The sequence below is a fragment of the Curtobacterium sp. 1544 genome, assembly GCF_040544915.1.
Lineage (GTDB): Bacteria > Actinomycetota > Actinomycetes > Actinomycetales > Microbacteriaceae > Curtobacterium > Curtobacterium pusillum_C.
Map to the genome: position 1 here is coordinate 56,051 of NZ_JBEPKX010000011.1, position 45,762 is coordinate 101,812.

Annotated in this window: 39 protein-coding genes and 1 pseudogene (1 of these 40 running past the window's edge); 6 read left to right on the top strand and 34 right to left on the bottom strand. The window is 71.0% G+C overall.

All coding sequences use genetic code 11. From position 1 onward, the window contains the following. The 17 genes from ABIC61_RS08815 to hrcA all read right to left on the bottom strand — a co-directional run. Positions 1–151, bottom strand: partial view of a DsbA family oxidoreductase gene (locus ABIC61_RS08815; protein ID WP_354029609.1) — the 5' end (the start) only. Its footprint begins 599 nt before the window's first position; the window shows 151 of its 750 coding nt (coding positions 1–151); its start codon is at positions 149–151; its stop codon lies beyond the left edge, outside the window. Positions 152–280: 129 nt separating this feature from the next. Further along, positions 281–1,666, bottom strand: coding sequence for a glycine--tRNA ligase (locus ABIC61_RS08820; protein ID WP_144750330.1), 1,386 nt, complete (start codon positions 1,664–1,666; stop codon positions 281–283). Positions 1,667–1,783: 117 nt separating this feature from the next. After that, positions 1,784–2,581 (bottom strand): isoprenyl transferase, encoded by a 798-nt coding sequence (locus ABIC61_RS08825; protein WP_354029610.1) that lies wholly within the window; start codon positions 2,579–2,581, stop codon positions 1,784–1,786. Then, positions 2,578–3,426 (bottom strand): DNA repair protein RecO, encoded by an 849-nt coding sequence (gene recO, locus ABIC61_RS08830; protein ID WP_354029611.1) that lies wholly within the window; start codon positions 3,424–3,426, stop codon positions 2,578–2,580. The genes ABIC61_RS08825 and recO overlap by 4 nt, the downstream gene beginning before the upstream one ends. 251 nt (positions 3,427–3,677) lie before the next feature. After that, positions 3,678–5,447: a 2-isopropylmalate synthase gene (gene leuA, locus ABIC61_RS08835; RefSeq protein ID WP_354029612.1), complete on the bottom strand. Its 1,770-nt coding sequence runs from the start codon at positions 5,445–5,447 to the stop codon at positions 3,678–3,680. Between the two features lie 489 nt (positions 5,448–5,936). Next, a complete protein-coding gene (locus ABIC61_RS08840; protein ID WP_354029613.1) occupies positions 5,937–7,334 on the bottom strand; it encodes an ABC transporter permease in 1,398 nt (465 codons plus the stop codon). After that, positions 7,331–8,083, bottom strand: coding sequence for an ABC transporter ATP-binding protein (locus ABIC61_RS08845; RefSeq protein ID WP_354029614.1), 753 nt, complete (start codon positions 8,081–8,083; stop codon positions 7,331–7,333). Before ABIC61_RS08845 ends, ABIC61_RS08840 begins: the two co-directional genes overlap by 4 nt. 108 nt (positions 8,084–8,191) lie before the next feature. Then, positions 8,192–8,866 (bottom strand): response regulator, encoded by a 675-nt coding sequence (locus ABIC61_RS08850; protein ID WP_354029615.1) that lies wholly within the window; start codon positions 8,864–8,866, stop codon positions 8,192–8,194. After that, positions 8,863–10,131, bottom strand: a complete 1,269-nt coding sequence (locus tag ABIC61_RS08855; protein ID WP_260852536.1) for a sensor histidine kinase — start codon at positions 10,129–10,131, stop codon at positions 8,863–8,865. The genes ABIC61_RS08850 and ABIC61_RS08855 overlap by 4 nt, the downstream gene beginning before the upstream one ends. 68 nt (positions 10,132–10,199) lie before the next feature. Next, positions 10,200–11,138: a GTPase Era gene (gene era, locus ABIC61_RS08860; protein WP_354029616.1), complete on the bottom strand. Its 939-nt coding sequence runs from the start codon at positions 11,136–11,138 to the stop codon at positions 10,200–10,202. Continuing rightward, positions 11,135–12,457: a hemolysin family protein gene (locus ABIC61_RS08865; RefSeq protein WP_354029617.1), complete on the bottom strand. Its 1,323-nt coding sequence runs from the start codon at positions 12,455–12,457 to the stop codon at positions 11,135–11,137. The genes era and ABIC61_RS08865 overlap by 4 nt, the downstream gene beginning before the upstream one ends. Before the next feature lie 4 nt (positions 12,458–12,461). Further along, positions 12,462–12,923, bottom strand: a complete 462-nt coding sequence (gene ybeY / locus ABIC61_RS08870; RefSeq protein WP_079235757.1) for an rRNA maturation RNase YbeY — start codon at positions 12,921–12,923, stop codon at positions 12,462–12,464. Then, complete coding sequence (locus ABIC61_RS08875) at positions 12,920–14,065, bottom strand: PhoH family protein (RefSeq protein ID WP_440130696.1); 1,146 nt, start codon at positions 14,063–14,065, stop codon at positions 12,920–12,922. Before ABIC61_RS08875 ends, ybeY begins: the two co-directional genes overlap by 4 nt. Then, positions 14,055–14,408 carry a histidine triad nucleotide-binding protein gene (locus ABIC61_RS08880; protein ID WP_079235756.1) on the bottom strand — a complete coding sequence of 118 codons (354 nt, stop codon included), beginning with the start codon at positions 14,406–14,408 and terminating at the stop codon, positions 14,055–14,057. The genes ABIC61_RS08875 and ABIC61_RS08880 overlap by 11 nt, the downstream gene beginning before the upstream one ends. A 61-nt stretch (positions 14,409–14,469) precedes the next feature. After that, the gene (locus ABIC61_RS08885) at positions 14,470–15,213 is read right to left on the bottom strand and encodes a 16S rRNA (uracil(1498)-N(3))-methyltransferase (protein ID WP_144750349.1); all 744 of its coding nucleotides are present in this window, start codon (positions 15,211–15,213) and stop codon (positions 14,470–14,472) included. Beyond that, a complete protein-coding gene (gene dnaJ / locus ABIC61_RS08890; RefSeq protein WP_144750351.1) occupies positions 15,213–16,325 on the bottom strand; it encodes a molecular chaperone DnaJ in 1,113 nt (370 codons plus the stop codon). Before dnaJ ends, ABIC61_RS08885 begins: the two co-directional genes overlap by 1 nt. 45 nt (positions 16,326–16,370) lie before the next feature. Further along, a complete protein-coding gene (hrcA, locus tag ABIC61_RS08895; protein WP_144750353.1) occupies positions 16,371–17,390 on the bottom strand; it encodes a heat-inducible transcriptional repressor HrcA in 1,020 nt (339 codons plus the stop codon). 108 nt (positions 17,391–17,498) lie between these two features. On the opposite strand from hrcA, the gene ABIC61_RS08900 reads away from it, so the two are divergent. Next, entirely contained in the window at positions 17,499–17,906 is a 408-nt protein-coding gene (locus ABIC61_RS08900) for a DUF4870 domain-containing protein (RefSeq protein ID WP_354029618.1), read from the top strand. A gap of 4 nt (positions 17,907–17,910) precedes the next feature. Here ABIC61_RS08900 and hemW read toward each other — a convergent pair whose 3' ends face one another. Continuing rightward, a complete protein-coding gene (gene hemW, locus ABIC61_RS08905) occupies positions 17,911–19,128 on the bottom strand; it encodes a radical SAM family heme chaperone HemW (RefSeq protein ID WP_144750355.1) in 1,218 nt (405 codons plus the stop codon). 28 nt (positions 19,129–19,156) lie between these two features. On the opposite strand from hemW, the gene ABIC61_RS08910 reads away from it, so the two are divergent. Continuing rightward, positions 19,157–19,867, top strand: coding sequence for an HAD family hydrolase (locus ABIC61_RS08910; RefSeq protein ID WP_354029619.1), 711 nt, complete (start codon positions 19,157–19,159; stop codon positions 19,865–19,867). Here the strand turns inward: ABIC61_RS08910 and ABIC61_RS08915 are convergent. Next, on the bottom strand, positions 19,864–20,511 hold the full coding sequence (locus ABIC61_RS08915) for a DUF1990 domain-containing protein (protein WP_144750359.1): 648 nt from the start codon (positions 20,509–20,511) through the stop codon (positions 19,864–19,866). The genes ABIC61_RS08910 and ABIC61_RS08915 overlap by 4 nt on opposite strands. A gap of 132 nt (positions 20,512–20,643) precedes the next feature. On the opposite strand from ABIC61_RS08915, the gene ABIC61_RS08920 reads away from it, so the two are divergent. Then, entirely contained in the window at positions 20,644–21,147 is a 504-nt protein-coding gene (locus ABIC61_RS08920; RefSeq protein WP_354029620.1) for a hypothetical protein, read from the top strand. Between the two features lie 145 nt (positions 21,148–21,292). Here ABIC61_RS08920 and lepA read toward each other — a convergent pair whose 3' ends face one another. Both lepA and ABIC61_RS08930 read right to left on the bottom strand, forming a co-directional pair. Continuing rightward, complete coding sequence (gene lepA / locus ABIC61_RS08925; RefSeq protein ID WP_354029621.1) at positions 21,293–23,140, bottom strand: translation elongation factor 4; 1,848 nt, start codon at positions 23,138–23,140, stop codon at positions 21,293–21,295. A gap of 156 nt (positions 23,141–23,296) precedes the next feature. After that, positions 23,297–24,487 (bottom strand): pyridoxal phosphate-dependent aminotransferase, encoded by a 1,191-nt coding sequence (locus tag ABIC61_RS08930; protein ID WP_354029622.1) that lies wholly within the window; start codon positions 24,485–24,487, stop codon positions 23,297–23,299. Between the two features lie 194 nt (positions 24,488–24,681). Between ABIC61_RS08930 and rpsT the strand changes: the two genes are divergently transcribed. After that, positions 24,682–24,942: a 30S ribosomal protein S20 gene (rpsT, locus tag ABIC61_RS08935; RefSeq protein WP_144750365.1), complete on the top strand. Its 261-nt coding sequence runs from the start codon at positions 24,682–24,684 to the stop codon at positions 24,940–24,942. Between the two features lie 293 nt (positions 24,943–25,235). On the opposite strand, the gene holA is transcribed toward rpsT, so the two are convergent. The 13 genes and pseudogenes from holA to ABIC61_RS09000 form a co-directional block, all read right to left on the bottom strand. Continuing rightward, positions 25,236–26,255 carry a DNA polymerase III subunit delta gene (holA, locus tag ABIC61_RS08940; protein ID WP_354029623.1) on the bottom strand — a complete coding sequence of 340 codons (1,020 nt, stop codon included), beginning with the start codon at positions 26,253–26,255 and terminating at the stop codon, positions 25,236–25,238. 599 nt (positions 26,256–26,854) lie between these two features. After that, positions 26,855–28,606 (bottom strand): annotated as a pseudogene (locus ABIC61_RS08945) (ComEC/Rec2 family competence protein); the annotation flags it as partial. A 3-nt stretch (positions 28,607–28,609) separates the two neighbouring features. Then, on the bottom strand, positions 28,610–29,296 hold the full coding sequence (locus ABIC61_RS08950) for a helix-hairpin-helix domain-containing protein (protein WP_354029624.1): 687 nt from the start codon (positions 29,294–29,296) through the stop codon (positions 28,610–28,612). A gap of 103 nt (positions 29,297–29,399) precedes the next feature. Beyond that, positions 29,400–31,940, bottom strand: coding sequence for a leucine--tRNA ligase (gene leuS / locus ABIC61_RS08955; RefSeq protein WP_354029625.1), 2,541 nt, complete (start codon positions 31,938–31,940; stop codon positions 29,400–29,402). 251 nt (positions 31,941–32,191) lie between these two features. Then, positions 32,192–33,880: a thiol reductant ABC exporter subunit CydC gene (gene cydC / locus ABIC61_RS08960; protein ID WP_354029626.1), complete on the bottom strand. Its 1,689-nt coding sequence runs from the start codon at positions 33,878–33,880 to the stop codon at positions 32,192–32,194. Beyond that, a complete protein-coding gene (cydD, locus tag ABIC61_RS08965) occupies positions 33,877–35,526 on the bottom strand; it encodes a thiol reductant ABC exporter subunit CydD (protein ID WP_354029627.1) in 1,650 nt (549 codons plus the stop codon). The genes cydC and cydD overlap by 4 nt, the downstream gene beginning before the upstream one ends. 9 nt (positions 35,527–35,535) lie before the next feature. Further along, entirely contained in the window at positions 35,536–36,540 is a 1,005-nt protein-coding gene (cydB, locus tag ABIC61_RS08970; protein WP_354029628.1) for a cytochrome d ubiquinol oxidase subunit II, read from the bottom strand. A gap of 1 nt (position 36,541) precedes the next feature. After that, positions 36,542–37,954 carry a cytochrome ubiquinol oxidase subunit I gene (locus ABIC61_RS08975; protein WP_354029629.1) on the bottom strand — a complete coding sequence of 471 codons (1,413 nt, stop codon included), beginning with the start codon at positions 37,952–37,954 and terminating at the stop codon, positions 36,542–36,544. 271 nt (positions 37,955–38,225) lie between these two features. After that, positions 38,226–39,158 (bottom strand): ABC transporter substrate-binding protein, encoded by a 933-nt coding sequence (locus ABIC61_RS08980; protein WP_354029630.1) that lies wholly within the window; start codon positions 39,156–39,158, stop codon positions 38,226–38,228. Beyond that, positions 39,155–39,895, bottom strand: coding sequence for an ABC transporter permease (locus tag ABIC61_RS08985; protein ID WP_354029631.1), 741 nt, complete (start codon positions 39,893–39,895; stop codon positions 39,155–39,157). The genes ABIC61_RS08980 and ABIC61_RS08985 overlap by 4 nt, the downstream gene beginning before the upstream one ends. Beyond that, the gene (locus tag ABIC61_RS08990; protein WP_354029632.1) at positions 39,892–40,614 is read right to left on the bottom strand and encodes an ABC transporter permease; all 723 of its coding nucleotides are present in this window, start codon (positions 40,612–40,614) and stop codon (positions 39,892–39,894) included. Before ABIC61_RS08990 ends, ABIC61_RS08985 begins: the two co-directional genes overlap by 4 nt. Beyond that, the gene (locus tag ABIC61_RS08995; protein ID WP_354029633.1) at positions 40,611–41,480 is read right to left on the bottom strand and encodes an ABC transporter ATP-binding protein; all 870 of its coding nucleotides are present in this window, start codon (positions 41,478–41,480) and stop codon (positions 40,611–40,613) included. The genes ABIC61_RS08990 and ABIC61_RS08995 overlap by 4 nt, the downstream gene beginning before the upstream one ends. Positions 41,481–41,694: 214 nt before the next feature. Beyond that, positions 41,695–42,348: a TetR/AcrR family transcriptional regulator gene (locus tag ABIC61_RS09000; protein WP_186321894.1), complete on the bottom strand. Its 654-nt coding sequence runs from the start codon at positions 42,346–42,348 to the stop codon at positions 41,695–41,697. Positions 42,349–42,492: 144 nt separating this feature from the next. Here ABIC61_RS09000 and ABIC61_RS09005 point away from each other — a divergent pair, with 144 nt between their 5' ends. Further along, entirely contained in the window at positions 42,493–43,557 is a 1,065-nt protein-coding gene (locus ABIC61_RS09005; RefSeq protein WP_144750387.1) for an App1 family protein phosphatidate phosphatase, read from the top strand. Positions 43,558–43,612: 55 nt separating this feature from the next. After that, positions 43,613–45,511, top strand: a complete 1,899-nt coding sequence (locus tag ABIC61_RS09010) for a glycoside hydrolase family 15 protein (RefSeq protein WP_354029634.1) — start codon at positions 43,613–43,615, stop codon at positions 45,509–45,511. Positions 45,512–45,762: the final 251 nt, after the last annotated feature.

Sequence of the window (45,762 nt, forward strand, 5' to 3'; positions counted from 1 at the left end):
GGTACTCGACCTCGACGGGCCGGCCGGAGTCGGTCGCGGCGAAGGCGGCGACGCCGGCCTCGAACTTCCGCTTGCCGATGTAGCACCAGGGGCAGGCGATGTCCGACCAGACATCCACCTTCACGGTGTCGTTGAGAGCGCTGTCGTTCATGCCGGGTGCAACGCGATGGCGACGATCGCATTCCCGTCGCTGGCAGCAAAGCACCGGTGTTCGCAGGTCGAACACCCGCGTGCGGGTGTGCAACGCACGGACACCGGTGCTTTGCGGAGCGAAACCCCCCTACGCGCCGAGCAACCGCGTGGCGAGGTACCCCTGCAGCTGGTCGAGCGCCACACGCTCCTGCGACATCGTGTCGCGCTCGCGCACCGTGACGGCCTTGTCCTCGAGCGTGTCGAAGTCCACCGTGATGCAGAACGGCGTCCCGATCTCGTCGTGGCGACGGTAGCGGCGACCGATCGCGCCGGCGTCGTCGAAGTCGACGTTCCAGTGCTTGCGGAGGTCGTCCGCGAGGCCACGGGCCACCGGCGACAGCTGCTCGTTGCGGGACAGCGGCAGCACCGCGGCCTTGACGGGCGCCAGGCGCGGGTCGAGCCGCAGCACCGTGCGCTTGTCGACGCCGCCCTTCGCGTTCGGGGCTTCGTCCTCGTGGTACGAGTCGAGCAGGAACGCCATGAGCGCACGGGTCAGGCCGAAGGACGGCTCGATGACGTACGGCACGTACTTCTCGTTGGCGGCCTGGTCGAAGAAGCGCAGGTCCTGCCCCGACGACTCGATGTGGTTGTTGAGGTCGAAGTCGGTGCGGTTCGCGACGCCCATGAGCTCGCCCCACTCCGAACCGGTGAAGCCGAAGCGGTACTCGATGTCGGCCGTGGCGTCGGAGTAGTGCGCCCGCTCGCCGTCCGGCACGTCGAAGCGGCGGAGGTTCTCCGGGTCGATGCCGAGGTCGGTGTAGAACGCGACGGAGTCGGCGATCCACTGCTCGTAGTGCTCCTCCGCCTCGGCCGGGGGCACGAAGTACTCGATCTCCATCTGCTCGAACTCGCGCGTGCGGAAGATGAAGTTGCCGGGCGTGATCTCGTTGCGGAACGCCTTGCCGACCTGGCCGATGCCGAACGGGGGCTTCATCCGGCTGGTCGTGACGACCTGCGCGAAGTCGACGAAGATGCCCTGCGCGGTCTCGGGGCGCAGGAAGTTCAGGCCCTCTTCGGACTCGACCGGGCCGAGGTAGGTCTTGAGCATCCCGGAGAACTCACGGGGCTCGGTCCACTCGCCGCGGGTGCCGCAGTTCGGGCAGGCGATCTCGGCCATGCGGCCCTCGGGGTCGCGGCCCTTCTTGGCGACGAACGCCTCGATCAGGTGGTCCTCGCGGAACCGGTGGTGGCAGTGCAGGCACTCCACGAGCGGGTCGGTGAACGTCGCGACGTGGCCGGAGGCCTCCCACACCTTGCGGGGCAGGATCACGGCGGAGTCGAGGCCGACCATGTCGCCGCGGCCGCGGACGAACCGCTGCCACCACTGGCGCTTGATGTTCTCCTTGAGCTCGACACCGAGGGGCCCGTAGTCCCACGCGGAGCGGGATCCGCCGTAGATCTCCCCCGACTGGAAGACGAAGCCGCGGCGCTTGGCCAGGGCGATGACGCTGTCGAGACGGGAGGGCTGTGCCAAAGGGTGCTCCAGAGGTCGCCGAGCTGGGTGCTCGGTGCGGAAACGTACCGGGCAAGCGTACCGGCGTTCGCGTCGGACTGGAGGCGCGGCTCGGCCCCGGTGGAGAACCGCCGTCCGTCAGGCCGTGGGTGCGTCCACCGCGCCGCCGTAGCGTCGGTCGCGGCGTGCGTACTCCTCGATCGCTCCCCACAGGTCGGTGCGTCGGAAGTCCGGCCAGAGCCGGTCGAGGAACACCATCTCGGCGTACGCCGACTGCCAGAGGAGGAAGTTCGACGTGCGCTGCTCCCCCGAACTCCGGAGGAACAGGTCGACGTCCGGCATCTCCGGCACGTAGAGCCGCTTCGCCAGGGCCTTCTCGGTGACCTGGCTCGGTTTGAGGCGCCCCGCCGCGACGTCCTCGGCCATGCCCCGTACGGCGTCGACGATCTCGTTCCGACCGCCGTAGTTGACGCACATCGTCAGCGTGAGGACCTCGTTGCCCGCGGTCATCCGCTCGGCCTGCTCGAGCTCGTCGATCACGCTCCGCCAGAGCCGCGGCCGACGCCCGGCCCACCGCACCCGGACGCCCCACTCGTGCAGCTGGTCACGTCGACGCCGGATGACGTCGCGGTTGAAGCCCATCAGGAAGCGCACCTCCTCCGGGGAGCGCTTCCAGTTCTCCGTCGAGAACGCGTACGCCGAGATGTGCTTCACGCCGATCTGGATCCCGCCCGCGACGACGTCGAGCAACGAGGCCTCGCCCGCTTTGTGACCCTCGATGCGGGTGAGTCCGCGACCGTTCGCCCACCGGCCGTTGCCGTCCATGACGATCGCCACGTGCTCCGGCACGAACCGGGCCGGGATCGCCGGGGGCGTCTCGCCGGTCCAGTCGATCGGGCGGAACGGCTCGGCATCGTCGTGGCGGCGGGGGCTCATGCGGTGCGGGTTCCTTCGGCAGCGGGATCGGGGTCGGGCACGGTCGGTGCCGGGGTGGAGGCGACGGCGCGTGCCGTGGCCTCGGGTCCGTCGTGGGTCAGCGGCACCGGCAGCGGGTGCTCCGACCGGTCGACGTGCGGCAGGGACCGGAGCGATCGTTCCAGGTGCCACTGGGCGTACGCCGCGACCACGCCCGAGGCCCGGGAGCGCGTCCGTTCGTCCGCCGCGTCGACGACGGTCCAGTCCCCCGCGAGCAGTGACCCGAGCAGGCCCAGCGTCTCGTCGTCGAGCCGCGGAGTGCCGGGGGGTGCGGCGTGGTCCGCCACGACGCCGCCGAGCTGCACGACGAACGCCGAGTGCGGGCCGGGCTCGCCGGTCACCGCACAGTCCGAGAACGAGGGCGCCCACCCCGCGATGCTCATCGCGCGGAGCAGGTACGAGTCGAGGGTCGCGCTCGACACGTGCTCGCCGCGGGACAGGGAGCGCAGCGCACCGACGAGGAGCAGGTACTGCTGGAGTCCCGCGTCCGCCTCGCTCAGGCGGTCGGCGGTCTCGACCATGGCGCTGGCCGCGGTGTACGCGCCGTAGTCGGCGACGATCTGCGCACCGTACGACCCGAGGGACTCCGCCTGCGTGACGATGTCGAGCGACCGGCCCTCGTAGAACTGGGCGTCGACGACCATGAACGGCTCCAGCCGGGAGCCGAACTTCGAGGCGGTCCGACGAACACCCTTCGCCACCGCGCGGATCTTGCCGTGCTGCCGGCTGAGCATCGTGACGATGCGGTCGGCTTCACCGAGCTTGTGGGTGCGCAACACGACGCACTCGTCCCGGTACAGCGGCATTGCTCCAGTATCCCCCTCCGCACCGACACCCCGCGCCGCCTGCCCGCCCGCTGCCGATTCGCGCGTAGGAGGCAGGATCGCGCATGGGAAGCGGAACCGCGCATAGGGAGCAGGTTCTTTCGGCCTCCTACGCGCGATTCAGCTTTCCATTGCGCGCGCTATGGGCAGGAACGTGCCCAGACCAGCGGGACCACAGACGGGAGGCGCGGTGCAGGTCGGACCCGCACCGCGCCTCCAGGAGGGGTCGCGTCTCAGGCGGAGACCAACTCCGGCGCGCCGGACGCGGCACCCGCGCGCACCGCGCGGTTCACCGCCGACACGATCGCCTTGAGCGATGCCGTCGAGATGTCGGCGTCGATCCCGACGCCCCACAGGCGCACGCCGTCGACGTCGAGCTCGACGTACGAGGCCGCCTTGGCGTCTCCGGAGGCGCTCATCGTGTGCTCCGAGTAGTCGTACAGCGTGACGTCGACGCCCTGCTCCCGCATCACGGTCAGGAACGCGTCGATCGGACCGGTGCCCACGGCGTCGGCCTCGACCGCGCCCTCGTCGACGCGCATCGCGACCGACAGCTTCGTCGTGCCGTCGAAGTCGCTCGACGTCGCCGTCTTCGTGATCTCGTACCGGCCCCACTTGTCCGACTCGTCGGCCGCGGGCAGGTACTCGTCGCGGAAGAGGTCCCAGATGCGCTCCGAGGAGAACTCGCCACCCTCGGCGTCGGTGCGCTGCTGCACGACCCCGGAGAACTCGATCTGCAGCTTGCGGGGCAGGTCGATCGCGTGGTCGGTCTTGAGCAGGTAGGCCACGCCACCCTTGCCGGACTGCGAGTTCACGCGGATCACGGCCTCGTAGGAGCGGCCGATGTCCTTCGGGTCGACGGGCAGGTACGGCACGGCCCACGCGATCTCGTCGATCGACTTGCCCGCGGCGTCGGCCTTCGCCTGCATCGCGTCGAAGCCCTTGTTGATGGCGTCCTGGTGCGAGCCGCTGAACGCCGTGTACACGAGGTCGCCCGCCCACGGCTGACGCTCCGGCACCGGCAGCTGGTTGCAGTACTCGACCGTGCGCTTGATCTGGTCGATGTCCGAGAAGTCGATCTCGGGGTCGATCCCCTGCGTGAACAGGTTCATGCCGAGCGCGACGAGGTCGACGTTGCCGGTGCGCTCACCGTTGCCGAACAGGCAGCCCTCGATGCGGTCCGCGCCGGCCATGTACCCGAGCTCGGCGGCGGCGACCGCGGTGCCGCGGTCGTTGTGCGGGTGCAGCGACAGGATGACGTCGTCGCGGTGCGCGAGGTTGCGCGACATCCACTCGATCGAGTCGGCGTAGACGTTCGGTGTCGCCATCTCGACGGTCGCCGGCAGGTTGATGATGACCTTGCGGTCGGGGGTGGGCTCGAAGACCTCGAGCACGGCGTTGCAGATCTGGACCGCGACCTCGAGCTCGGTGCCCGTGTAGGACTCCGGCGAGTACTCGTAGAAGACCTTCGTGTCGTGCTGCAGGTTCGCCTCGGCCGCGCGGCACAGCTTCGCGCCAGACACCGCGATGTCCACGACGCCCTGCACGTCGGTGCGGAACACGACCTCGCGCTGGACGATCGACGTCGAGTTGTACAGGTGCACGATGGCCTGCTTCGCGCCGTCGATCGCCTCGTACGTGCGGTTGATCAGGTGCTCGCGCGCCTGGGTCAGCACCTGGATCGTGACGTCCTCGGGGATCGCGCCCTCGTCGATCAGTGAGCGGACGAAGTCGAAGTCGGTCTGCGAGGCGCTCGGGAAGCCGACCTCGATCTCCTTGTAGCCCATGCGGACCAGGAGGTCGAACATGGCGCGCTTGCGCTCGGAGTCCATCGGGTCGATGAGCGCCTGGTTGCCGTCACGCAGGTCGACCGCGCACCAGCGGGGCGCCTTCTCGATGCGCTTCGTCGGCCAGGTCCGATCGGGCAGCTCGACGCGGATCTGCTCGTGGAAGGGAACGTACTTGTGGATCGGCATCCCCGAGGGGCGCTGCGTGTTCTGCATCGTTTCGTCGCTTTCGTCGCGGTGTTCGTGTGCTCTGCGTGGGTGCGGCCACGACGGACTCCGCGACGAGGTGGGCCGTTGTGTCAGGCCTCGTCGCGGCAGCGAAGGAGGAGGAGCGCCGAGTACATATCTCGACCACCGTAGCACTGGTGTACCAGCGCGGCGCAACCGTCCAGGGCGACGGTCGGTCGGTGGGCCGGGTGCGGGCGGCGAGCGGCGGGCGGGGTGGGTGCGGGGTGGGCGCCGAGTGTGCACGACACGCCGTCGGTCGTTCGCCGAGGGGGCACGAAGTGCCGCCCGACGGACCTGAGTGCGACGTTTTGTGCCCTCTCGGCGAACGCGAGCGGCATGTCGCGCGACCGCGACCGCGACCGCGACCCCGCCCAGCCCAGCCCCGCTCCGCTCACCCGGCGACACGACGGACGGGAGGCACGGTGCCAGCTGGCACCGTGCCTCCCGTCCGACGTCGCTCGCGCCCAGGGCCGCGCGTCAGTCGACCGCGAGGGCCTCGGTCGGCGGGACGCGCATCGCGCGCCGCACCGGCGCGATCGTCGCGGCGACCGCGAGGACGAGCGCCCCGAGCACCACGATCCCGATGGTGAGCGGCGGCAGAACCGGGGCCACCGGGGTGCCGAGCGAGCCGAGGAGCGTCTGACCGCCGACCCACCCGTAGAAGGTGCCGAGCACGAGCCCGGTGAGGACCGCCGCGACGACCATCTGCACGGCCTCGGTCACGATCATCCGACGGACCTGCGCCCCGGTCAGCCCGAGCACACGGAGCAGCCCGAGCTCCCGTCGACGCTGCAGGACCCCGAGGGCGAGCGCGTTCACGACCCCCACGGCGGCGATGACGGCGGAGAACCCGACGATCACACTGATCACGGCGTTGAGCTGCACGAAGAAGTCCCGCATGCCCTGGACCTGTTCGGGGCTGCCACCCTCGAGCTGACCGCGGAGCTGGGCCTCGAGCACGTGCTGCATGATGCCGAGCGCCACCGCGAACGTCACGAGCAGCGTGACCCCGATGACGAGCCCGATCGTCGCGCGGGAGGACCGCCCCGGCGCACGCATCGCGTTCCGACCGGCGAGGAGCACGACCGGGTCGCGAGAGCCGATCCGACCGATCAGCTGCAGGACCGGCGGCATCACGATCGTGGCACCGACGGCGACCCCCGCGAACGAGACGAAGCCGCCGAGGGCCGCGGGCAGGACGGCGATCGGGGACGCCGCGCTGCCGAGGAGCCCGACGAGCATGAGGAGCCCGCCGCCGGCCATCAGCAGGATCGACCAGACCTTCCGGGCGGTGCCGGAGCGGACGTCCTCGTGGCTCGGCTCGACACTCGACGACAGCGCTTGGAGCGGCGTCACGGTGAGCACGCGCCGCGACCCCACCGCGAAGGCGCCCCACGTGGCGAGGACCACGGCGACGACCGGGAGCACGAGCTCCCACGGCAGCAGGGTGTAGGTCGTGTCGGGCAGGAAGCCGTTGCCGCGCAGGACCACGACGAACAGCGCCGTCGGGCCTGTGCCGGCGACGGCACCGATGAGGCCGCCGAGCACGCCGACCAGCAGTCCCGTCCGGGTGATCCGGGCACGCAGGGTGGCCCCGGTCGCGCCGACGAGCCGCTGCAGCGCGATGATCCGCGTCTGCCCGGCGATGAGCGTCGCGCAGGTGTTGGCGGTGACGATCGCGCCGACGTACAGGGCGATGCCGAGGAACAGCCATCCGAGGACGGAGAGGATCGCCTTGACCGGGCCGAGCTCGGAGAGGCCGGCGGCCGCGAGTGCCTCGGTGACGACGCCCGGCGCGATGACGAGCGCCGACCCGAAGGTGGTGCCGAGTGCGGCGACGAGGACCGTGGGGGCGAAGGAGCGGATGCCGTTCACGCTGCGGCCTCCATCCCGAGCATCGTGGTGGAGATCTCGGCCGCGTCCATCGCCGGGCGGTCCCCCACGACCCGGCCGTCGGCCAGGAAGAGGATCCGGTCCGCGTTGGCGGCGGCCACCGGGTCGTGCGTCACCATGACGACGCTCTGGCCCCACTCGGTCACGGCGCCGCGGAGGATCTGCAGCACGTCACGCCCGGTCCGGGAGTCGAGTGCACCCGTCGGCTCGTCGGCGACCACCACGGCGGGACGCGAGGCCAGCGCGCGGGCGATCGCGACGCGCTGCTGCTGCCCACCGGACAGCTGGTGCGGCCGGTGCGTGAGACGGTTCCCGAGCCCGAGCATCTCGACGAGCCGGTCGATCCACGCCGATTCCTCACGACTCGGCTTGTGCCCGCCGAGCAGGAACGGCAGGCGGATGTTCTCGCTGACGTCGAGCGTCGGAACGAGGTTGAAGGACTGGAACACGAACCCGAGCCGACGGCGGCGGAGCTCGGTGAGCTCCTTGTCGGCCAGGCCGGTGATGTCGACGCCGTCGATCTGGATCCGACCCGTCGACACGGCGTCGAGTCCGGCCGCGACGTGCATCAGCGTGGACTTGCCCGAACCCGACGGTCCCATCACCGCGGTGAACTCCCCCGAGCCGATGTCGACGCTGACGTCGTCGAGCGCCGTCACCCGCCGGGCGGCGTCGCCGTAGTGCTTGGACACGTGGTCGAGACGGATGATCGGTGCGTGGCTCGTGGTCATGCATCCACGATGACGGTCGGGAGGCACGCCCCGCGTCGGTCCGACGGCTCCTGTGGATCGTCCGCTCGGCTCGACTCCCTGTGCAGAAGTCATCCGAGCGGATGAGGGTCACTCGGCCTTGGTCACCAGGCCGTGCTCGTGCGCGAACACGACGAGGCGCACGCGGTCGCGGAGCTCGAGCTTCGTGAGGACCCGCGAGATGTGCGTCTTCACGGTCGCCTCGCTGACGTACTCGTGCTGGGCGATCTCGCTGTTGCTGAAGCCCCGCGCCGCGAGGTCGAAGATCTCCCGCTCCCGCGGCGTCAGGTCGGCGAAGGCCGCCGGGACCGATGGCGCCTGCTCGCTCGAGTCCTCGTAGCGGCGGAGCAGTTCACGCGTGGCGGACGCCGCGAACACCGCGGTGCCGGCGTGCACCGTGCGGATGGCGGCGAGCAGGAACTCCGGGTCGGCGTCCTTGAGCACGAACCCGCTCGCACCTGCGCGGATCGCCTTGGCCGCGGCCTCGTCGAAGTCGAAGGTCGTGAGGACGAGCACCTTCGCGCCGTCCGCACCGCTGTCCTCGACGATGCGGGACGTCGCGGTGATGCCGTCCATCACCGGCATCCGGACGTCCATGAGCACGACGTCGGGACGACCCCGGCGCACGAGTTCGACGCCCTCGGCACCGTCTCCGGCCTCGCCGACGAACTGCAGGTCGGCCTGCGAGTCGATGAGCATCCGGATGCCGGTCCGGAAGAGTGCCTGGTCGTCGACGAGGGCGACGCGGATCGGGGTGTCGTTCATCGGCGGGTGTGCTCCTGGCTGGTCGGGGTGGTGCGGGGTGCGGGGATGCCGGTCGTCGGCACCAGCCCCCTGGGCATCTGTCCGCTGGCGGGGACGGTCGGCATCCGGACCGCGACCGCGAAGTCGTCGCCGCGGGGTCCGGCCGTCATCGTGCCCCCGGTCATCGTGGCACGTTCGCGCATCCCGACCAGGCCGTGTCCGGTCCCGGGACCGCGCGTGCCGTCGTCCGCCCGACGGTTCACCACGCTGATCTCGACGGTGTCCGGTCGGTACGTCAGCGCGGTGTGCACCGGCGTCCCCGGCTCCCCGTGCTTCCACGCGTTCGTCAGGCTCTCCTGCACGATCCGGTAGACCGCGAGCTGCGTGGTGGTCGGCAGGCCGGACGGGTCGCCCTCGCGTTCGACCCGCACGTCGAGTCCGACGCCGCGCATCTCCCCCACGAGTCGTTCGATGTCGTCGATCTCGGGTGTCGGTGCGGTGCCCTGCTCGTGGCGGAGGGCACCGAGGAGCTCCCGGACGTCGCCGAGGGCGCGGCGCGCGGTCGTCGAGATCGTGCCGAGGGCCTCGTCCGCGATCGCGGGGTCGGCCTTGAGGGCGTACCGAGCGCCGTCCGCCTGCGCGATGACGACCGCGAGCGAGTGCGCCACGATGTCGTGCATGTCCCGTGCGATCCGCACGCGCTCCTGCTCCACGGCGACGGCTCGGTCGGCCCGGGCTGCGTCACGTTCGGCGACGAGCTGGGCCTCCCGGCTCATGCTCGCCGACCGGCGCACCCGGCGGACGAGTCCGGCGAGCCACGGCAGGAGCAGCAGGAGCAGGACGACGGCGAAGTACGAGAACGCGACCTTGAGCGACTCCTGCGCCGGGGTCGTCGCCGTCACGATGCCGAGCCGGGAGTTGTAGTCGTCGACGCCGAGGTACACCGCCGCGATCACCGGTCCGCCGATCGCCGAGACGAGTCCGGCGAGTCGCACGCGCCGACTGCCGTAGGCACTCGTCGTGTACATCACGGCCGCGATGAAGACGTTCGACAGGTCGGGCTGCTGCCCGGTGACCATCTCGAAGACGGCGAACACCCAGGCGACGCCGAGCGCGAGGCCCGGCGAGAGCCGACGGAGCGCGAGCGCTCCGGTCATGCCGACGACGGTGATCAGCGCGAGCGGCGAGTCCATCCCCCGCGCCGTCGCGACCAGGACGAGCGCACCGAGGACGACCGCCACCACCACGTCGGTGACGATCTGCGCGCGCAGCATGGGACGGAACACGTCACCACGGTACGGCCTGGAGGCACGGCGCGCGTCCGCCTGTGGAGTGACGTCCGCAGGCGGTCGGCTCAGAAGCCGAGTCGGCCGAGCTGCTTCGGGTCGCGCTGCCACTCCTTGGCCACCTTCACCCGGATGTTCAGGTACACGTGGCGGCCACCGAGCAGCGACTCGATCTCGACGCGGGCGCGTGATCCGACGTCCTTCAGCCGTTCGCCCTTGTGGCCGATCACGATCGCCTTCTGGCTGTCGCGCTCGACGAACAGGTTGGCGAAGATGCGCAGGGGACCGTCCGGGTCGTCGTCGTCGTCGGGCTCGACCATGTCCTCGATGACGACCGCGAGGGAGTGCGGGAGCTCGTCGCGGACGCCCTCGAGCGCGGCCTCACGGATGAGCTCCCCGATCCGCTCCTCGTCGGTCTCCTCGGTCACGGTCGTCGCGTCGTAGAGCTGCGGCGACTCGGGCAGGAGCTTCGTGATCTCCTCGAGCAGGACCTCGAGCTGGATCCCCTTCGTCCCCGAGGTCGGGATGATCGAGTCCCACTCGCGGAGCTGCGACACCGCGAGCAGCTGCTCGCCCACCTTGTCCTTCGCGGTCCGGTCGATCTTCGTCACGATCGCGACCTTCTTGGCGCGGGGGTACTGGTCGAGCGTGTCGTTGATGAACTTGTCGCCGGGCCCGATCGGCTCGTTCGCCGGGACGCAGAACCCGATCACGTCGACGTCGCCGAGCGTCGTCTGCACGAGGTCGTTGAGCCGCTCACCGAGCAGCGTGCGCGGACGGTGCACGCCCGGCGTGTCCACGATGATGACCTGCCCGTTCGGCCGGTGCACGACGCCGCGGATGGCCCGTCGGGTCGTCTGCGGCTTGGACGAGGTGATCGCGACCTTCTCGCCGACCAGGGCGTTCGTCAGCGTCGACTTGCCGACGTTCGGGCGGCCGACGAACGAGACGAACCCGGCGCGGTAGGGCTGCTCGGCGTCGCCGGCGGGAGTGGTGGTGTCGGTCATGCGTGCGTGGGTCCCGTCGTGGTGGGTGCGGCGTCCTCGAAGGCGTCCTCGACGCCGGCGAGTTCGGGCGTGCGCTCGGCGAGCACGGAGATGAGGTGGCGGCGCTTGCCCTCGACCCGGTCGGCCGTCAGCACGACGCCGGAGACGGTGACCGTCTCGCCACGGACCGCCAGGTGGCCGAGCTCCTTGGTGAGGAGGCCGCCGGCGGTGTCGACGTCGTCGTCCTCGAGCTCGATGCCGAACAGGTCGCCGAGCTCGTCGACGGGCAGCCGGGCGGAGATCCGCCAGAGACCCGGTTCGACCTCGACACGGTCGACGACGGCGCGGTCGTACTCGTCCGAGATGTCCCCGACGAGCTCCTCGATGAGGTCCTCCATCGTGACGAGGCCGGCGACGCCGCCGTACTCGTCGACGACGAGCACGAGGTGGTTCTTGGCGGCCTGCATGTGCCGGAGGGTGTCGTCCGCGGCCTTCGACTCCGGTACGAACTGGGCCGGCCGCAGCAGCGTCGTGACCCGCTCGGCACCGGAACCCGGCCGTTCGTAGAGGGCGCGGGCGACGTCGCGGAGGTACAGCACCCCGAGCACGTCGTCGCTGTCCTTGCCGGTCACGGGCATGCGGGACACCCCAGCGGCCAGGAACTGCTCCATGCCGGCGGCCAGCGTGTCCGCCCCGTCGACGGTGAGCATGTCGGTGCGCGGCACCATGACCTCGCGCACGAGGGTGTCGCTGAACTCGAAGACCGAGTGGATGAGCTCGCGGTCGTCCTGTTCGAGGACGTTGCTCTCGGTGGCCTCGTCGACGAGGGACAGCAGCTGCTCCTCGCTCGACACCGTCGACGCACTCCGACCCCGACCCGGCGTGACCTTGTCGCCGATCACGACGAGCAGCCCGGCGAGCGGGCCGAGGACGATCCGGACGCCGCGGACGAGCCCGCCGGTCGAGGCGATGAGCCCCTCGGCGTGCGCACGGCCGACGCTCCGGGGGCTCGACCCGACCAGGACGAACGACACCGCGGTCATGATCGCCGCCGCCACGATGAGCGCCACCCACCAGGTGTCGAACACCATGACGAGACCGATCGCGACGAGGACGGCCGCTGCCGTCTCGGCCAGGACCCGGAAGAAGTTCAGCGCGTTGACGTGGGCACCGACGTCGTCTCCGATCGCCTCGATCGCCCGACGGTGCTTGCTCCCCCGAGCGATCTCGTCGAGGTCGGCACGGGACAGGACGGACAGTGCGGCGTCGGAGGCGGCGAGCAGGCCACCGAGGACGACCAGCACGAACGCCACCGCGAGCAGGCCGGCGACGAGCAGCATCAGGTCACCGTCCTCGGCGCTGTGCGGCGAACGCGGTCAGGATCTCGCCCTGCAGGCCGAACATCTCGGCCTTCTCGTCGGGTTCGGCGTGGTCGAACCCGAGCAGGTGCAGGATCCCGTGGCAGGTCAGCAGCAGCATCTCGTCGGTGCTGGAGTGCCCCGCGGTCTTCGCCTGCTCCTCGGCGACCTGCGGGCAGAGCACGATGTCCCCGAGCAGGCCGGCGGGCGTCGGCTCGTCCTCGGTGCCCGGACGGAGCTCGTCCATCGGGAAGCTCAGGACGTCGGTGGGGCCGGGCTCGTCCATCCACCGGACGTGCAGCTGCTCCATCGCCCCCTCGTCGACCAACACGATCGCGAGCTCCGCGTCGGCGTGGACGTGCAGCGCGTCGAGTGCGAAGGCGGCGAGGCGCTGGATGGCTGCCTCGTCGACCTCGACACCGGACTCGTTGTTGAGCTCGATGCTCACCGGTTGCCTCCTCGGGCGTCGTTCTGGGGGTACGGGGAGCGCTGGCGGTCCTGCGGCGGACGCCCCCGTCGCTCGGCGCGGTTCGTGCCGGCGGGGTTCGGCGTGGCAGCGCTGCCGCGGCCACCAGGGCGGTACCCGGACTGCTCGGCGAGGCGCTCCTCGTCGTAGACGGTGTACGCGTCGACGATGCGGCCGACGAGGGTGTGCCGGACGACGTCGTCGCTCGTGAGCCGTGCGAAGTGGATGTCCTCGACCCGGTCGAGGATCCGCGTGACGAGCCGGAGTCCGGACAGGTTGCCGGGCAGGTCGACCTGGGTGATGTCCCCGGTGACGACCATCTTCGACCCGAAGCCGAGCCGCGTCAGGAACATCTTCATCTGCTCGGGGGTGGTGTTCTGCGCCTCGTCGAGGACCACGAACGAGTCGTTGAGCGTCCGGCCGCGCATGTACGCGAGCGGAGCGACCTCGACCGTGCCGGCCGCCAGGAGCTTCGGGACCAGCTCGGGGTCCATCATCTCGTTGAGTGCGTCGTACAGCGGGCGCAGGTACGGGTCGATCTTGTCGGTGAGCGTGCCCGGCAGGAACCCGAGCCGCTCGCCGGCCTCGACCGCGGGGCGGGTGAGGATGATCCGGTTCACCTCGCGCCGCTGCAGGGCCTGGACGGCCTTCGCCATCGCCAGGTACGTCTTGCCGGTACCGGCCGGGCCGATGCCGAACGTGATCGTGTGCTCGTCGATGGCGTCGACGTAGGCGCGCTGCCCGTCGGTCTTCGGGCGCACGGACTTGCCACGGCTCGAGACGATCGGCGTACCGAAGGTGTCGGACGGCTTGCGGTCCTCGTCGAGGAGCTTCGCCGACACGGGGATGTCCGACGGGCCGATGTCCTGTCCGCGCCGGACCATGCCGACGAGTTCGTCGACGAGGGCGTTCGCGCGGGCGACGTCGCGTTCGGGACCGGTCAGCGAGACCTCGTTGCCGCGCACGAGCACGCGGACGCCGGGGTACTGCCGTTCGACGGTCTTGAGCAGCCGGTCCTGGGGGCCGAGCAGCTGCACCATGGCGATGCCGTCGACCTGGATCGAGACGGTCGACTCCGACTCGGCGGGGTCGATCGGGGAGGGTGCTGGTTCGTTAGCCGGCAAGGGTGCCTTCCTGCAGTTCACCTGCGAGTACGTGCGCGTGCACGTGGAACACGGTCTGACCGGCTGCTTCGCCGGTGTTGAAGACGAGTCGGAACTGGCCGTCGGCGCGCTCGTCGGCGATGCGCTGCGCGGTGGCGACCACGTGTGAGAGGAGGTCCGGGTCACCGGCGGCGAGCTCGGACACGTTCGCGTACTCCTCGGTCTTGGGGATGACGAGCACGTGGACGGGGGCCTTCGGCGCGATGTCCTCGATCGCGATGACGCGGTCGTCCTCGGCGACGACGGTCGCCGGGATCTCGCGCGCGATGATCTTGGAGAAGACGCTGGGCGTGCTGGTGCTCATGGACCCATCGTAGAACGCGGGACCGACGCCGGGCCTTCCCGATCCGCCAGGTCCGGGCCGACTACCAGCGCCCGAGCCGCGTCTGCAGCACGGCCAGGGCCGCGGGCCCGGCCGTGGAGGTCCGGAGCACGGTGTCGCCGAGCCGCACGCGGACGGCGCCGGCCGCCACGAGCCGGTCGAACTCCGAGCCGTCGATCCCGCCCTCCGGTCCGACGACCAGGACGATCTCGGCGACCTCGGCCGGCGGCTCCCACGACGACAGTCGGACGTCCCCGACGGGGTCGAGCACGAGCACCGCACGCGACGGACCCGCACCGGCGCCGGCGGCGAGCTGCGCCGTCGTCGCCGGGGCGTCCACCGCCGGCACGCGCGAGCGGATCGCCTGCTTCGAGGCCTCCTGCGCGATCGCCGCCCAGCGGGCACGACCCTTCTCGACCTTCGCGCCGTCCCACCGCGAGACACTACGTGCGGCCGACCACGGGACGATCCGGTCGACGCCGATCTCGGTCGCCGCCTGCACGGCCATCTCGTCGCGGCCGCCCTTCGCGAGCGCCTGCACGAGCGTCAGCGTCGGCGAGGGGGCCGGCGAGACGTCGACCGACTCCACGTCGAGCACCAGCGAGTCGCGGTCCGTGGAGACCACCGCCCCGACGACGACCGTGCCGCGGCCGTTCCCGATGCGCAGCGTCTCGCCCACCCGTACCCGGGCGACGGACACCGCGTGCCGTCCCTCTGCCCCGTCGAGGGACACCTGTCCGCCGACCGTCACGCCGTCGAGCGAGTCGACGAGGTAGAGCGACGCCATCAGAAGTTGAAGAACCGGTCGCGGAGCTTGCCGAACATGCCCTGCTGGAACCGCGACAACTGCGGCGCCGCGGCCTTGTGCGACTTCGCGAGCTGCTCGACGAGCTGGCGTTCCTTGTGCGAGAGCTTCGTCGGCGTCACGACCTGGACGCCGATCCGCAGGTCGCCGCGCCCGTTGCCGCGCAGCTTCGTGACCCCGCGGTCCTTGAGCACGAGGACGTCCGCGCTCTGCACACCCGGACGGACCTCGAGCTCCACCGGACCGTCGAGCCCGTCGATCGTCGCCGTGGTGCCGAGCACGGCGTCCGTCATCGCGACCTCGAGCGTGGCGAGGAGGTCGTCCCCGTCGCGGCTGAAGACGTCGTGGTGCCGTACGCGGATCTCGAGGTACAGGTCGCCGGAGGGGCCGCCGGCCGGACCGACCTCGCCCTGACCGGGCATCTGCAGCCGCAAGCCGGAGTCGACACCGGCGGGGACGTCGACCGGCACGGTGCGACGCGCACGGATGCGGCCCTGGCCCTGGCACGTCGGGCACGGGTTCGGGATGACGGTGCCGTAGCCACGGCAGGTGCCGCACGGCGCGCTCGTGACGACGTTGCCGAGGAGCGAGCGGACCTGGCGCTGGATGTGGCCCGAGCCGCCGCAGATGTCGCAGGTCTGCGGGCTGGTGCCGGGCGCGCAGCAGGAGCCGTTGCACGTCTCGCAGAGCACGGCCGTGTCGACCTCGACGTCCTTGTGGGTGCCGAAGACGACCTCGTCGAGGTCGACGTCGATGCGGAGCAGGGCGTCCTGTCCGCGCTCGGCGCGGCTGCGCGGGCCACTGCCCCGGCCGCCACCACCGCCACCGCCGAAGAACGCGTCGAAGATGTCGCTGAAGCCACCGGCGCCGCCGCCGAAGGGGCTGTCGGCCTGCGGTCCGGCGTCGTACCGACGGCGCTGCTCGGGGTCGCTCAGCACGTCGTACGCGTGCGTCACGTCCTTGAAGCGCTCGGCGGCGTCCGGGCTCGGGTTCACGTCCGGGTGCAGCTCGCGCGCCAGTCGGCGGTACGCCTTCTTGATGTCGGCATCGGAGGCGTCCTGCTGGACGCCGAGGACGTCGTAGTGGTCTGCCACGTATCCCTCAGTCGGTTTCGGTTCGGTGCGGCGGGTGCCGCCGGGTCAATGTTCGCCCAGGAGTTTGGACAGGTACCGTGCGACGGCGCGCACCGCGGCCATGTTCGTGCCGTAGTCCATGCGCGTCGGTCCGAGGACGCCGAGGCGGGCGACCTCGCCACGGGCCAGGTAGCCACCGGCGACGATGCTCGTGGCGTCGAGCCCGTACTCGGCGTTCTCCACGCCGATCCGGGCCGCCACGGCGACGTCGTCGATCTGCATCTCGCCGAACAACCGGAGCAGGGTCACCTGTTCCTCGATCGCCTCGAGCACGGGGAAGAGGCCGCCCGAGAAGTCCTGTTCGCTCTTGGCGAGGTTCGCCGCGCCGGCCATCACGAGGCGGTCCTGCCGGTTGGCGGCGACCTGTTCGATCAGGGTGGCGACGACGACGCCGGCGAGCGGCTGGGCGTCCGGGCGGATCTGCTGCGGGACGGCCCGGAGCGCGGTCGAGACGTCCTGCAGCAGGAGTCCGACGGTGGCGCCGTTCACGACCGCGCGGAGTTCGGTGAGCGCGCCCTCGTCGAGCGTCACGTCGGTCTCGACGACGCGCTGCTCGACCCGGGCGGTGTCGGTGATCAGGACGACCATCAGCCGGTTGTCGCCGAGGCGCACGAGCTCGATGTGCTGCACGCGTGCGCGCACCATCGAGGGGTACTGCACGAGGGCGACCTGGTTGGTGAGCTGGCTGAGCAGCCGGACAGTGCGGCCGAGCACCTCGTCGAGGTCGTTCGGCGCCCCGAGGAACGTCTCGATCGCGTGCCGTTGGGCGCTGGAGAGCGGCCGGGCACCGGCGAGGTGGTCGACGAACACCCGGTAGCCCTTGTCGGTCGGCACGCGTCCGGACGAGGTGTGCGGGGCGGCGATGAGCTGTTCGTCCTCGAGCTGGGCCATGTCGTTGCGGATCGTGGCAGCGCTGACCCCGAAGGCGTGCCGCTCGACGATCGTCTTCGAGCCGACCGGTTCGCGCGACGCGACGTAGTCCCGCACGATGGCCTTGAGGACCTCGAGGCTGCGTTCGCTGACCACCCGGACCCCTTCCACTCGTTCTGGCACTCGGACGTGTCGACTGCTGATCCTACGCCCGACCGCCGACGGACCGGGACTTCTGCACACCCCGGCCGGTACGCTTCCCGCATGACCTACGGACAGCAGCCCGGCGGCCCGCAGCACCCCGGTGGACCGCAGTACCCCGCTGGGTACCAGCCGCCCCAGCCGATGTCGCCGGAGGACCAGCGGCTCTGGGCAACGCTGACGCACATCGGCGGGATCTTCTTCAACTTCATCGCGCCGCTGGTGGCGTACCTCGTGTTGCGTGACCGCGGCGGGTTCATCCGCGAGCACACCCGCGTCGCGCTGAACTTCCACATCACGATGGCGATCGCGTACGCCGTCGGCACCCTGACGGTCTGGCTCGGCATCGGCGTCCTCATCGCCCTCGCCGCAGGCGTGCTGTCGATCGTCTTCGGCATCATGGCCGCGGTCGCCGCGAACCGCGGCGAGTTCTACCGCTACCCACTCTCCATCGAGTTCATCAAGCAGTAGGGCCTCAGTCGAGCAGCTCGCGGACCACCGCGTCCGCGAGCAGGCGACCCTGCAGGGTCAACTCGATCCGTCCCCGCACCGCGGCCGACCCGACCACCAGCCCGCGTGCGATGAGCCCGGCGACCCGGCCACGGGCCTCCTGGCGGAGTTCCGCGGTGGCGAGTTCCCCACGGACGCGCGCCGCGAGGAGGACGCGCTCGACGTACCGGGTCTCATCGTCCAGGGTCTCGCGACCGGCGGCCGGCGACTCCCCCGACAGCACCCGGTTCGCGTACGCGGCCGGGTGCTTCACGTTCCACCAGCGCGTGCCGGCGACCGCGGAGTGGGCGCCCGGGCCGACGCCCCACCAGTCGTGGCCCTTCCAGTAGGACAGGTTGTGCCGGCTGGCGTGCTGGGCGCCGCGCGACCAGTTCGAGACCTCGTACCAGGAGTACCCGGCGTCGCCGAGGACCTGGTCGGCCAGCTCGTACATGTCCGCCGCGAGGTCGTCGTCCGGCGCCGGCAGCTCGCCGCGCGCGACCATCCGGCCCATCGCCGTGCCGTCCTCGACGATCAACGAGTACGCGGAGACGTGGTCGGGCTCGCACGCCAGCGCGGCGTCGAGCGAGGTGCGCCAGTCGGCCAGGGACTCCCCCGGGGTCGAGTAGATGAGGTCGAGCGAGACGTCGAGGCCCTGCTGCTTCGCGAGGTCGACGACCCCGGGAACACGGAGCGGGTCGTGGGTGCGGTCGAGCGTCGCGAGCACGTGCGGGACGGCCGACTGCATGCCGTAGCTGATCCGGTTGAACCCGCCGGCCCGCAGGGTCTCCAGGGACGCGGCGTCCACCGAGTCGGGGTTCGCCTCCGTCGTGACCTCGGCGCCTGGCAGGACGCCCCAGGTGTCGTCGATCGCGCGCAGGATCATCGCGAGGTCGGACGCGGGCAGCATCGTCGGGGTGCCGCCGCCGAAGAACACGGTCGACACCGGCCGACGCGGGACGCCGGAGCGCTCGAGCACGGTCGCGGCCCACTCGATCTCCCGCACGGCGTGGCCGGCGTAGTCGTCGCGACGGACGCCGCGCAACTCGGACGCCGTGTAGGTGTTGAAGTCGCAGTAGCCGCAGCGCACCCGGCAGAACGGCACGTGCACGTACACGCCGAACGGGACGTCGCCCGCGTCGGAGGCCGGGGAGATCAGGCCGTCCACAGGCGCTGGATCGGCGATCGGGAGAGCACTCGGCATGGACTCCATTGTCCGTCATGATGGAGGCATGGAGCACCACACCGTCCCCACCACCGTGCTGTGGGACATCGACGGCACCCTCGTGATGAACGCCTCGTCGCCGGGCAACCTGTACCACCTTGCGCTCGAGCGTGCGGTGGGCCGCGACCTCGTACTGCGGGTCGGCCACCAGCACGGCCGCACCGACGCCGGACTCATCGCCGAGCACGTCCGTGCCCACGAACTCGACACCGACCTCATCCCCGTCGTCAGCGGCCACCTCCGCGACCTCACCGAGGAACGGCACCGCTCGGGCGACCACCGCAGCCCGGCCCCCGGTGCGATCGCCCTCGTGGCGCGCTTCGCGGAGCTCGGGTGGCGGAACGGCCTGCTCACCGGCAACTCCGCGTACCGCGCCCGCGTGAAGCTGCAGGGCGCCGGGTTCGACGTCGACGCGTTCGACTGGGAGCACTCGTTCTTCGGTGACACCGAGGTGGAGCGGACGGGCGTCACCGCGCGTGCCGCCGACGCCCTCGCGGGCACCCGCGCCGTCATCGTCGGGGACACCCCGCGCGACGGCGAGGCTGCCGACGCCGTGGGGATCCCGTTCCTCGCCGTGGCGACCGGGGTCTACGACGTCGAGGCGCTGCGGGCCACCGGCGCCGTGACCATCGCGCGGAACTGCGTCGACGACGCCGCACTCATCGAGGACGCCATCGCGGCGCTCCCGCCGTTGCGCCCGGTCGAGGAGCGGTCCTAGTCGCCGCGGAGCGCGCCGAGGTACTTCTCCGCCATCACCTTCTGCTGCCGACGGAGCAGCGGCGCGACGAACTGCCACTTGCGGCTCGACGGCTGCGAGAACTGCCGGATCTGCAGCCACACCGAACCGTCCGGCGTCCGCTCGACCACGAACGACTCCTCGCCGGAGAGCGGGTGCCCCTCGAGCGTGCCGTACGCGAAGCCCTTGCGGTCGTTCTCGTCGATGATCGACACGACCCGGACCGGCGCGTGCACGGTCTGCCCGAACGCGTGCATCGTCAGCACCGCGCTCGTGCCCGCCGTCAGCAGCGGAGTACCGTCCGGCGCGAACTTCTCCACCCGCGGCGTCCCGATCGAGGCCGGCGCGATCGGCACCCCGGCCTCGTCGAAGGTCACCGGGTTGTAGCGGACCTCGTCGTCGTCGGGCTGGTCCTCGACCTGCACGCGGATGCCGCTGCGCTCCTGGATCTGCCACGTCAGGGCCTGCGTGACCGCGGTCTCGAAGCGCTGGTCGCCGTGCCCGATCCGGGCACGCGACTCGGTCGGGGTGAACCCCTCCGGCGGGTACGTCATGAGGTCGGACGCCTGGGTCGCACCCACGGCTCCGTACGTCAGGGCGGTCCGGTAGCTGCCGCGGGAACTCATGCCGTCAGCCTACTTGCCAGCGGTGCGCGCGATCGAACCGGGGACTCCTCGGCCGCGCGGTGCGCGGTCCGGTTTCCGCGCACCCCGAACTGGAGGCCCGACACGCGTCCGCCACGCCCCTAGCCTTGGTCCGTGCCCCGCTCCACCCCCGCCCGCACGCGGTCCGTCGACCGCACGACGGCCGCGTTCGCCGTGCTGACGCTCGCGGCGTTCGGGCTCGCCGCCACCGCCCGGGCCGCGGTCGAGTGGGCCACCGCCGGCCTCGACTCCCCCGCCCGGTACGTGTCCGCGCCGCCGAGCGACTGGGACGTGTTCGACACCGCCAACGCCATCGCCGCGTTCGGGGCGTGCAGTGCCGGAGCGGGCGTCCTGCTCTTCGGCGCGACGCTCGTGCTCGCGGTCCGTCGACACCGGGCACCAGGGCTGCCGGTGGTGCTCGGGTTCACGACGCTCGCGATGGTGATCGGTGCCGTGCTGGCTGGGTTCGCCGCTGCCGGACAGGCCGACTACGACGCGGCTGCCGGACTCGTCATCCTGCGGACCGCACTCGCCGGACTGGCCGCCGCGAGCCTCCCGGCCCTCGGCCTGGTGGCCCTGCGGACCCGCGCGGCGCGCGCCCAGCGGCGCGTGTTCTGACGAAGCGCTCCGCGCCGGTGCCGCGAAAGCGACACGTCTCCGCGAATGTTTCGCGGCGAATTGTCGCTTCGGCGGAGACTTCCGACGTCGTCGACGCGTACGTGTCGCTCTCGCGACGTCGCACCGGGTCGATCCGGGCGTCTCGCTACTTCTTCTTCTCCTCGACGTCACCCGAGAGCGCCGCGATGAAGGCTTCTTGCGGGACCTCGACGCGACCCACCATCTTCATGCGCTTCTTGCCCTCCTTCTGCTTCTCGAGGAGCTTGCGCTTGCGGGTGATGTCACCGCCGTAGCACTTCGCGAGGACGTCCTTGCGCATCGCCCGGATGCTCTCGCGGGCGATGATGCGTGCGCCGATGGCCGCCTGGATCGGGACCTCGAACTGCTGGCGCGGGATGAGCTTGCGCAGGCGCTCGGTCATGAGGGTGCCGTACGCGTACGCCTTGTCGCGGTGCACGATCGCGCTGAACGCGTCGACCTGTTCACCCTGCAGCAGGATGTCGACCTTCACGAGGTCCGCGGCCTGGTCGCCGGTGGGCTCGTAGTCGAGCGAGGCGTAACCCTGCGTCTTGCTCTTCAGCTGGTCGAAGAAGTCGAAGACGATCTCGCCGAGGGGCATCTCGTACCGGATCTCGACGCGGTCCTCGCCGAGGTACTCCATGCCGAGCAGGGAGCCGCGCCGCGACTGGCAGAGCTCCATGATCGCGCCGACGTAGTCCTTCGGGGCGAGGATCGCCGCGCGCACCATCGGCTCGCGGACCTCGACGATGCGGCCACCCGGGAACTCGGACGGGTTCGTGACCTCGGTCGTGGTGTTGTCCTCGTTCGTGACCTCGTAGATGACGCTCGGCGCCGTCGTGATGAGGTCGAGCCCGAACTCGCGGCTCAGGCGCTCGGTGATGATCTCGAGGTGCAGCAGACCGAGGAACCCGCAGCGGAAGCCGAAGCCGAGTGCCACGGAGGTCTCGGGCTCGTACACGAGTGCCGCGTCGGAGAGCTTGAGCTTGTCGAGCGCCTCGCGCAGGTCCGGGTAGTCCGAGCCGTCGATCGGGTACAGGCCGGAGAACACCATCGGCTTCGGGTCCGTGTAGCCGGGCAGCGCCTCGGTCGCGGGCTTCTGCGCCGTCGTGACCGTGTCGCCGACCTTCGACTGGCGGACGTCCTTCACGCCGGTGATGAGGTAGCCGACCTCGCCGACCGACAGCCCCTTCGTGGGCTTCGGCTCCGGCGACGACACACCGATCTCGAGGATCTCGTGCGTCGACTTGGTCGACATCATCTGGACCTTCTCGCGCGGGTGGATCGTGCCGTCGATCATGCGGACGTACGTCACGACACCGCGGTAGCTGTCGTAGACCGAATCGAAGATCATCGCGCGGGGAGAGGCGTCGACGTCACCCACGGGGCCGGGCACGGTGCGGACCACGCGGTCGAGGAGCTCGGGGACGCCCACGCCGGTCTTCCCGGAGACGCGGAGGACGTCCTCGGGCTTGCCGCCGATGAGCTGCGCGAGCTCGGCCGCGTACTTGTCGGGCTCGGCCGCGGGTAGGTCGATCTTGTTGAGCACCGGGATGATCTCGAGGTCGTTCTCGAGCGCCAGGTAGAGGTTCGCGAGCGTCTGGGCCTCGATGCCCTGCGCCGCGTCCACCAGCAGGATCGCGCCCTCGCACGCCGCGAGGGACCGGGACACCTCGTACGAGAAGTCGACGTGCCCGGGCGTGTCGATCATGTTCAGCGCGAAGGTCTGCCCGTCGAGCTCCCACGGCATCCGCACCGCCTGGGACTTGATCGTGATGCCGCGCTCGCGCTCGATGTCCATGCGGTCGAGGTACTGGGCACGCATCGCGCGGTCCTCGACGATGCCGGTGATCTGCAGCATGCGGTCGGCCAGCGTGGACTTGCCGTGGTCGATGTGCGCGATGATGCAGAAGTTGCGGATCGCTTCGGCCGGCGTCGAGGCGGGCTCGAGCGGCGCGGATGCTTGTGGGCTCACGGTTCCTCGGGGTGGGTCGGACGGTCGAACGATTGTCCCACGTCCGCGCGCCGGCGGCGCGCACCGCAGGGTGCCTGTGGACGGTGGTGGCGCAGTGGGCGTTGTGAAGGACCGGCCTGGAGGCACGGGGCGGGCCCGCACCGTGCCTCCAGGCCGTCAGACGGTCGCCCTGGCGGGCGCTGGCAGCGCGCCGAGGCCGCGCCGCAGGTCCGCGGGCGTCGCGGCGAGGCACACGCGGATCCAGCCCTCGCCGGTGCGCCCGAACGCGCTGCCCGGCGCGACCGCCACCCGCTCGCGGTGCAGGAACCCGAGCGCCCACTCGGCGACGTCGCCCTGCGAGACGTGCGAGACGTCGATCCAGAGGTAGAAGGCCCCACGCGGGTCGAGGTAGCGGATGCCGGCGGCGTCGAGGACCTCCTTCGCGATGCCGAGGTTGGCGCGGTAGTGCTCACGGGCGTCCTGCACGGCGGAGTGGTCCCCCACGATCGCCGCGAGGGCCGCCCACTGGTCGGGTTCGGCGACGCAGCTGATCATCGCCTCCTGCGTGGTGCGCATCACCGGGCCGAGCCCCTTCGGCGCGACGAGGTACCCGACGCGCACCCCGGTCATCGCGTACGTCTTGCTCAACGAGAACGCGGTGAACACCCGGTCGTCCTCGTCCAGGCTCGCCAGGCTGACGTGCCGGGTGCCGTAGGTGAAGTACTCGTAGACCTCGTCGCTGATCACCCAGAGGTCGTGCCGCTTCGCGAGGGCGAGCAGGTCGCGCAGGGTCTGCTCGCCGAACACCGAGCCGAGGGGGTTCGACGGCGAGTTCACGACGATCGCCCGGGTGCGTTCGGTGATGCTCGCCTCGAGCGCCTGCAGGTCGGGCTCGAAGCCGTGGGCGGGCGACAGCTGGTACGGCACGGGGGTCGCCCCGATGATGTGGGCGTTCATCGTGAAGGTCGTGTAGCCCGGGTCCGGCACGAGGACCTCGTCACCCGGGGAGAGCACGAGGGTCATCGCCTGGAACAGCGCCTGCGTCGCGCCGATCGTCATCCAGATCTGCTCGACGTCGACCTCGATCCGGTTCTCGCGGCGGAGCTTCTCGCGGATCGCCTCACGGAGGGGTGCGATGCCGCCGTTCGGGGTGTAGTCGGTCCGGTCCTCCGACCAGGCACGGCGGGCGGCCTCGCCGATGTGCGGGGCGACCGGCACGTCGGGCTCGCCGATCACGAGCATCGCGATGTCGGTGGTCGGCGCGCCGGAGGTGTCCGTCGCGTCCTGTTGCAGGATCGCTGCCTGCTCGAACACCCGGCGGATCCCGGAGGCGGGCACGGTCTCGATCCGGGGCGCGAGGGATGGCATGCTCGCCACGGTAGCGAATCCGTGTTGCGGGGCGGTTTCCCGGCGTTTCGGTGCTTTGGTCCAGCCCGGTCGGCCTGGTAACGTAGATGGCTGGACTTCCGCGTTCCGTCGCCCACGGGTGGAACGCGATGCGACCAAGGGCCCCTCTACCCAGCGGTCGCGACCACCCGTCAGAGACAACAGGAGCAACACGCATGGCGAACATCAAGTCGCAGATCAAGCGCATCAAGACCAACCTCAAGGCCCAGGAGCGCAACAAGGCCTACCGTTCGGAGCTCAAGACGGTCATCCGTCACACGAACGAGGCCATCGTCGCCGGCGACAAGGACAAGGCCGTCGCGGCCCTGACCCTCGCCTCGAAGAAGCTCGACAAGGCCGTGAGCAAGGGCGTCATCCACAAGAACCAGGCCGCGAACCGCAAGTCGGCCATCGCGAAGAAGGTCGCGTCGCTCTGACGCACTGACCTGCTGACGAAGGCCCCGCACCGTTGGTGCGGGGCCTTCGTCGTGTGCGGGCGGGTTCCGGTGCTGCGCGAGTGGGCAGTGTGTTCATCACGCTCGGCGGCGCCGAGGTCGCACGAAGTGCCGCTCCGGCGCGACGCACGCGGCAGGTTGTGCGACCTCGACGGACGTCGCGCGGCGTGTTGCGCGACCTCGACCGGCAACGTGGCCCGGCGTGTTGCGCGACCTCGACCGGCAACGTGGCGCGGCGTGTGGTCCGACCCGCCGCGAGGCCCCCGACGGACGGGTCAGCGGGCCTCGCCGCGCCGGGAGATCGTCCGGACCATGACCTCGAGCGCGTAGTGCGCGTCCCGCGAGCCACCCTTCACCGCGGTGTCCGCCTCGGCGATGCTGGTGATCGCGTTGGCCAACCCGGCCTCGCTCCACCCGGCGACGTCACGCTGTGCCCGCTGGACCTGCCACGGCGCCATGCCGAGCGCCGAGGCAGCCTGGCCACTCGGCCCCCGGAAGGCGCTGACCTTCGCCATCGTGCGGATCTTGCTCGCGAACGCGGCGACGATCGGCACCGGTGCCTCGCCCGTCGACAGGGCGTGTCGCAGCTCGACGATGGCGGGTGCCGATCGACCCGCGAGCGCGATGTCCGCCACCTTGAAGGCGTTCGTCTCGACGCGTCCGCCGTAGTACTTGTCGACGACCTTGTCCGTGATCTCCTCGGCCTCGTCGGCCAGGAGCTGCCGGCACGCCGCCGCGAGCTCGGCCAGGTCGTCCGCGAACGCCGCGACGAGGGTCCGCACCGCCGAGGGCGCGATCTTCCGACGGGCCGCCCGGAACTCGGCCTGGACGAAGTCGATCCGGTCGGTCTCGCGCTTGAGTTCGTCGCACTGCACCTCGATCCCACCGCCGACGCCGCTGCGGATCGTGTCGAGGAGCTTCTTGCCCCGGACTCCCCCGCCGTGGCGGAGCACGAGTGTGACGTCGTCGGCCGGTGCACCGAGGTACGAGATCGTCTCGGTGATGAACGCGTCGGTGCACTTCTCGACGTTGGTGATCCGGACGAGCCGGGGCTCACCGAACAGCGAGGGGCTCGCGAGCGTCGCCAGCAGCCCGGGTGCGTACTGGTCGGCTTCGAGGTCGTGCACCTCGAGCGCCGGGTCTTCCCCCACCAGCAGGTCGCGGAGCACGCTGCTCGCGCGCTCGGCCAGGAACGTCTCGGGCCCGGTGACGAGCACCACGGGTGCCGGGCGGATCCCCGACCACGGCACCTGGTCGATCTTCGCGGCAGCGCGGACGGGTTTCTTGGCGGCCATGCCTCGATCCTACGGGCGACCGCCGACCCCGAGCGCTCCGTCCACAGCCGCAGGGCGCCGTCGGCGCCACGCCCCACGACGACCGTGCCGTGCTCGTCGGTGCGGTAGGCGGAGGTTCCCGCATCCGCGAGCATGGTCAGCGCCGAACGGGTCGGGTGCCCGTAGGTGTTGTCGGCACCGACACCGATCAACCCGACGGATGCGGCGACCTCCCGGTAGAGCACCGGGTCCTGGTCGGCGGACCCGTGGTGCGCGACCTTCACGACGTCGACCGAGCCGGCGCCGGCAGCCCTGCTGGAACCGGCAACCGCACCGACCACGGCGGCACGGGCGCGTCGTTGGGCGGACTCACCCAGGTCGCCGAGGAGCAGACTCGACACACACGAAGTGCACTCGTCGCCCGGCGAGGTCCGGAGGACGAGACTGGCGTCGTTGCCGGCGTCCCGCGAACCGGAACGCGGCCCGAGTACCCACCAGCGCAGGCCGTCCAACGCCCCGGAGGTCGAATCGTCGGCCTGCCGGACGTCGACGCCCGCGCGCTGCAGTGACCGGACCACGCGTTCGTCCTCTCGCCGTCCGACCGGTCCGACGAGCGCCGTCGTCACGCGGTCCGCCACGGCTCCGACCGCGCCGACGTGGTCGCGATCGAAGTGGGTCAGGACGAGCAGGTCGATCCGCCCGATGCCGAGCAGGTCGAGACACGCTCCGAGCCGCTCGGGGTCGTCGCCGGTGTCCACGAGAGCGACGCCCGGGCCGTCCCCGCGGAGCAGCACCGCATCACCCTGCCCGACGTCGCAGGCCGCGACCGCCCAGTCGTCGGGGAGTCCTGCCCGGACGACGAGCCGTGGCACGGCGACGACCACGATCCCGATCAGCACGAGGACCCCGGCGAGCAACAGCAGGCGGAACCGGGCCGGCCGCGGCACGAGGACCGCCACGGCGACGCTCGCACTCACGATGCCTGCGGCGAGGACCCCGCCCACACCACCCGGCCACGGCACCGAAGCGAACGGGAGCGCCGCCGCGCCGTGCGCCACGCCACCGATCGCCGTCGCCGGTACCCAGGCCACCCCGGCCAGCACCGACGCACCCCACGGCCAGATCGGTGCCGTCAGACACGCCGCGAGTCCGACCACCGTCACGATCGGGGCGAGCGGCTCGGTGAGCAGGTTCGCCGGGACCGCGTAGGTCGGCAACGCCGCGGACAGCGGGATCGTCACCGGCCAGCACGCGAGCTGCGCGGCGACCGGGACCGCGAGCACCGCAGCGAGCGGCGTCCACAAGCGCCTCACGAACAGCGTCGTGAGCGGCGGCCCGAGGACCACGATCCCGCTCGTGGCGAGCACGGACAGGGCGAACGCGAACGACCTCGAGTACCAGGGGTCGACCACGAGCATCCCGATCGCGGCGAGGGCGATCAGGGGGACGCCCCGGATCGGCCGACCCGCCAGGTGGACGACGAGCACCACGACGGCCATCACCGTTGCACGGACGATCGAGGGATCGGGCCGGACGAGCACCACGAACGCGAGCAGGAGCACGATCACCACGCCGGCACGGACAACCCGTGGCAGTCCCAGGGCCCGCCCGCAGACGACCACCAGCCCGACGATCACCGCGCAGTTCGCGCCGGACACCGCCGTGAGGTGTGTCAACGCCGAGGTCTCCATCGCCGCCTCGGTCTCAGCGTCCAGCCCGCTCCGATCGCCGATCGCCAGACCCCGCAACAGCGAACCGCCGGGCTCCGGGAGCCCCTGTGTCACCGCGACGAACGCCTGGCGCGCCCGATCGGTGAGCGCGAGCAGTCCGGTCGGTGGGACAGCGACGGTCGTTCCGCGGACGAACGCCACGAACGACGTCGCGCTCCCCGGTTCGTCGGGCTGCAGGGTGGCCGAGCCCTGCACCGTCGATCCAGCAGGTACCGTGCCACCGCCGACAGCGGCCGGGACCAGCCGGACGGGCACCCGCAACCCGTCCGCGTCTCCGGCACGCTCGAGGGTCCCGACCACGGACCGGTCGCCCTCGACGAGATCCCTGCCGAGGACGATCGTCACCGACACCGCGCGCGAACCGTGCGCGTCCAGCGCTGACGGGTTCCGTTTGCTGTCCCCGACGACCACGGCGACGGCGAGCAGCCCGCACAGTGCCGACGCCGTCAGGACCAGGCCGAGCGCCACCCGGAGCCCACTGCAGCGGACGAGCAGGACGATGCTCACACCCGTCACGACCACCGCCGACACCGCGACCCACACGGCGACGCCGGGCACGCCGACGAGCAGCGCCGCGCACACCCACGCCGCCGCGACCGGCACCGCGACCCGGACGTCGGTCAGCCCCGGCGCGAGGTCCACGGATCACACCCGCACGCGGTCGCGGAGATCGGCGAACCGCCCGTCCCCGATGCCGCTGACGTCGAGCAGGTCCTCCACGGAATCGAACCGCCCGTGCTCCTCCCGCCACGCCAGGATCCGTCCGGCCAGCGACGGCCCGATCCCGGGCAGCGTCTCGAGTGCTGCCTGGTCGGCGGAGTTGAGGTCCACGATCGCGTCGCCACCGTCCGATCCGCTCTCCGCTCCGCCCGGACCGGCAACAGCAGCACCATCACCGAGCGCCGCCGGGACCTCCGTCTCCCCCACCTTCGGCACGTACAGCCGCTCCCCGTCGACCACCACCCGGGCGAGGTTCAGCCGCGCCAGGTCGGCGTCCGGCGTCGCTCCGCCCGCCCGGTCGATCGCGACCGACACCCGGCTGCCGGCTCCGAGCGAGACGACCCCCGCTCGCTGCACCGCCCCGACCACGTGCACGACGAGCACCCCCGCGGGCGTCGACGACGCGGACGGTGTCGCGACGACCGCGGACGGACCACCCGTGACGCTGACGGTCGCCCCGTCTGCCCCGACCCCGGACCGCGACCCGAGCAGCACGACCACGAGCGCAGCCACGACCGCCACGGCAGCCAGCATGACCGCCGCCCGCGGCGACAGCGCCAGCGCAGCGAACCGAGAAGCGGACGCAGAACCGGACCCAGACGGAGCAACCATGCCGGAACGCTACGGAGCCCGGCCGACCGGCCGGGCTCCGCGACGAACACTGGTGGAGGACCGCCGCTGCGGCACCTCTGTGGAGGGATGAAGGAGGAAGAACCTACCCCTTGATCGCGATGTTCACGAGCTTCGGCGCCCGGACGATCACCTTCACGATCTCCCGGTCACCGATGTACCGCTGCACGTTCGCCGACGACCGGGCCAGCGACTCGAGCTCGTCGGGCTCGATCGACTTCGACACCTCGAACGAGTCCCGCACCTTCCCGTTGACCTGCACGACCGCCGTGAGGGTCTCCTGCACGAGCAGCGTCGGATCAGCCTTCCGCCAGCCGTACGTGGCGACGGTGGCCTCGTAGCCCAGCTTCTCCCACATCTCCTCGCCGGTGTACGGCGCGAACACGCTGAGGCCGAGGGCGATGGTCTCGACGGCCTCCCGGACGGCGGGGTCGCCCGCACCGGGACCGTTGTCGATCGCCTTGCGGGTGACGTTCACCAGGTCCATGAGCCGCGCGATCACGACGTTGAACTTGAACGACTCCATCATCCCCGGCGCATCGGCCAGGAACCGGTGGGTGACCTGGCGCAGGGCACGGTCGCCGTCCGCCCACACCACGTCCGGAGCAGACGTGACGTCGAGCGCCAGCCGGTACGCACGCGCCAGGAACCGGGCCGAGGCGGACGGCGACACGTCCTCCCAGTTGATGTCGTCCTCCGGCGGACCGGCGAAGCCCATCACCAGGCGGATCGCGTCGACACCGTTCGCGTCGAGTTCGTCGCCGAGCGAGACACCGCCCTTCGACTTCGACATCTTCGAGCCGCCGGACAGCACCATGCCCTGGTTGAGCAGCGCCGAGAAGGGCTCGGTGAAGTCGAGGTAGCCGAGGTCGAACAGGACCTTCGTGACGAAGCGGGCGTACAGCAGGTGCAGGATGGCGTGCTCGATACCACCGATGTACTGGTCGACCGGAGCCCACTTGCGCGCGACGGCGGGGTCGAACGCCTGCGTGTCGTCGTTGGCGGCGAGGAAGCGCAGGAAGTACCACGACGAGTCGACGAACGTGTCCATCGTGTCGGTGTCCCGGAGCGCCGGGGTGCCGTCGACGGGGTTCGGCACGTTCACCCAGTCGGTCGCCCCGCCCAGCGGCGAGGTGCCCTTGGGCTTGAGGTCGAGGCCCTCGGTGTCGGGCAGGCGAACGGGCAGCTGGTCGAGCGGGACCGGATGCTCGGTGCCGTCGGCACCGTGGATGATCGGGATCGGGGTGCCCCAGAAGCGCTGGCGCGAGATGAGCCAGTCGCGCAGCCGGTAGGTCTTCGCGGCACGGCCGGTGCCGCGCTCCTCGAGCAGGCGGATCGCAGCGCTGATGGCGTGCTGCTTCGACATGCCGTCGAGCGGCCCGGAGTTGATCATCCGTCCCTGGCCGGTGAGCGCCTCGCCGGTGGCGGCCGGGTTCAGGTCGGGGAGTTCCGTGTCCGGCGTGATCACCGGGATCGCCCCGGTCACCGCTGCGTTGGTGTCCACGACGACACGGACGGGCAGGTCGAACGCCCGCGCGAAGTCGAGGTCGCGCTGGTCGTGCGCCGGGACGGCCATGACCGCGCCGTGCCCGTAGTCGGCGAGCACGTAGTCGGCGGCCCAGATCGGCAGACGCTCCCCGGTCAGCGGGTGGATCGCGGAGCGGCCGAGCGGCACACCCGTCTTCGGGCGGTCGGCGTTCTGTCGGTCGATCTCGGACGTCTTCTGGGTGGCGACGAGGTAGGCGTCGAAGTCGGCGCGCACCGACGGCTCAGCAGATGCGACCAGCGAAGCCGCCAGGTCGGAGTCCGGCGCCACCACGAGGAACGTCACCCCGTGGATCGTGTCCGGACGCGTGGTGAACACCGTGACGGGCTCGTCGCGGCCCTCGATCACGAAGTCGACGTCGGCGCCGACGGAACGGCCGATCCAGTTGCGCTGCTGCGCGATGACCTTCGCCGGCCACCGACCCTCGAGCTGGTTGAGGTCGTCGAGCAGCCGGTCGGCGTACTCGGTGATCTTGAAGTACCACTGCGTCAACTTCTTCTTGACGACGACGGCACCGGAGCGGTCCGAGGTGCCGTCGGGCAGCACCTGCTCGTTGGCGAGCACGGTCTGGTCCACCGGGTCCCAGTTGACCCAGCTGTCCTTCCGGTACGCCAGGCCCTTCTCGTACATCTTGAGGAACAGCCACTGGTTCCACTTGTAGTACTCGGGGTCCGAGGTGTGGATCTCGGTGGTCCAGTCGAACGACGGCGCGTAGCGCTTGAAGGACGCCTTCTGCTGCTCGATGTTCGCGTAGGTCCAGTCCTTCGGGTCCACCCCGCGCTTGATCGCCGCGTTCTCGGCGGGCAGACCGAACGAGTCCCAGCCGATCGGGTGCAGCACGTTGAAGCCCTGCTGCCGCCAGTACCGCGCCACGAAGTCGCCGAGCGCCCAGTTCTCGGCGTGGCCCATGTGCAGGTCGCCGGACGGGTACGGGAACATCTCGAGGATGTACTTCCGCGGACGCGTGTCGTCGAGGTCCGTGGTGAAGAGGCCGAGCTCCTCCCAGCGGGGCTGCCACTTCTCCTGGAGACGACGGAAGTCGTAGGCGTTCGGGTCGTCGACGGTCTGCTCGGTGGTCACGGAACTCTCAATCGGTCTGGGAGGCACGGCTCACGCCCGTCGGGCGCGTTCCGGTGTCCAAGATTACCGGGCCTGGAGGCACGTCCAGCGCCGTCCGCGCGCCGTGCGTCGCGCGGGTGGCCGGGTCCCCCTCGCGCGCACGACGAGACTCGCCCTGCGCGACACGTCTCGCGTCCCACAGCGCACGATGTGTCGTGCACACCGAGACTCGGCCGGCGCACGCCCCCACGCGCACGCGTCGGCCCGCCCGGTCAGGCGGTCACGAGCCGTCCCTCGCGCATCCGCACGGTCCGGTCGACGAGGTCCGCGGCGACCGGGACGTGCGACACGATGACGACCGTGCGTCCGTCCTGACGCGCTGCTCCGACGAGGTCGCGGAGCACGGCGTCGCCGAGGTCGGGGTCGATGTCGGCCGTCGGTTCGTCGAGCACGAGCACCGGGAACGCGTGCAGCAGCGCCCGCGCGAGGGCGAGCCGGTGCGCCTGGCCGCCGGACACCAGGACGCCGCGCTCCCCCACGCCCGCGTCGAGCCCGCCGCGGCGTTCGACCCACGCACCGAGGCCGACCCGGTCGAGCACCGCGAGCAGCTCGTCGTCGGTCGCGGTCTCGCGGGCGAAGAGCAGGTTCTGCCGCACGGACTGGTCGAACACGAACGGGTCCTGCTCGATGAGGCCGACCCGCGCCCGGACGGCGTCGGGGTGCATGTCCTTCGCCTCGACCCCGTCGAGCGTGTACGAGCCGCGGTGGTCGACGAACCGGACCAGGGCGTCCACGAGGGTCGACTTGCCGGCACCGCTCGGCCCTTCGATCACGACCACCTCGCCGGACCGGAGGTCGAGCGAGACCCCGGCGACGGCGTCCGTCCTCGCTCCCGGCCAGCGCACCGAGACGTCGCGCAAGGACACCGCGACGGGTCCCTCCACCACGAGCGCGTCGGGATCGGCGTCGTCCGCCGGTTCCGGCACGATGCCGTCGGGGACGTCCGCCGGGACGACCTGCTCGACCCGGTCCGCCGCCGCGCGCACGCGCCGGAGCGTCAGGACCGCGAGCGGGACGCCGCCGACGACCTCGAACAGGGCGAGCGGCACGAACACCGCGAGTGCCCAGAGCGGCCCGTCGAGCGCGCCCGACACGACCGCGGGTGCGCCGACGGCGAGGATCCCGATGACCGCACCGCCGCCGACCAGGCCGACGAGCGCACCGACGAGCGACTCGACGGTGCCGCGGCGGCGGACGGCGGCGGTCACCCGGGCGTCGAGCCGGGCGATGTGCGCGAGCCGTTCGTCGAGCGTGCCGTACGCGGCGAAGACGTCGAGCGTCCGCACGGTGTCGAGCACGAGGTCCGCGACGCGTCCGCGCTCGGCGGCGGTCTGCTCGTCGGAGCGCTTCGCGATGGACAGCGTGACGGCCGACCCGAGCAGGGCGGCCACGGCGAGGGCGAGCAGCAGCACGACCGCCGCGGGCACCGACACGAACGCGACGGCCACCACGGACAGCACCGCGACGATGCCGGCGGACACCAGCGGACCGACCACCCGGATCGGCAGGTCCTGCAGCCGGTCGGTGTCGGTCACGAGCCGGGTCAGCAGGTCTCCGCGCCCGGTGGACCCGAGCCCCGCCGGAGCGACCGACGACAGCCGCCGGTACATCTCCGTCCGGACGACGGCGAGCTGCCGGAACGACGCGTCGTGCCCGGCGAGCCGGTCGACGTAGCGCAGGGCCGCCCGGCCGAGCGCGAACGCCCGCACGCCTACCATCACGAGCGTCAGGTACAGGATCGGCGGGTGCTCCGCCGCACGCGTGATGAGGTAGCCGCTCGCGGCGAGCAGCGCGACCGCGCAGACCGCACTGAGCGCGCCGGCCGCCACGGCCCTGCCCCAACCGGCCCCGTGCGGCATGGCGAGTCGCAGGACCGAGTCGTGTCGCGCCTCCCGGCTCATGCCCGCGCTCCGCTCGTCTGGGTGACCGTCACGGATCCACCGGATCGCACGTCGACCCGGACGTCGCCGGCGGCGACCACGGCGGGGCGGTGGCTCGCGACCACGACGACCGCGCCGTCCGCGGCGAGCCGGCGGAGCGTGGCGACGACGTGGGCCTCGGCGTCGGCGTCGAGCGCCGAGGTCGGCTCGTCGAGCAGGACCAACGGGGTCGCCTCCCGCTGGACGCGGTGGAGGGCGCGCGCGACCGCGACGCGCTGCGCCTGGCCGCCGGACAGGCCGCTGCCGCCGGATCCGACCTGGAGGCCCGGGTCGAGTCCCAGCCCCGCCGCACCGAGCGCGGTCCGCACGTCGGTGTCGTCGGGGGTCGCGCTGAGCGCGACGTTCTCGGCGATCGTGCCGCGCACGAGACGGGGGCGCTGGTCGGCCCAGGTGGTCCGCTCGGCGGGCGTGCTGCCGGCGGGGCCGGGCACCGTGACGGTGCCGTCGTGCGCCAGGACCCCGCGGATCGCGGCGATCAGGCTGGACTTGCCGGATCCGCTCGGACCGGCGAGGACGACGATCGTCCCGGGGCCGGCGCGGAGGTCGAGCGGCCCGATCACCACGTCCGGCCGACGCACCGTCAGCCCCTCGAGCACCAGGTCCGTCGAGACCGGTGCCGCCGCCGGTCGTGCCGGGGCCGGCGTGGTGTCGTCGAGGACGTCGAGCACGGCGGTGGATGCCTCGACGCCGTCCTGGGCGGCGTGGAAGTCCGCGCCGACCTGCCGGATCGGGGCGAAGGCCTCCGGGGCGAGGACGAGCACGAACATCGCGGCGCCGAGGCCGAGCGAGCCGTCGACCAGGCGGATCCCGATCGACACCGCGACCAGCGCCACGGACAGGCTCGCCGCGAGTTCGAGGGCGAAGCCGCTCACGAACGACAGGCGGAGCACCCCGAGCGTGCCCTTCCGGTACTCGTCGGTGACCGCCCCGATCCGGCCGACCTGCCGGCGTGCACGGCCGAAGACCTTCAGCGTGGCGAGCCCCTCGACCGCTTCGGTGAAGGCGCCGCCGAGCTTGGCGAGGGCGTCCGACTGCTTCCGCTGGAGCGCCTGGGTGGCGAGCCCGATCAGGATCATGAAGACCGGGATCACCGGCAGTGCGCACAGGATGACGATCCCGCTCGTCAGGTCGCCGAGGCCGATCGCGACGAGGAGCATCGGCGTCGCGATGGCGGTGAGGGCGAGCTGCGGCAGGTACCGGCCGAAGTAGGCGTCGAGCGCGTCGAGCCCCGGGCCGAGCGTCGTGGCGAAACCGGCACTCGAGCGGTCGGCGAGCCACGACGGCCCGCGCTCGGCGGCCCGCGCGAGCACGGTCGCCCGCAGCTCGCTCTTCACCTTCGCCGCGGCCCGCGCGGCGAGGTCGTCCGTCGCCCACGCGGCGACGGCGCGCACGACGAACGCGCCGCCCAGGAGCGCGAGCGCCGGGGTGAACGCGGCCGGGACGCTGCCGTCGTGGACGGCGTCCACCCCCAGGGTCACGGCAGCGGCGATCCCCCACGCGATCGCGATGGTCGCGAGCGTGCGGAGGACGCCGGTGCCGGCGGCCGCGACGATGAAGCCGCGTGCCGTCCGCGACAGCCGCAGGAGACGCGGATCGAGCGGCTTCACCGTCGCCGCCTAGTGCGCGGCCTGGGTGATCTGGGCCCGCGAGACGCGCTTGCGGAAGATCCAGTACGTCCAGGCCTGGTAGGCGAACACGAGCGGGACGAAGATCAACGCCACCCAGCTCATCACCCCGAGCGTGTACGAACCGCTCGACGCGTTGTACACGTTCAGGCTGTTCGCCGGGTCGTTCGTCGCGGGCATGACGTCCGGGAAGATCGCCGTGAACATCGCCAGGACGATCGCGGCGATCGTGACGGCCATGAGCGTGAAGGCCCGTCCCTCCTTGCCCCAGGCGTTGCAGAGCACCGCGAGGACGAGGGCGAGCGCGGCGACCACGGACAGGACCAGCGACGTCGGCGTGGCCCGGACGAACGCCATCCACACCAGGAACGCGGCACCGACGACGATCGTCACGATGCCGGCACGGGTCGCGAGGCGCTTCGCACGGACCCGGATGTCGCCCTCGGTCTTCAGCGCGACGAACACCACGCCGTGCGTGAAGAACACGAGCAGCGTCGCGAGACCGGCGAGCAGTGCGAACGGGTTCAGCAGGTCGAACAGCGTGCCGGTGTAGTTGTGCCCGGAGTCCATCGGGATGCCCCGCACGACGTTGCCGAACGCGACGCCCCAGAGGAACGACGGCACTGCGCTGCCGACGATGATCATCAGGTCGAAGCGACGCTTCCACTCCAGGTGCTTGTTCTGGTGCCGGTACTCGAACGAGACACCGCGGGCGATGAGCGCCGCGAGGATGAGCAGCAGCGCCAGGTAGAACCCGGAGAACATCGTGGCGTACCACTCCGGGAAGGCCGCGAACAGGCAGGCGCCCGCGACGATGACCCAGGTCTCGTTGAGGTCCCACACGGGGCCGATCGTGTTGATGAGCACACGGCGGTCGGTGTCGTCCTTGCCGAGGAACGGCAGGGACATGCCGACACCGAAGTCGAAGCCGTCGAGGACGAAGTAGCCGACGAAGAAGACGCCGACGATCGCGAACCAGAGAACGGGCAGGTCCATCTCAGTACACCGTCACTTCGTGCTTGACCTCGCCGGTCTCCTCGTCGACCTCCGCCGGGGCGGCGGGGCCCTCCTGCGCCACCTTCTTGATCAGCCGGAACTCGACGACCGCCAGGCTGCCGTAGATCAGGGTGAACACCACCAGCGAGATGAGGACCTCGATCCCGGTGACGTTCGGCGAGACGCCGTCGCTCGTCTTGAGCAACCCGAACACGAGCCACGGTTGACGGCCCATCTCGGTGAAGATCCAGCCGACGATCATCGCGGCCATCGGCAGCGGGACCGTCCACGTTGCGACGCGCCAGATCCACCGCTTGGTCGGGAACCGGCCCTTGCGGGTCAGCCAGAGTCCGACGAGGGACACCAGCACCGCGCCGACGCCGAGGGCGATCATCCAGCGGAACGACCAGTAGGTCACCCAGATGATCGGCTTGTAGTCCCCGGGGCCGTAGACCTGCGAGTACTGGGCCTGCAGGTCGTTGATGCCCTCGACAGTCCCGTTGAAGGTGTGCGTCGACAAGAACGAGAGCAGGTACGGCACCCGGATCGAGAACAGCTCGTGGACGCCGTCGGGGGTGCCGAGCGTGAAGATCGAGAACGAGGCGTCCTTGCCGGTGGCGGTGTTGTACAGCGCCTCGGCCGCGGCCATCTTCATGGGCTGCGTGTCCACCATGGTGAGGCCGAGCTGGTCGCCGGTGAGCACCGTGAGCGCCCCCGCCGCGAGCATCGTCCACATGCCGAACTTCAGCGCCGGCATCATCGTCTCGAGGTTCTGGTTGCGCGCCAGGTGGTATGCGGCGACCGAGATGATGACGGCGGCCGCGACCATGAAGCAGGCGAACAGGGTGTGCGGGAACGCCGCCAGCGCGACCTTGTTGCCGAGCACCGCCCAGATGTCCGTGAGCTCGGCGCGTCCCTTGGCCTCGTTCATGGCGAAGCCCACCGGGTGCTGCATGAACGCGTTCGCGGCGATGATGAAGTACGCCGACATGATCGTGCCGGCGCTGACGCACCAGATGCTCGCGAGGTGCAGGCCCTTCGGCAGGCGGTCCCACCCGAAGATCCAGATCCCGATGAACGCCGCCTCGAAGAAGAAGGCCAGGATGCCCTCGAGCGCGAGCGGGGCGCCGAACACGTCACCGACGAAGCGGGAGTAGTTCGACCAGTTCATGCCGAACTGGAACTCCTGCACGATCCCGGTGACGACCCCCATCGCGAAGTTGATGAGGAAGATGCGTCCGAAGAACCGGGTCAGCTGGAGGTAGTGCGCGCGCCCCGTCCGGTACCAGGCCGTCTGGAACACGGCCACGACGACGGCCATGCCGATCGTCAGCGGGACGAAGAGGAAGTGGTAGATCGTCGTCAGACCGAACTGCCACCGCGACAGGATCAGCGGGTCGAGGATGTCGTTCATACGGCGTGTCCGTGCCGGTTCGCCGAGAGCTGTTGGTGCACGTCAGTTGCTTCCTGTGAAGGGGGAACTTCTGCTGTCACAACCATTGGGACACGAACACGTTACCGCGCGGACACCCGATTCGACAATTTGTAGAACTGGCCGCTGCACGAACGTGCAGGGGTACTGCACGGCACAACCGTGCGGCACGATCGTGCCGCTTGTCCACTCCGCGAACGACGACAGGTGCCGGGCGATTGCCCGACACCTGTCGTTTTACTGCAGCGGGTCGTTACAGCAGGTCGTTGTCCTGCAGGAACGCCTTGGCGACCGAGGCCGCCGACTTCTGGTCGACCGAGTTCTGACGGTTCAGCTCGATGAGGGCGTCGGTCGTCAGGAGCTTGTTCACCTTCGCGATCGCGTCGGCGGCCTTCGAGTCGAGGTCCTTCGAGACGATCGGCGTGACGTTGTTCGCCGGCACGAGGTGCTTCGGGTCCTCGAGCGTGACGAGCTTCTCGGTCTTGATCGAGGCGCTGGCGGAGTAGATGTCCGCGACCTGCGAGTCACCGTCCTGGATCGCCTTGATCGTCAGCGGGCCACCAGAGTCGTTCTGCTGGTTGACCTCACCGGTGATGCCGTACTTCGCCTTGAGACCGGTCGGACCGTAGGCGGCCGTCGCGAACTCCGGGTTGGCGGCGATCGAGATGGTGCCGCCGATCTTGGACAGGTCGGCGATCGACTTCAGGTCGTACTTGTCCGCCAGCTCCTGGGTCACCGTGTAGGTGTCCGCGTCGGAGGCGTCGGCCGAGGGGAGCGCCTTGACGTCCGACGGCAGCGCCGACTTCAGCGCCGAGTTGATGCCGTCCGTCGTGGTCTCGGTCGTGGTGTCCTTGCCGTCCTCCTGCAGGAGGTAGTTCAGCAGGTTGCCGTTGTACTCCGGGAAGACGTTGATGCTCCCCTTCGCGACCTCGGGCCAGTACGCCTTGCGCTGACCGATGTTGAGCTTCTTCGTGACGGTGAAGCCCTCGTGCTCGAGCTCCTGCGCGTAGAGCTCGGCGATGATCTCGTTCGACGGGTACGCCTGCGAACCCACGACGATGGTCTTGGAGTCTCCGCCGGAGCCGGAGGAGAGCGGGTCGCTCGAGGAGCAGCCCGCCAGGGCGATGGCGGCCGCCGATGCGACGGCGATCGTCGCGGCGAGGCGCCGGGTCGTAGCTGTGATCACGGGTGGGTTCCTTCCACAGGGGTTGATGCTCGTGGTGCTGAGCTGCGGGTGCTCCGACGCGACTGACGCGCCGACCCGAGGGAGACCCCTGCTGGGACGGCGAGCCGCTGCAGTGCGGCGAAGACGATCTCGAACGCGATGGCGAGGGCGATCACCAGGATGGAACCGCCCAGCACCTCTGCGTAGTCCGAATTGGCGATGCCGGAGAAGGCGTAGCCGCCGAGGCCTCCGGCGTTGATGTACCCGACGAGGGTCGCGGTGGCGACGACCTGGAGCACGGCCGCCCGGATGCCGCCGACGATGAGCGGGAGCGCCAGGGGGATCTCGACCTTGCCGAGGATCTGCCACCCCGTCATGCCCTGCGCCTTGGCGGCGTCGACGACGACACGGTCGATCGCCTCGACGCCCGAGTACGAGCCCGCCAGGACCGACGGGATCGCGAGGACGACGAGCGAGATGAGCGGTGCGCCGAGCCCGAGACCGATCGCCAGTGCGAGCAGCGTGAGGAGACCGAGGGTGGGCAGCGCGCGGATGCCACCGGACACCCCGACCGCGATCGAGCGCCCCTTGCCGGTGTGCCCGATGAGCAGTCCGATCGGGACGGCGATCACGACGGCGATGGCCACGGCCAACAGCGTGATCCAGACGTGCTCCCAGAGCCGGACGCCGATGGCGTTGCTGCCGACGTTGTTGGCCGGGTCGAAGATCCAGGCGAAGCCCTGTGCGAAGAGGTTCATGCGGACACCTCGTTCGCTCGGACGTCGTCGGCGGCGCGGCGGCGGACGGCCCGGGCGGAGCGCCCGCTCCCCCGCGTCCACGGCATCACGAGCCGACCGAGCGCGACGAGCAGCAGGTCGATGACGAGCGCGAGCACGATGGTCAGGACGATGCCGGTGAGGATCTCCGCGCTGATGCCGCGCTTCAGGCCGTCCGTGAGCAGGAAGCCGAGGTTCGGGACACCGATGAGCGCACCGACCGTCACGAGGCTGATCGTGGAGACGGACACCACGCGGATGCCGGCCAGCAGGACGGGCCCGGCGAGGGGCAGCTCCACCTTGAAGAACCGCTGCGCCGGCGAGTAGCCGAGCGCCTCGGACGCACCGACGACGTCCTGGTCGACCGCGTCGATGGCGTCGGCCGCGGATCGTGCCATCAGCGCGACGCCGAAGATGGTCATCGCGATGACGACGTTCACCGGGTCGAGGGTGCTCGTGCCGATGATGGCGGGCAGCACGAGGAACAACGGCAGCGCCGGGATCGTGTACAGCAGGCTCGCGACGACGACGATCGTCGAGGCCGTGCCCCGCGCGACCCCGTTGCGCTTCCGAAGACGCGACACGAGGAGCCCGATCGGCACCGACAGCAGGAAGCTGATCACGATCGGCGGGATCGACAGCCAGACGTGCGCGATCAGGTTGTCGCTGATCGTGTCCGTGTTGCCGAGGACCCAGTTCACGCGTCGCCCCGCCGGTCCTGCGGCACGGCCTCGGCGGCGTCGACCACCTGGACCGGGCCGGTGAGCACACCGGCCGCGCGGCCCTCGCCGTCGACGACGATCGGGCCGGTCGGGGTCTGCTCGACCCGGAGCGCACGACGGCCGCGGCCCGCACCGATGAAGTTCGCCACGAAGTCGTCGGCGGGCTCGGCGAGGATCTCCGCCGGGGTGCCCAGCTGCGCGATCTCGCCGCCCTTCTTGAGGATGACGACCTGGTCGCCGAGCTTGAAGGCCTCGTCGATGTCGTGCGTCACGAAGACCACGGTCTTGCCGAGCTCGCGCTGCAGGCGGATGAGCTCGTCCTGCAGGTCGTTGCGCACGAGCGGGTCGACGGCGCCGAACGGCTCGTCCATCAGCAGCACGTTCGGGTCGACGGCGAGACCGCGGGCGACGCCGACGCGCTGCTGCTGTCCGCCGGAGAGCTGCGAGGGGTACCGGTTCGCGAAGGCGCGGTCCAGCCCGACGGTGTCCATGAGCTCGAGGGCACGCTCGCGCGCCTCGGCCTTGGAGACGCCGGTCAGCAGCGGCACCGTGGCGATGTTGTCGACGACCTTGCGGTGCGGCAGCAGGCCGGCGTTCTGCATCACGTAGCCGATGCGGCGGCGGAGCTGCACGGGGTCGACGGCGGCGACGTCCTCGCCGTCGATCTCGACGGCGCCCGCGCTGGGGTCCACCATCCGGTTGATCATCCGGAGGAGCGTGGTCTTGCCGCAGCCGCTCGACCCGACGAAGACCGTGGTGGTCCGCGAGGGGATGACGAGACTGAAGTCGTCGACCGCGTTGGTGCCGTCCGGGTAGGTCTTGCGCACCGAGCGGAACTCGATCATGGGTGCCCTTCTGTTCGGAGGTAGCCCGACTCCGAGTGAGAGTACCCGTCGGGTGCGACAACGGTTCGGCGGTGACGCTCCGTGACGTGTCCCGGACAGCCGGATGACGCGGTGGGGCGGCCGACTGCGCGACCGCCGGCCGCACGCACGACGACGCCCGCGCCTCCAGTTCGGAGCGCGGGCGTCGCGGGATGGGTGACCGGCGTGTCGGGACTCAGGACGCGGCGAGCACCGTCTCGAGGTGGGTGCGGCTCATCGTGCGGTACTCCTCGACCAGGGCCGTGTCGGGGTTCGCGGGATCGCGGTGCGCCCGGGCCAGGACGGCGTGCGCCGACTCGGCGAGGACGACCCACGTGCGCTCGATGCGCTCCCCGGTCGGCAGCCCGAAACGCTCGTGCATGATCTGGGCGACGGCGCTCCCCAGCGCGGCCATGCGGTCCTCGGCGTCTCCCGCTCCGGCACCGACGTCGGCCGCGTCACCGAACCGGATCGCCCGGAAGCCCGGCTCGGTCCGGTACATCTCGGCGGTGACGTCGATGAGTGCGTCGCAGGCGTCCTGCCAGGTCGTGCCGTCGCTCGAGTCGAGGGCGACGATGAACTTCTCGGCGAGCCGCTGGGTGCTGCGGATCGCGAGTGCCTCGACCACCGCGATGCGGTCGGGGAAGTAGCGGTAGACGGTGCCGATGGACGCCCCGGCCCGCTCGGCGACCATCGCCGTGGTCAGGCGCTCGAAACCGATCTCGTCGATGACCGCGGCAGCGGCGTCGAGGAGGCCGGCGAGGCGCGCCGAACTGCGGGCTTGGACCGGCTCGTTCCTGAGCAGTGATGATCCCCCCGGCAGTGCGTTCGATACCTCGGTGACGAGCACGTGTTCTCCTCTTGCGCCGACAGCGCGGTCATGTGGGATGTGACTGCCCAACTGTCGCAGAGACCGGCTGGAATATCGCTGCGACTCTCCCAAAGCACCTGCGAGGTCGTAGGTGTGCCAGGTCCGGCGTGGGATGATGGGGCGATGCCCGACCCGACGCACCACGAGCCGTCGCTGGCCGAGCCGATCCTCCACCGGGCTGCCCGGATCGAGGACGCCGTCCAGGAGTTCCGCGAGCACCGGGCACGTCGACGCGGACTCGTGCCGACCGTGATCCCGTACAACGGCTACGGGGCCCCCGGGTGGGTCCGGGTCCTTTGCCGCGTCCTCCTCACCCGTCGCGGACTGGCCTCCGACGCGTCCTTCTACGGCGTCCGCGGCTGGAAGACGTTCACGAGCGTGGCGGTCGACGACGCCGAGGTCACGATCACCGCCGGCGGGACCACGCACGTCGTGCAGTCCGACCGCGGGGGCGTCGTGGACACCATCGTCCCGATCGACCTCGAACCCGGCTGGCGCACGATCAAGCTCTCCGCCGGCGGCATGCGCGACGTCGAGGCCGACGTGTTCATCGTCCACCCGGACACCCGGTTCGGACTCCTCTCCGACATCGACGACACCGTGATGGTGACCTCGCTCCCCCGCCCGATGCTGGCGGCGTGGAACTCCTTCGTGCTCACGGAGCACGCCCGACGCCCGGTCCCGGGGATGTCGGTGCTCTACGAGCGCGTGCTCGCCCAGCACCCCGGCGCACCCACCGTGTACCTCTCCACGGGCGCCTGGAACGTCGCGCCGACGCTGCAGCGCTTCCTGAGCCGCAACCTCTACCCGTCGGGCACCCTCCTGCTGACCGACTGGGGGCCCACCCACGACCGCTTCTTCCGCAGCGGGCAGCTCCACAAGCAGCAGAACCTCGAGCGCCTGGCGAAGGACTTCCCCGACGTGCAGTGGCTCCTGGTCGGGGACGACGGCCAGCACGACGAGTCGCTCTACGGCGACTTCGCCCGCGCGCACCCCGAGAACGTCGCCGGCGTCGCGATCCGCCAGCTGTCCACGAGCGAGGCCGTCCTCGCGGGTGGACGCTCCCGCGCGCAGGAGCGATCCCGCGAATCGTCGGCGCCGTGGGTGTACGCCCCGGACGGCGCGGGCATGTGGTCGGAGCTCGCCCGGGTCGGCATCACCGAGGCCGACCCGACCGATCCCTCCTGAGGCATCCCTCAGCAACCGCGCCTGTTCCCCGATCCGGCGGTGGTTGGATCGCCCCATGAGCGCGGCGAGCACGACCACCCCACCGACCAACCGCATCGAGGACCACGCGCTGATCGGTGACACGTACACCGCCGCGCTCGTCGGACGGGACGGCACCATCGACTGGGCCTGTCTGCCCCGGTTCGACAGCCCCTCGACCTTCGCGTCGATCCTCGGCACCGAGGACCACGGGCACTGGACACTCCGACCGACCGACCCCGACGCGACCGCCACCCGCCGGTACGACCACGACACGCTCGTGCTCTCCACGGTGTGGGCGACGAGCACGGGCATCGTCGAGGTCACCGAGTTCATGCCGATCGGTGCGCACCGGGCCACCATCGTCCGGCGCGTGCGGGGCCTCCGCGGCTCCGTGGAGCTCCGGCAGACCCTGCGCATCCGCTTCGACTACGCCCGGGCGCTCCCCTGGGTCCGGCAGATCGGCGGCGACGAGGACCCTGCGCTCCTCGCGACCGCCGGGCCCGGCTCGGTCATCGTCCGCGGGGTGCGGTTCCACGCCGACGACCACCGGCACACCGCGACGAGCACCGTGCACGACGGCGACGTCCTCGACACCGTGCTCACCTGGTACCCGTCGCACCGCGAGCCGCCGGAGCCGCTCGACGTCGACGCGGCCCTCCGCCGCACGGTGCAGTGGTGGCGCGACTGGATGGCGACCGCACGGACCGACGGCCGGTACGCCGAACCGGCCCGGCGGTCCCTGCTGCTCCTCCGCGCGATGACCCACGCCGAGACCGGCGGCGTCGTGGCGGCAGCGACCACCAGCCTGCCGGAGGACCCGGGCGGCGAACGGAACTGGGACTACCGCTACGTGTGGCTGCGGGACGCCTCGCTCGCGCTGGCCTCGCTCATCGCGCACGGGTACCGCGACGAGGCGGCCCACTGGCGCGGTTGGCTGCTCCGAGCGATCGCCGGGGACCCCGCCGACGTGCAGATCATGTACGGCATCGCCGGCGAACGGGAACTCTCCGAACGCGAGCTCCCGAACCTGCCCGGGTACGCCGGATCGACACCGGTGCGGGTCGGCAACGGTGCGTACACGCAGTACCAGGGCGACGTGTTCGGCGAGGTCCTGGCTGCCCTGCACGACGCCCGCGAACTCGGCGTCGAGGAGAACGCGGACTCCTGGGCCCTGCAGCGCGCCCTGCTCGGGTTCGTCGAGGAGCACTGGCAGGAACCCGACAACGGCATCTGGGAGATGCGCGGCCCCCGACGGCACTTCACGCACTCGCGGGCGATGATCTGGGCGGCGTTCGACCGCGGCGTCGCAGCCGTCGAGGAGTTCGGGCTCGAGGGCCCCGTCGACCGCTGGCGCACCCTGCGCGACCAGGTCCGCGCCGAGATCGAGGAGCACGGCTGGAACGCCGAGCGCGGGAGCTACCGGCAGCACTACGACACCGACGAGGTCGACGCGAGTCTGCTCGTCCTGCCGCAGATCGGCTACGTGAAGGCCGACGACGAACGCATGACCGGGACCGTCCGCGCCATCGAGGAGGACCTCCGCACCGGGTCCGAAGGACTCGTGCTGCGCTACCGCACGTCGTCCGGCTTCGACGGGCTCTCCGGCAGCGAGCACCCGTTCCTGGCGTGCTCGTTCTGGCTCGTGGAGCAGTACGCCGCTTCCGGTCGGGTCGAGGACGCCGAGCGGCTCATGGACGTGCTCGTCGGGTACGCGAACGACGTCGGCATGCTCTCGGAGGAGATCGACGTCGCCACCGGGCACCACATCGGCAACACGCCGCAGGCGCTCTCGCACCTCACGCTCGTGTCGGCCGCGGACGCCATCGCCCGGGCACGCGGACTTGCCGCCGGCCACCGAACGCGCCTGCCCGTCCACGACGGCGGCACCCGCTCCTGGACCGGCGAGGGCGAGCGCGCCGGCACGCCTGCGTGAGCGGCGCTGACTGCCCGGCGGTCTCGGGCGTACCTGGTCGAATCGGGCGTACCTGGTCGGAAGTTCCGACTAGGTACGCCCGGAATCACCTACCAACGCGCGCGTGATGGGAAAGAACGTCCCCACAGACGGACTGGAGGCGGGGGGGGGGCGGGGGCCCCCCCCCCCCCCCCGGGGGGGGGGGCCGGGGGGGGGGCGGCCGCGCCGCCGGGCCCGGGGGGGGGCGCGGGGCGCCCCGCCCCCCGGGGCCC

Bases quoted from the DNA above. Each gene is read 5' to 3' on its own strand.
- ABIC61_RS08825 (WP_354029610.1), bottom strand. From the start codon at position 2,581: ATGAGCCCCCGCCGCCACGACGATGCCGAGCCGTTCCGCCCGATCGAC.
- recO (WP_354029611.1), bottom strand. From the start codon at position 3,426: ATGCCGCTGTACCGGGACGAGTGCGTCGTGTTGCGCACCCACAAGCTC.
- leuA (WP_354029612.1), bottom strand. From the start codon at position 5,447: ATGCAGAACACGCAGCGCCCCTCGGGGATGCCGATCCACAAGTACGTT.
- ABIC61_RS08845 (WP_354029614.1), bottom strand. From the start codon at position 8,083: ATGACCACGAGCCACGCACCGATCATCCGTCTCGACCACGTGTCCAAG.
- ABIC61_RS08850 (WP_354029615.1), bottom strand. From the start codon at position 8,866: ATGAACGACACCCCGATCCGCGTCGCCCTCGTCGACGACCAGGCACTC.
- era (WP_354029616.1), bottom strand. From the start codon at position 11,138: ATGACCGACACCACCACTCCCGCCGGCGACGCCGAGCAGCCCTACCGC.
- ABIC61_RS08865 (WP_354029617.1), bottom strand. From the start codon at position 12,457: ATGCTGCTCGTCGCCGGCCTGCTCGCGGTGGCGTTCGTGCTGGTCGTC.
- ABIC61_RS08880 (WP_079235756.1), bottom strand. From the start codon at position 14,408: ATGAGCACCAGCACGCCCAGCGTCTTCTCCAAGATCATCGCGCGCGAG.
- ABIC61_RS08885 (WP_144750349.1), bottom strand. From the start codon at position 15,213: ATGGCGTCGCTCTACCTCGTCGACTCGCTCGACGGCGTGACGGTCGGC.
- ABIC61_RS08900 (WP_354029618.1), top strand. From the start codon at position 17,499: ATGACCTACGGACAGCAGCCCGGCGGCCCGCAGCACCCCGGTGGACCG.
- hemW (WP_144750355.1), bottom strand. From the start codon at position 19,128: ATGCCGAGTGCTCTCCCGATCGCCGATCCAGCGCCTGTGGACGGCCTG.
- ABIC61_RS08910 (WP_354029619.1), top strand. From the start codon at position 19,157: ATGGAGCACCACACCGTCCCCACCACCGTGCTGTGGGACATCGACGGC.
- ABIC61_RS08915 (WP_144750359.1), bottom strand. From the start codon at position 20,511: ATGAGTTCCCGCGGCAGCTACCGGACCGCCCTGACGTACGGAGCCGTG.
- ABIC61_RS08930 (WP_354029622.1), bottom strand. From the start codon at position 24,487: ATGCCATCCCTCGCGCCCCGGATCGAGACCGTGCCCGCCTCCGGGATC.
- rpsT (WP_144750365.1), top strand. From the start codon at position 24,682: ATGGCGAACATCAAGTCGCAGATCAAGCGCATCAAGACCAACCTCAAG.
- holA (WP_354029623.1), bottom strand. From the start codon at position 26,255: ATGGCCGCCAAGAAACCCGTCCGCGCTGCCGCGAAGATCGACCAGGTG.
- ABIC61_RS08950 (WP_354029624.1), bottom strand. From the start codon at position 29,296: ATGGTTGCTCCGTCTGGGTCCGGTTCTGCGTCCGCTTCTCGGTTCGCT.
- cydC (WP_354029626.1), bottom strand. From the start codon at position 33,880: ATGAGCCGGGAGGCGCGACACGACTCGGTCCTGCGACTCGCCATGCCG.
- cydB (WP_354029628.1), bottom strand. From the start codon at position 36,540: ATGGACCTGCCCGTTCTCTGGTTCGCGATCGTCGGCGTCTTCTTCGTC.
- ABIC61_RS08975 (WP_354029629.1), bottom strand. From the start codon at position 37,954: ATGAACGACATCCTCGACCCGCTGATCCTGTCGCGGTGGCAGTTCGGT.
- ABIC61_RS08985 (WP_354029631.1), bottom strand. From the start codon at position 39,895: ATGAACCTCTTCGCACAGGGCTTCGCCTGGATCTTCGACCCGGCCAAC.
- ABIC61_RS08995 (WP_354029633.1), bottom strand. From the start codon at position 41,480: ATGATCGAGTTCCGCTCGGTGCGCAAGACCTACCCGGACGGCACCAAC.
- ABIC61_RS09005 (WP_144750387.1), top strand. From the start codon at position 42,493: ATGCCCGACCCGACGCACCACGAGCCGTCGCTGGCCGAGCCGATCCTC.
- ABIC61_RS09010 (WP_354029634.1), top strand. From the start codon at position 43,613: ATGAGCGCGGCGAGCACGACCACCCCACCGACCAACCGCATCGAGGAC.